Genomic DNA, 56,168 nt, shown 5'->3' on the forward strand with positions numbered 1-56,168 from the left:
GGTGACAGTTCTGCCTCAGGACATCGGTGACGGTTCCGGGGTTCTTGGTGGTGACACTTCTTTCGCTCTGATGGGCTGGTGAAGAAGAACTCCACTGTCGATCCTCGTATCCGTCTCGCGATCTCTCAGTGGCCGGAGAACGCGCCTCGGGGTGCGGTGACGACGTTCTGCGCCGAGCATGGGATCTCGCGGAAGACGTTCTATGCGATCCGCGCCCGGGTCGCCGCGGACGGGCCGGCCGCGGCGCTGGAGCCCAGGTCGCGGCGCCCGAAGAACAGCCCGGCCAGGCTCTCGGACGATGTGAGGCAGCAGGCCATCGGGGTGCGGGCGGCGCTGGAGCGCTCCGGGCTGGACCACGGTCCGATCAGCGTGCACGAGAAGATGCGTTCCATGGGCCTGGCATCGGTGCCCTCGCCGGCGTCGCTGGCACGCATGTTCCGCCAGGCAGGGGTCGCTCGGGCCGAGCCGAGGAAGAAGCCGCGGGCCGCGTTCCGCCGGTTCGTGTATCCGGCGCCGAACGCGTGCTGGCAGCTGGACGCGACGGAGTACGTGCTCGCCGGCGGGCGCAAGTGCGTGATCTTCCAGCTCATCGACGACCACTCCCGCTACGCGGTCTCATCGCACGTGGCCCGGTCGGAGACGGCGGAGGCGGCCATCGCCGTGACAAGGAAGGGGATAGCCGCCCACGGGGTGCCGCAGCGGCTCCTGACCGACAACGGCAGTGCGCTGAACCCGATCCGCCGGGGCGTGATCGGCCAGCTGGTCATCTATGTGACCTCCCTCGGAGTCGAGCCGATCACGGGCAGGCCCAACAAGCCCACCACCCAGGGCAAGAACGAACGCTTCCACCAGACCCTCTTCCGCTGGCTGGACAAGCAGCCCCTCGCCGAGACGATCGACCAGCTCCAGGAACAGGTCGACGCGTTCGACATCATCTACAACACCCAGCGCCCGCATCAGGGCCTGCCCGGCAGGATCACCCCCCTGCAGGCCTGGGAAGCGACCCCGAAGGCCGAACCGCCCAGGCCGAGGCCCGCACCGCCCGAGCCCACAGTCCCGGGACGCGGCGCCGCCGCGGCAACACGCATCCGCCCGGGAGTGGAAGGGACGGCCACCCGCGTCGTGCCCGCCAACGGCGGCATCACGATCCGCGGCGTGAAGTTCCAGATCGGCAGCGCCAGGACCGGACTCCAAGTCCACATCGTCTGGGATCCCGAAGGGATCGCGTTCTTCGACCACCAGGGCACGCTACTGATCGAGCACCTATGGCCGGCCAAAGGAATCACCTACGTCAGCAACGGCCGCCCCGTCGGCACAAGGCCCCGCACCGACGAAACTGTCACCGATGTCCTGACACACGAACCGTCACCGATGTCCTGAGGCAGAACCGTCACCCATGTCCTGAGACATCACAGCGCAGGACGTGGGGAGGTTGGCGGCAACGGTTCGGGCGCCAGGCACGGCCGAACTTACGGCGTGAGCTTCGTGCCCCGGATCGTCTCCACGAGTTCGGGCGACGCCCCCGGGAACTCCCCGCGCCCCCACACCGCGAGATACAGCTCCCGGGCCGTCCCCGCGACGATCCCGAGTACCGGCCCGTCCTCGCCGCCGAAGGCGGGGGCATCGAGCGTGGCGACGGTCTCGCCGTCGTCCGTTCGCACCTCGAAGCGGACGACGGCGGGCAGCCCCGGCGTGCGCCCCAGCCGCACCTGCCGAGGGTAGAAGCCCGAGAGGACCTCGCGGAGGCCGTCGATCGCGAGGTCGTCGGGGATGGACCAGGGCACGGGATCGCCGGCGCCCGCGGCGAGGGCGGAGGCAAGGTCGAACTCGTGGACCGCCGTCTCGTGGAACTGCCGCCGCGCCCAGAAGGCCGCGACTCGATCGCCCCACAGCGTCCACGCCGGAGCCTCGGGGCCGGCCTCGCGCAGCGCGGCGAGAAGGGCCGAGGCGCGGCCGCGGTACCACTCGGGCAGGGGCGAGCCGTCGTTCTCGAAGGGCGGGTCCTCGGGCGCGTGGGCGGCCCCGATGGCGGACGCCGCCCACGTGTGGATGAGGCCGACATGGATTACGAGGGTCCGGGCGGTCCAGCCAGGGCACGTCGGGACGGGAGCGGACCAGTCGCGCACGCGGTCGGCGGCAGCGGCGAAGCGCTGGGTCGCGCGGTCGAGGCGGTCTAGGGCCGCGGAAAAGTCAAGGGGCGCGACGGGAAGCTGGCTCACGCAGCCACATTAGCCCGGGACAGCCCCGCCCGGCGCGCTCCGGCCCTTTTCTTCTGGCCTCCGACCGCGCCCCGCAGCGGCACGCCGCGTTGCGGACCGATTGGGAACTCACAACCGGGCGGGAGCGCGGGTATGCGGCACGGACAGACCCCGCGGCCGCGCTACCAGCCCACGAGGAGGTCTTTGCGGGCCTGGGCGTAAGCGCGCGTCGGCAGGTAATTGGCGTGGGTCGCGACGCGAGCCATGTACGAGTCCGGCTCCATCTCGAGCACTAGCCGGTCGAGGTTGTTGGGCATGGCCGAATATGAATACCCCGGGAACCCGAGGTAGTCCGTGCGCCTCCACAGGTTGATCCACACGGGCTGCGGGCCGGTTGCGAGCGCGAACGCCCCGTGGGGGATGTCGAGGAGCGCGGTGAGCGGTGTCCCGCGCGACGCGCCCATGAGCGACGACGCGCCAACCCGCGGCGCCCCGGCCGCAACCGGCCCAGTCGGCGCCGCAGCCGGCACAGCAGCCCGCCCAGACGGCACCGCAGCCGGCACGGCAGCCGGCCCAGACGGCACGGCGGCCGGCCCAGACGGCACCTCAGCCAGCACGGCGGCCGGCCCAGACGGCACCGCAGCCGGCCCAGCCGGCACCGCGGCCGGCCCAGCGGGCACCGCAGCCGGCCCAGCCGGCACCGCGGCCGGAGCCACAGCCGGCCGGACGCCGTCGTGCAGGTCCTTGCCTTTCCACGGGTCGGCGGACCAGAACGACGGCGCCGCGATCCCGGGCGTGCCAAGCACCTCCGGGCCGAAAATCTCCGGGAAGAACCGGCCGAAGTACGGCCTGAGCTGCATCCCGAACGTCAGGAGCCGCACACGCGGCATGAGGTCCGCGCGCCCGAGCGCCGCGAGGTGGAAGAGAGCCGCGACGGCGAGCACGGTCCCGAGGCTGTGGGCCGCGAGGAGGACGCGCCGCTGCGAGTCCGCGGCGCCGGCCGTACCCGCGGCGTCAGGAGCGCCCGCGCCAGGGGCCTCGGGACCGGCGTCGCCGCCGGGCTCGAGCCAGCGGATCATCCGGTCGGCGAGCTCCGGCACGGCGCGCTCGAAGAAGCACGCCGGCCCGAAGGGGTGGGCGGCGCGCGGGAGCCACGCGATGAGGTCCCACAGGAGGCCGAGCGGCCGAGAAGCCCCCGCCTGAGCGTTCGTGGCAGCGAGGCCGATGATCCCGAGCCCGCCGAGCACGACGCTCAGGAGCACGATCCCTTGGAGAAAGCCCGAGAACGCCGGAAAATTCGACTCCCCGACGAGGCCCGCGAGCACGGACCGCACCCAGGCCCAGCGCCCGGTCGCACCCCGCGCGTGCTGCATGACGGTGAACGCGAGCGATACAGTGACCGCTACGCCGATCGCCCAGCTCACGGTGTGCAGGAGCGGCTCGATGCGCTGCACGAAGGCACTCGTGCGCCGAACGCTGTCGATGTCCCTCTCGAACCGTGTTTCGGTGGGGTCGACGGGCGGCTCCTCGATGATCGCCTTGCGGAGGCGGAACCACACGAGGGCGAGGAAGAGCCCCGCCACGAGGACGACCAGGAGCACGAGCACCCCGCCGAACGCCCAGAAGGCGGTCGGCATCGTGATGTCGTGCGCGGTGGTCGGAATCGAGATGACGCGGAAGAGGGGGTCGGTGCGGTCGGGCAGGGATTGGAGGCGCCCCGCGCGCAGGTACTCGCCGGTTCCGAGGACGACGGCGCTCGCAAGGTAGGCGCCGACAAGCAGCCCGAGGTACATGAACACGCCGGGCGCCGCCCCGTGCCACGCGTGCTCGAGCCGACGGCCGTCGCGCCCGCGCCGGAGGAGATACGGGATCGCGATCCCGAGCCCGCTCGCGATGACGACGGCGACCGCCGCGGCGTTGGCCCACCATCCGAGGGGGTCGAGCCAGCCACCCACCGCAAACACGAGCGCGCCGACGCCGACCGCGAGGACGAGCGTCGCAAGCCACTCGTTGTACCCCGTCCGCACGACGCAGCCGACGGTCGCAAGCAGCGTCAGGCCCACGAGCAGGACCGTCGGGGTGAGCTGGCCCGCCCGGAACGGCCCGGTCTCGTTCGTCGTGTTCGCTCCGCTCGCGACGAGGATGGCGGCGAAGTAGGTGGCCCCCGCCGTCCCGATGAGGACGGCGCCCCACACGTAGCGGCTCTTCCAGAAGTCGACGCGGGCCTCGGGCGCGCGCATCGAGCGCGCCCACAAGACGAGGAAGTATCCGATCACCGCGAGCTGCGCCCACGCGATCGAGAGGATCGACGTCGCGGCGCCGGTGGTGTCGCGGCTCGCGGTATCAGTCATGAGGAGGACGACGACGAGCTGCACGCTCGCCGCAAGGTGCAGGAGGCCCGTGGGCGAGTTGATGCGGCGGCGCACCCAGAGCATCGGCAGCGCGAGGGCGACGGCGCCGGGCCGGGGATCGGTGTTCGACGCGCGGGCGGCGTCGGCCTGCCGGGTGCGGAAGCGCACGTTGGTCACGAAGGCGAGGAGCGCGATGAGGGCGACGGCGGCGATCGGCGCGAGCGAGAGGGTCGCGAGGCGCTGACCCCGGGTGAGTTCGCGCAGCCCGTCGAACTGGGGCGGGAGGGCGTTGCAGATCTTCCACACGTTGGGCACACCGGTCGGCTCGAAGCACTGGACGGCGATGAAGTCGAACGCGACCGTGCTCACGGCGGAGACGAGCAGGAGCGTCAGCAGCAGCCCGTACAGGCGGACGACTCCCCCGCCCGGCCCGGTGCGGAGCCCATCCTCGCGACTCGGATCCGTGCGGAACGAACGCGCCCAGTACGCGGCGTTCGCGAGGCCGAACGGCGCGATGAGGAACCAGCCGAGGTTGTAGAGGACGCGGCCGATCTTGCCGAGGAACGTCGTGCTGCGGTCGAAGCGGTCGAGGTTGCCCCAGCAGTACGCCTCGAGGCGGGTCGCGGCGTCCGGCTCTGGGGTCTTGACCGTGTAGAAGCCGGCGAGGGAATCGCCGAGGAGGACGCCGTCGTCGCGCACCAAGGTGACGTCATCCGCCGTCGTACACAGCATGTCCTGGGGCGGGACGTTCTTGACGCCATGGACGCGCAGCTCAAGGACCTCGAGGGGCGTGGCGCTGGACCCTGCGCCGAGTGCGGTGGGCATGGCAGTCTCCGGTCGGACGACCCCAGCACGTGATCGATCGTACGACCTGGGTCGGGACGTGTCCACGAAAGCTGGGGCGGCGGTACCCTTCGGCCATGACCCTTGAGCGGTGGAGGCGGCTGACCGAGTGGCCGACCCTCGCGGCGGCACTCGTGTTCCTCGGAGCGTATTCCGTGCAGGTCATCGCCAATCTGCGCGATGAAGAGGGGATGTGGGCCGAGGCCCTCGTCTGGGTCGCGTGGGGCGTGTTCGTCCTGGACTACGGGGGCCAGCTCGTCCTCGCTCCCCAGCGCGGCCGGTGGTTCGCGCGGAACCTGCACGAGCTCGCGATTCTCGCGCTTCCCGCGCTGCGGCCGCTCCGCCTACTGCGGCTCGTGACGTTCCTCCGCGTCGTGCACAACAAGGCGGGCTCCGCCCTGCGGGGGCGGCTGCTCCTCTACGTGGTCGGTTCGGCGGCGATGATCATCTACTGCGGGGCGCTCGCAGCCGAAGACGTCGAGCAGAACGAGCCGGGCGCGAACATCCGCTCGTTCGGGGACGCAATCTGGTGGGCGCTCGAGACCATCACGACGGTCGGCTACGGCGACCGCTATCCAGTGACCATCGCGGGCCGCTTCGTCGCAGCGGGGCTCATGATGGCGGGCATCGCGGTGCTCGGCGTCGTGACCGCGTCCATTGCCGCGTGGCTCGTCGAGAGCGTGTCCGCGCAGACCGCCGCCGAGGTCGAGGCCGAGGTCGCGGAGGTCGAGGCTGAGGTCGAGGCGATCGACGAGTCCCTCGAGGCGAAGGTCGAGGCGCTGACCGAACAGGTCGCGCGGCTCGCGGCGGCGCTCGAGGAGCGGCAGCGCAACTCCGAACCCGCATAGCCGGCCTTTCCCCGCATAACAGGCGCTGGGCAGCACCGATCATGCGGTTCTGGGCCTGCTCTGCGCAGCGGCTTATTCGGCCAGATACGAATCCACGGCCTGCTCGAGGGTTGGTCTGGCCGCGTCCCAGCCCTCGACCGGCGCGGCCACGATGAGCACGCTCCCGCCGCGCTTGCCCTCGACGAAGCACGCGATCTCGCGGTACTCGTGCGTGCGATCGCGGCTTCGATAGGTGTCCTCGACGCACGAGCCCATGCCGCCGCGGAAGGCCATCCCCGTCCGGCTCGCCCCTCGTGCAGCCGGCTCCCCGTTCTCGTCCTGGAGATGGTCGAGGCGGAAATCGGGCCACGTCGCGAGGGCTTCGTCGCCCTGCTCGGGCGTCGCGTTGAAGTACGCCACGAGCTCCCCGCCCGGCGATCTCGTCTCAGCGGTGACGCTTCCGGGATCGCTCTCGGCGGGCGCCGCCTCGGGCGGAGTGGACAGCTGGGCCGTTCCGTCCGGAAGCTCCGCAACGTTCCAGCCGGCCGGGGCGGGGCCCGCCCGGAACCAGGCAAAGGCAGGCGCGGGGGACGTCGTCGCGGGCGTCTCGGCGTGGCCCGCGGGGCCGCCGCACCCCGCGAGGAGGAGGACGGCAGCCCCGAACAAGGCGGCCAGTGACCCTGCGGGCGCCCTACTTGTTGCCATCGCCGTCGTCCGGCCCGCCGCGGTCGTCGGCGTCGTGGTCACCCCCGCCCGGGTGGAGCGGGGGCGGGATCACGGGCCGCGGTGCGGGGGCGGGAGGCGGCATGACCGGCGGTGGCGTTTCCGTCGGAGGCGCGGGCGACGGCGTGACCGTCGGCGTGGGCGTTGGCGTCGGCGTCATCGTGGGCGACGGCGTGACCGTGACCGACGGGCTCGTGCTCGGGGCGGGCGCTGCCGGGGATGGGGCGGTGCACCCTCCCGCCGCGAGGGCCGCGGCGCATGCCGCGACGGCCAGCAGGGATCGAAGAGTGTTCATGGTGCCCTCCACAGGGCCCGGCGGAAAGTCGAGACCTTGCCCCCTAAGACGACGCCGGCGTGACCGGGGTTCACCCTGGCCGCAGACCCTTGCGCAAAGCCACCCCTACTCACCTAAAAATGTCACGCACGAACCGGCCAATAGAGCGTGACAATCTGCGAAGACGACGCCCCGCCGCCGCCCTGCGGACACTCTCCGCTGATTGTTGACCCGGTCTGATCGCACAACCGTCCCGGAGCGACATGACCGTCCCGAAAACCGCGGCGCGAGGGACGGCTATGTCACCAACCGACGGTCATGTCACTAAGGGACGGTCAAGCGGCGCCCTCACCCCACCGGCTTCGGCTGCGTGAGTCGCCAGTAGTTGCCGGACGGGTCGCGGAACGCGGCGTCGACCCCGTAGAAGCGCTCGTGCGGTTCCTCGGTGAACTCGACCCCGCGCGAGGCGAGCTCCGCGTAGGTCGCGCGGCAGTCGTCCGTCTTGAGGGCGCCGAGGCCGTAGTACCCGCGCGCGATGGCCTCGCGCATGTGCTCCGCCGAAGCCTCATCCATGAGCGGCGCGCCTGGCTCGACGAGCATCATCGGGGTCGGCGGCTCGCCCGGGATCGTGACGACGAGCCAGCGGAAGCCATCCATGACGGTGTCCATCGCGACGTCGAACCCGAGCTTCTCGACGTAGAACGTCTTCGCCTCGTCGAGGTCGAGAACCCGCAGGCACATGAGCGCGACGCCGTTGATCATGACTGGTCTCCCCTTCAGCAGGACCGATGCCGGAATGCCCAAACACATGGTCGCGACTATCCTGCGACGGTTCCCGCGTGGGAGGCGAGGCCCGCGACGAACTCGTGCACCGCCGTCGTGAGCATCTCTGGGTCGACGTCGTGGGTCTGGCCGTCGAGGATCGCGAAGCGCGCGCCGGGGATCGCGTCGGCCGCCGCGCGTGGGCCGGCCTGGAGGAAGGCGGGGCTCGCGCCGCCCCCGAGGACGAGCGTCGGCGTCGCGATCCGGGCGAAGAGCTCGGTGGGGATCACGCTGCCGGCGAGCGCGGCGTTGTCGTACGCGAGCGTCGGGGCGATGCGCACCGCCCCGGGCCAGTAGGGCGACTGCCGCATGCCCGCGATCGCCTCGTCCGGCATGCCGACGTAGCGGAGGAAGAGCTCGAACGCGCCGTCGCGTTCGCCGGCCTCGAGGCGCGCGGTGAGCGCGTCGGTGTAGTCGCGCGCCCGGGCGAGGCCCGCGTCGTCGACCGCGAAGGGCGGCTCCCACATGATCAGCGCCCGCGTTGGAAGCTTCGCGGCGGCCCGCGCCGCAAGCGCGGCGCCCGAGGAGAAGCCGACGACGACGGCGCCGCCCGGGCTTCCCGTCGTCCCGGCCGCGTTGGCCACGTCGAGCAGGGCGGCGATGTCCTCGATTTCGCGGTCGACGGCGAAGGGCTGGGTATCGGTGCTGTCGCCGCGGCCGCGTCGGTCGTAGTTGTAGACGGTGAAGTGGCGCGCGAGTGCCTCCGCGTGGCGCGCGCTGCCCTGGCGGTCGCTCGTCGCGCCCGCGACGAGGATGAGCGGGGTTCCGGCGCCGAGCCGGTCGAAGGCGATGGTCGTGCCGTCTGCGGACGTTGTGGTTTCCATGCGTTCCACGCTAGGCGCGTGCGGCGGGCGGCGCTTCTCGAAAACTGCTCTTCTCGCCGCCGCCCGCCCGCACTGCCCGCCGAGCGCCGTCGAGCCGTCGAGCCGTCGAGCCCTCGAGCGAAGCCGCACGAGATCGCGCCGGTTGACAAATGTGATCTCCTCACGAGGCGCAATGTTCCCAATTGATGAACTAACGTGAGACTATGTGGACCGCAAAACATCAGGATCCATCGTGGCCTCGCGGCATGAGAGTCGTCGTGTTACACAATAACCCGGAACTTCTTAGACTCCTCTACGTGAGGGATGCCTGGGCGCTGGAATGCGCGAAGACCTTGCCACGGCTTACTCCGACGCCGCGCCGGGTTCAAGTTCCGAATCCGATTCGGATCCAAACCTGCGATGCATGGTGGCAGCGTTGGGACGAGATTCTCTCCTGGCTATCGGAGTTTCAGACGCAGACGCTGGACCCCAGGACGGGGCAAGCCACCTCACCGATGTCGGCGCCACTGCCAATTTGGCAGGATGTCGTTAGGGGCCCACACTTTCCGGAAAGTGATTTCGATCAGTGGCTGGGATCCCTCGAACAACGGGCGGGAAGCCAGGTGAACGAGGCCCCCGAATCCAAGAGTCACGCCGCAGTCCGGCAGGCCTGGGAACACGGACTCACAATGATCATAGTTCTCCCTTATGAGGACCCCTATTCAAGTACGGACAAACCTGGAATTCTCGAGATCGACCAAGTCACTTACGAGGACATCAACCGATTTGAGAGCGCACTGAGATCCTTCCGCCCCGCCGGATAGGACTTGCACCCGAAGATTCGCGCAACCGCCCCAATTCAGCGCACATGGGTCAACGCGCCAAGAGCCTTGGTGGGACAAAGCCCCACCAAGGCTCTTGGATTGCTACTAACCGAAGAAGTCGATGGGTGCGTTCGAATAGCAAACGCCCCCGTTGCTCAGGATGACGTGAGCGGTGAAGGGAACCACCGCGTAACCAGGCCCAACCACTGTCGCTCCCCCAGTACCCGACCATGTGGAAGGAGTAGAACCACCCTGGAAGTAGATGGTGTTCGAAGTGATGGCCCCAACACCGTTGACGTACCACGAACGATCAATCACGGTGCCGTAGACGCTGTAGCCCGTGCTTACGCCAAGCCAGTCGCCCGAGTACTTTTTCGCCGACACGAACGAAGATCCACAATTTCCTTCGGCCGAGCCAAACGGCTTGATTTCCCGGCCAGTTGATCTGGCGTCTTTTGCGGCAGCGGCTTCGGCATTGGACTGAACCGCCTTTGCCTCAGCGGTGACGGGAATCGACATTTCCTCCCCGCTTGCACTGGTTTCAATTCGGAAACCATGAGCTTCCGCCACGGTACGATCAAAGGACTTGATGGTCATCGGAGCGACAACAGCGTCTTTCGGCTTCGCCGACGAGCTCCCTGCTGCCGCCTGCGCCCCTGCAACGGGACTGACCAACAGAAAGACGAGTGCAAAAAATCCAGACAGTACTCTTCTCAACATTGCGGACCCCCAATTTGTCCAGCGTGCGAGAATCCACCCCGAGGGATTGGATACCGCAGCCTTGCTGGCTGCGATGACAAGACCGCCCCCCAGTCAGCTCCGCGTGTCAAGACCGGACGTACATCTGCGGAAGGCCCAGTCGCGAATTCATCAGCAAATCACCTAGGATCCCCGGGCGCAATATTCGCACTGAACAGTGAGCAAATGTGACGGAGTTGGGGTGGGCGGCCCGTCGGTGTCGCCATTCTTGCTGCAAGAAGAATACGTGCTTGCGCCAGCGCCACGATTGGCTCAGGTCAGCCGTTCGGGTACGCGGCCTTGATCGCCTTCTCGCGCCACATCCCGAACTGGGCGAACATGTCGTGGATGAGGTACAGGTCGCGGCGGCGCGTCCAGGGCTGACCCGAAAGCGGGTCGTAGGTTCCGGGCATGTCGATGCCTTCGGGCGCGAAGGCGGTCATGCCGCGGCCCCGGGTGGTAAGGACACAGCGCTTGACGTGGTCCCGGAAACCGACGACCCCCGCCGTGCCGGACGTTCCGCCGCGGAACGAGACGACCTGTGCCGCGACCCCGTCGGTGCTCAGGTACACGATGGTGCCGTCTGGCTTGATCACGGGCTCAATCGACGTCACGCCGTCCATCGAGTACTTGGACTTGAGGAAGCGGGCAATCTCCCACTGCGCGAAGACGGGGATGTCGCGGGTTGCGCGGACCTTCGCGATCGTATCCGCGAGCGCCTCGTTCACAGGCCCCGGCTCGTACATGACGCGCGACGGGTCGCCGCCGCCCGCCGGCGCACGGTTCCCGAAGGAGTACGCCACGATGTAGTCGAGGCTCGCGATCGGCGCGACCGGCGGGTGCCAGTCGAAGCCGATGTCCTCGATGGCGGGCTCGACGACGGCGGCCGTCTCCGGGTCGTTCAGCTCGCGGGAGAGGGCCTTGAGCATGATCTCCTGCAGGGCGCGGCCCTGGTCATCGGAATCGGCAGCGTGGGCCGGGGCCGCGGCGAGGAGGGGCATCGATGCCGCGGCGACGGCGGCGGTCGAAACGAAGAAGCGGCGGTCCATGGGAGGCCTTTCGGGCTGGGGAATGTCGTTCCCTCGGACCGTACGGGCGCGGAATGAACAACCGTCGAACTCGAGGCGAGCGCTGCGTGCCGTCACGGGGTGGGGCGGGAGAACATCTGGACGACGCAGGACGGGAGCGTCGCGAGGTCGTCCCCGCGCGGCCGGTCGCGGTAGCTCGTGGGGCTCTCGCCCACGAAGCGGCGGAACTGCGTGCTGAACGAACCGAGGCTCGTGAACCCGACGGCGAGGCAGACTTCCGTGACAGGGTACTCGGTGTCGCGGAGAAGCTGCATGGCCCGCTCCATGCGACGGCTCACGAGGTAGCGATGAGGCGTCTCGCCGAAACGCTTGCGGAATTCGCGGATGAAATGCGCCTCAGTGACGTAGGCGCTGCGCGCGAGGACCCTCGTGTCGAGCGGCTCGGCGTAGCCGCGGTCGATGAGGTCGCGGACGCGGAGGAGGTGGCGCGAGAGCGGGACGCGGGCTGCGGGCATGGCGCCTCCTCTCGGCCGAGACTTCTGCTCCACAAATCATGAGCGAAAGTGGCAGTTGAGTGCTATGTTTTCCGCCAATGGGGGTGCGAGGGGTGCCCCCGACCGTTCGCTAGGGGGCATCGGATGAGCGACAACTATCAGCCGGGCTATGGCCAGCCACAGGGCACCACTCCACCGCCGGCGGCACCGTGGCCGCCATCGACCGTTCCGCTGACGCTGGCCCTCAGCGAGCCGGACGCCAAGCGGTCGCGCCGATGGCGCACCGTCATCGGCGTCGCCCTCATCCTGTCCGGCGCAGCCGCCGGTGGTCTCGCGGCGCTCCAGCTGCTCAACGTTGGCGGCCTCGGCGACGACGATCCCCTTGTCGCCATGGCGGACGCCGGGTACGACATCGTCCTCGGCGTCGTCCTGATCGGATTCGGCGTGTGGAATCTCGTGGCCCGGCGGACGCTCCAGAGCGGGCCGCTCATCGCGGCCGCGATCGTCTCGGGGATCCAAATCGTGGTGGGCGCCTTCAACCTGATCGACCTTGCCGTGTCCTCTGGCCGTTTCCCGCCGCTCGGCGGGATCATCCTTCAGATCGTGATCCTGCGGCAAGCGATCACGCTGCTGCGGCTCAAGAGGAGAGCGATCACTGTGCCTGCGAGGACCCTCTAGCGTCATGGCGGCCCAAACGAATGGCCTCACGAAAATCGGCCCTCGTGCGGCGTTGTCAGCCGCTTTTCAGTTGGGGCGGTTCATAGGCCAGACCCCGGTTGAGAAACTCGGGGTTGTCGCCGCATTCGCTCCCACTTTGATTCCCACCACAGCAGCGGGCCTCCTCGTTAAAGCAGATCGAGTGGTCCTGCTCAGGGGAACAGATCGACAACTCCCCGCCACGGCCCTGCTTTCAACGGTTCTGATATATGCGATATTCTCCATCCCGATTTTCGTTGGAATCGCCTTTGATCCAAGTGGGGTTACAGGCGGTGGCGCCATCGGATACGGAATCGTGCTTCTCCTGTTATTCGTTTATCTGTCGATCCTTCTGTACGCGAAGCGAGTGATCAGGCGTCGTCACCCCGAGGTTCCGCAGGCGATAACGCGCAGCCTGTCCCGGCGCGTGCAGAAGAAGCACGGGGTCCGGCGCGTTCTCTTCATCGACACGGTGGCGTTCCCTGACGACGTCCGCGACGACGAATTGCGGGATGCCTTCAGTCTCGCCCTTCCGCCGTCGGAACCCGGATGGGGCGTCGCCTCGCTGGCCGGAACCGAGCAAGAGGTCAGAGTATTGGAAGGACTAGGTTTCGAGCGCGACAAGCCCGGCTCAAGCCTCATGTGCCGGGCGGCCTAGCGAGAGACGCCTCGGGAGGACAAGGAGCGGGCACCATGGGGTCGAGAATCATGCGGTTCGCGATCGGCGTCTTCCTGCTCCTGATCGGCGCCTTCGCCGCGGTCATCGCGGTGATCAGTCTCGGAGTCCGCGTGGCCCGCGACCAGCCCATCGACGCGCTCTTCCTGACCCAGTTCCTGCTGTACGCGGTGGTCGGCCTCGCGTACCTGACGTTCGGCGTGTGGAACCTCCTCACATTCGCGACCATGCGCAAGGCTCCCCTCGTGGCCGCGCTCGTCGAGGCCGTCGTCGGGCTCCTCTTCGGGGCGTTCTACGTCGCCAACCTGCACGGCGCCGCGCAGCTCACCCAGGGTCTGGGCATTGGGATCAACCTCGCGATCATCGCCCTCGCTTGGGTCCTGCTGCGGAGAAAAGAGCCCGCCGACGAGTGACGGCACATGTGCGTGGAGCGTTACGGTCAAAACCACGTTTTGCCCGTAACGTCCCGCAGAAACGTCACGCCCTCGACGCACTTTCGCGCGTGACATTCCTGCGAGCGCACGCGCCCCGCGTCACCCGCGGCGCGACGCGCCCAGCCCGTCCCGCACCGAAGGCCACGACTTGAGGACCCTGAGCAAATCCTCATGGGTTTCGGCGGCGAGTGCGCTCTCGTAGGACTCGCCCAGCACCTCGTCGATCGCGACCCGCCGCCCGAGGCGCGCGCTCCTCATCGCGGCCTCGACCATCGCGAGGCTCACGACGTTCGAGTGCACACGACCCATGGGCTCGGCCCCCGTTCGCAGCGCGGCGACGAATTCGCGCAGGGACCCGGCGGTTTCCGTGCCGGGGTCGGGCACAGACGAGAGGGCGGGCAAGGACCCGGAGCCGGGCGCGGAGTCCGGATCACCCGCGACTGAAGGGCCGACGACGGCGGAGCCCACCCCCGCGGTCCCGTCGCCATGAGCCGGGCTGGCCCCCGAATCAGGCACGTCCGCCGTCGGCTCATGCTCCCCATCCCAGAGCACCGTGCCTCGCTCGCCCGAGATCCGCCACGAGCCGTTCCACGAGGTCTCGAATCCCGGACTCGCCCAGCTCCCCGTGAACGCGAAGCGCGCCCCGCCCTCGAACTCGAAGACGGCCGACGCCGCCGCGTTCCCCGCGAACCAGCTCCACGCGGGGTTGTATTCTTCGCAGATCACGGAGACGGGATCGGCGTCGAGCAGGAAGCGCGCGGCGTCGAATTGGTGGATCGCCATGTCGAGCAGGAGCGGGCTCTCCATGACCTCGCGGAATCCCCCGAATCGAGGCGCCTTGAAGAATTCAACGGAGAGGGCCCCGATCCGCCCGAGTGCCTGGGCCTGCCGCTTCGCGAGGAAGAGATTGCGGAAATAGCGGCGCGACTGGCTCACCATGAATAGCTGCCCCGTGAGCTCAGCGCACGCCGCGAGCGAGAGGCCCTCCGCGACCGTCGAGGCGACCGGCTTCTCGCCCAGCACCGGGTAGCCGGCGAGGAGCGCCGCCGTCGTCACGGGGTGGTGGGCGGCGGGAATCGTGACGTTGATGATGGCGTGCGTGTTCGTCCGGCGGGCCAGCTCGACGGCGTCGGGACCGGTCGGCAGCCCGGGGTGACCGGCGTCGTCGGCCGCCTGGTCAGCGACATGGACGGCGAGGTCGGCGATTCCGGCGAGTTCGACGTCGTCGTTCGCCGCGATGGTGCGCAGCCACGTGCGGCCCATCGGCCCCGCGCCGACGACGACGACGCGCAGCCGCCCGCCGTCGTCGGGCAGGGTCGCGAACCCGGCGCTCATGCGCTGGCTCCCGCGGGCGTGATGTCTGGCGCGGCGGACTCCGCGAAATCCGGGGTTACGGCCCTATGGGCCTCGGCGATATCGGGTGCCGCGTGCGAATAGTCCACACCGTGGAAGAACTCGCCCGTCTCGTACCGCAGGAGCGTCGGGTACGCCCGCTCGGGCCGGTCCGTGAGAGCCCATTCGACGCCGTTCGCGATCACGCGGCGGACGTCGGGGTGGTGGTAGACGGGGTAGTCCTGGTCGCCGGGGCTGAAGAAGAAGATCTTGCCGTGGCCGCGGCGGAACGTGCAGCCCGAGCGGAACACCTCTCCCCCGCTGAACGAGCTCACGAACACGAGCTCGTCGGGCGCGGGGATGTCGAAGAACTCGCCGTACATTTCCTGGGCCGGGATGTCGATGGGATGCGGGATGCCGCGGGCGATCGGGTGCGTCGGGTCGACGGTCCACACGAGTTCGCGGTCCTGCTCGCTGCGCCAGCGCAGGGTGCACGTGGTGCCCATGAGCTTCTGGAAGATCTTGGACCAGTGGCCCGAATGCAGCACCACGAGGCCCATGCCGGAAAGGATGTGCCGGTGGACGCGCTCGACGACGTCGTCGCTCACCTCGCCGTGGGCCATGTGGCCCCACCAGGTCAGGACGTCGGTCTCGGCGAGGACGTCCTCGGTGAGGCCGTGCTCGGGCTCGTCGAGGGTCGCGGTGCGCACGATCGCGCGGTCGCCGAGATTCTCGCGGATGCCGTCGGCGATGGTGTTGTGCATGCCATCGGGGTAGATGCGGGCGACATTCTCGTCGCGCCTTTCGTGACGATATTCGCCCCAGACGGTGACGCGGAGGGGTGGTGTCATTGGGCTTTCTCCTATTTCTGAGGTGAGGTCATTTCACGGCGCCGGACGCGGTGCCGGCGGCGACGAATTTCTGGGCGACGAGCAAGAGGACGACGGCAGGCAGCGAGGCGAGCACCGCCGTCGCCATCACGGAACTCCAGTCGGTGACGTACGAGCCGATGTATTGGTAAAGGCCGAGGGTGACGGGTCGGACGGCGTCGGTCGTGGTGAGGGTGAGGGCGAAGAGGAAGTCGCTCCACGCGAAGAGGAACGTGAAGAGGCCCGCCGTGATGAGCGCGTTCCGGCTCACGGGGAGCACGATCGACCAGAACACTCGCACGTGCCCGGCCCCGTCGACGCGCGCGGCCTCGATAATGGACGACTGCATGGACCCCATTAACGCCCGGATGATGAGGATCGCGAACGGAATTCCGTGGGACGAATCCGCGAGAATGAGCCCGCCGATCGTGTTTAGCAGGCCCAGGTCGTTGTACGCGGTGTAGAGCGCATTGGCGACGACGATCCCCGGGATCATCTGGCTGATGAGGATTCCGAACAGCACGATATTCGTGCCCCGAACCTTGAAGTGGCTCAGCGCGTACGCCGCGGGGGCCGCGATCGCGAGGCTGACCACGACACTCCCGACCGCCACGATGAGGCTCGTGCCGAGGTTTTGGCCCTGCTGGGTTAATGCCGTCGCGTAGCCCGAGAAGTCGGGGTGGATCGGGAACCACGTGGCCTGGATCGTGGTGCCGTTGGGCTGGAGCGATGCGTTCACCATCCAGTAGACGGGGAACAGCATGATCGCGAGGAACAGAATGCCGAGGGCGGTGTTCGGGAGGCCGGAGGGCCTTCCGACGGGAACCCTTTCGGTGACGGGCTTCCTCGGGCGGAGTCTTCCCGCCGTGGGTGTCCCCTCGCGAATCGAAACGGTAGACATGTCCCCTCCTTTCAGTCTTCGACGCCGCGTCGGCTGGCCCGCAGATAAATCAGGGCGAACACGAGCGAAATGAGCACGAGGATATTGCCGAGCGCCGAGCCCTCGCCGAAGCGGAATTCCTGGAAGGAGAGCGCGTACGATTCGGTCGCGATGGTCTGGCTCGAATTGGCCGGCCCTCCCCCGGTCAGGGCGAGGATGATGTCGAGCACCTTGAGCGTGTACACGACTCCGAGGACCAGGACCACGTTCACGACCGGCCGCAGCAGGGGCCACGTAACGTGTCGGAACGCGCGCCAGCCGGTCGCGCCGTCGAGCGCCGCGGCCTCGTAGAGCTCGTCCGGGATGTCCTGGAGCCCGCCATACAGGATCGTGACGTTGAACGGAATCCCGATCCAGACGTTCACGCCGACCACGGCGACGAGCGCGAGGGACGTGCTCGTGAGCCACGGGACGCCGTTCGGCACAAGGTGGAGCGCCTCGAGGAACTGGTTGAGCGCGCCGGAGTCCTTGTCGAGGATCCACTTCCACACGGCGCCGGACGCGATGAGCGGCAGCAGCCACGGGAGCAGGAGCAGAGAGCGCAGGAGCCCGCTCAGCGGAAACCGCTTCCGGAAGAACACCGCGAGCGCGAGGCCGATCACGAACTGCCCCGCGATCGAACCCGCCGTGAACAGCGCCGTGTTGAGCGCCGCCGTCGTAAATATCGAGGAGCCGAGCACCTTAGCGTAGTTCGCGAAGCCGACCCACGGGGCCTCGCCCGTGTAGAAGGTCGCGGTGCCGTAGTCCTGGAAGCTCACCACGAGGTTCTTGACCACGGGGTAGCCGAAGAACAGGATCAGGTACGCGACCGCCGGGACGAGGAACGCCCACTGGTAGACGCTCTCCCGGCGCCGCCTCCCACCACGTGGCCGCGCTTGCTCAGCCGACGCCTCGCCGCGGCCCGGCCCGCGGGAGGCGGGCGCCGTCGTCGTTCGCTGGGCCGCTGCTATCTCAGCCGCGGCCAGCTCACCCATTGCCCGGCTCATCCGTTGTTTTGGGCCTGCTGGAGCGCGTCGCTCGGGCTCGCCTTGCCGGTGAGCGCGGTCTGGATCGCGGTGTAGATCTTGGTCGCGGCCTTGGGCCAGTCGGCGCCGAGCTCGCCCGTGCGGGCGCGGGCGGTCTTGATGAGATCGGTGAAGACGGCGAGCTTGGGGTTGTCGGCGGCGAACTGGGCGGCGAGCGTCGTCTTCGACGGGACGGTGTTGCGCTGCTTGGCCATGGAGAGCTGCAGCTCGTCGCTGTTCATGCAGCCGACGATCTCGGCGGCCTTGGCCTGCTTCGCCTTGTTGCCCGTCTGCGGGACGGTCCACGTCTCGCCGCCGAGGGGCGCGACCTCGGTGTCGGAGGCTTGCTTCACGGGGATCCGGACGATGCCGTAGTTGAGGCCCTGCACCTTGTCGAGGGTCGGGAGCTGCCACGGGCCGTTGACCATCATCGCGGCCTTGCCGGCGACAAACTGGTCCTTGACGTCGGCCTGCTTCCAGTTGAGGACGCCCGACGACGCCGACCCGGACTTCACGAGGTCCGTCCAGAGCTGGAGGGCCTCGGCGGTCTGGGAGGTCGCGATGTTCTTCTCGTCGCCGCCGTTGCTCCACATGAACGGGAGGAACTGCCACGAGCCCTCGTAGGTGGCGTTGGCGTCGAAGGCGATGCCGTACTGGCCGCCCGAGGTGAGCTTTGCGGCCGCGGCCTTGAGCTCGTCCCACGTGGTGGGCGGCTGGACGCCGGCCTTCGCGAGGAGGTCCTTGTTGAAGAAGAGGGCAATCGTGTTGACCGTCGGGGCCAGGCCGTAGACCTTGCCGTTGTATGTGCCGGCCTGGAGCACCCCCGGCGCGAAGCCGTCGGTGCTGACGTTGAAGTCGCTCAGCGGGGCGAGCGCGCCGGTCGCGGCGATCTGCTGGACGTCGGGGTTGTCGAGCATGAGGACGTCCGGGAGCGTCTTCGACGACGCCTGCTGGAGGACCTTCTGGATGAGCGACGAGCCCGGGACCGTCTGGCGGTCGAGCGTGACGCCCGCCTTCGCGGCGCACTTGGTGAGGGCGTCGCCGATGAAGGACTTGTCCGGCTCGTTGTTGTAGTAGTCGAGGACCGAGATGGTCTTCACGTCCGCGTTCGACGTCGCGCTCGTGCTGCCGCCGCAGCCCGTCAGGACGGCGGGGACCGCAAGGGCCGCGAGGGCGAGGCCGGTGCGGGCGATGCCTGCGCGGGCGATGAGGGAGGTTCGCTTCATTGGGTTCTCCTGTTTTGGATTGTCGATGCGTATCGACGATGCGCATCGATTGGTGCTGTTTTTGCTGGGGGTGGGGCTTGGGGGTGGGGCTGTCAGCGCTGGGGGCGCAGACGGATGGTGCTCTTCCGGCGTTTGAGGACTGGCCGGATGAGCTCCAGGGCCTCGTGGGCCCTGGACGTGGTGTCGGTGAGGTCGCGGACGATGCGGTGGACGGCCCGGCGCGAGACTTCGTCGGGCTCGAAGCCGATGGTGGTCAGCGGAATGCGCTGCCGTTCGGCGATGCGGTCGGAGCAATTGACGACGACGGACGCGTCCTCCCCGAGGACGAGGCCCAGGTTGTGGAGAGCCTCGACGAGGAGATCCTGGTTAGCGGCTTCGGGGGCAATGAAGGCCGGGATGCCGTTGGTCTCCTTGAGCGCCTTGGTGACGGCCTTCTCCATGCCGGCGATGGTGACGCGGCCGGGGACCTTGATGACCTTGGTGCCCGTCGCGGCCGCGGCCTTGTCGACGCCGCGGTGAAACCGCTTGACATAGTTGACGTGACGACGGACGACGGCGTCCTGCCAGTCCACGAGCGTCACGGTCTCGTGGCCCAACTGTGCTAGTTCCTCGACGCACATGGCTCCGGCGAGCTCGAAGTCGGCGTCGATGCACTCGAGGCCCTTCGAGTCTTCTGGGATGCCGATGAGGACGCTCGGGACGGGGAGTTTGCGGATGACGGGGACGCGAGCGTCGTCGCCCTCGACCTGCATAATGATGAGCCCGTCGACGAGTTGCTGGCCCACGACTCTCTCGAGGCCCTGCGGGCCCTCGTCGTCGGTGACGAGGAGGATGTCGTAGTCGCTCTGGCGGGCCGTGGCGGCGATGACGGAGATGAACTCCATGATCGAGCCCATGTGGAGGTCCGGCACGAACGGGATCGCGAGGCCGATGACCTGGCTGCGCCGGCTCGCGAGCGCTCGGGCGCCGGCGTTCGGCTGGAACGCGAGCTGCGCCATGGCGTCCTCGACACGCTTACGAGTCTTCTCGGAGATGGGTCGCCTGCCGCTCATGACATACGAGACGGTGCTCTGCGAGACGCCCGCGAGGCGGGCCACGTCCTTGCTGGTCGGCATCGGTCACCTCCTCGTGCTCGTCGAACCGTATCGTCGATGCGTATCGAGGATGAGTATGGCATGGGTCACATCGGTGGGGCAAGGGTCTCAATCAGCAGGACGAACATGGCCGACTCAAGCTCGGGTTCGGGACATTGGAATGGGGTGTCTCGGGTCATCGGAATGGCGCTCGCCATACGAGCCCGCGGTCGTGAACGAGCCAGTTTCCGACAAAAGACAGTGATGGCCGGGGGAACAGAAGCGTCGAAACCAGCTGACATGGCATCGACCTCCAACGGTGAAGATCTCCGACAGTCTCCGTTTAGGCGACGCTCAGGGGCTGGGGCAACCCAGCTGCCAACGGGAACACGCCTACGTGGTGGCCGGCCGGGTTGACCTTGGACCGACCACCACGATCCCTTCGAATTCAGCGAGTCAGGGAAGCTTCATCAAGAGGCGTGTAGCTGAACTTGACCTTAGCCTCTCCCTTCGCAATCTTGTCCCTGAGGCCCTTGATCTCGGCCCCATTTAGCTTCTGCTCCGTTCGGAGCTTGTCCTTTGCGTCCATCGGGGGAGCGCCGGCCTCAGAGCTCGGAGTCGCGCCCTTCAGAAGCTCCTCTGACTCTGTGAGCGGCGACTGGAGTGCCATTTGTACGGGTTGTCCTTCCCCGGGTAGAGGATGCTGTACGTCACCCAGTCTGGACACTTCCACGCACCGCCCGGATTCTGGCAGTAGGCCGTACGCATGCCCATCAAGCCACCGACCGGCCATCCGTACCATGTGTCGTAGGTACGCCCATCGTGAATCCCGATGAGCTCCCTGCTGTCCTTCACGCTGCACTTCCCGCTCGAACAATCGATCAAGTAGGCATACCCACGGAGTGCGTAGTTCCCATTCGCTTGCTTCGACCAATTCGGCGACTGCATGAGCTTGGCCATCGCTGCAACTGACCATATGTTGTGTTTGTTCCAGGCCTTATCGACGCCAAATCCCTGATCTGTGGACCCGTCCCAGAAGCCTCTGTGAAGAGGGATTGGCCCGAGCGTCGCATGATTAGCCGTGGCCAATACCTGCGATGTCGGATACCCGGGAGGCGGTAGGGCTGCCGTGGCGGCACTGCCGGTTCCAACCAGGAGGAGTAGTGCTAGTAGGATTGAGGCAACACTTCTGATTCTTCTCACACAAAGCCCCCATCTTTTGATGTATATGAATTATTTTGGCAAGAATAGGAATGGAGCCCGGACCATGAACGACGCCGAGATCGTGATTCGAGCCATGTTGCAGACGTTGGCGAATTGGCAGGATCACGACGTCCTGATCCATGAGGCATGGACGGACTCCCCCAATAGCGCTTGCGTCGTGTTCGAACATAGCAGGGCCGATTACGGACCCATTGGGTACCGAGTTGCGTTTCCTCCGCACGCGGTCGACGAGAACCCATGCTCGACAGGGGAAGCATGGGCGCTCGAGCTCATCGAACCGCTCGGCGCGCTGGCCGAGAATCCACGTCGAGACAGTCTCGGCATTGCTTGGGTTGCAGGCACAATCCCCGGAATGCCGCCGCCGATTCCTCCAACGTGGCGCCCGAAGAACTAAGGGTCCCTCATCATCTCCCAGCCGACATTCGCGCATCAAGACGATGCCCGATTGCACCTTCGTCAGCTGCCGCAATATAGTCGGGCCTTTCGGTCCAATTGTCGCTGATCGTCTATAGGTCGAGCTCGCCTGTCGCTCCCAGCTGGCACTGGAGCCAAGAATCCGTGACCCAATCCCGAATTCGGAAGGCAGCGATTCATCTAGCCCAACCGGGCGGCGGTGGCGGCACACGGCACATCACACTCGAGACGGCCTCCGGCTCTCCAGGGCACTCGGCCTCAGCGAATGCTATTGGATCAATATCCAAGCCGACTACGACCTCGAGCTTGAACACGAAACTCACCAAGACGCGATCGACCGCGTAGAGAGACTCGTAGACCAAGTTTCATCTTTTGGGCGTCGCGGGACTCGTCGGCCCACGCGGCAGATCGCAGCGACGGGTTAGCAGCGCCGTCGACCGCTTCACCGCCGCGGACGACGGCGGGCTGCGACCTTACCGCCCCTTCAGGTCCATCGCCTCGAGCATCGCCGTGAGCCTGGCGACCTGTTCGTTCAGCGAACGGATCTGCTGCTCGAGAGGCTCATCAAGGGCCTCAATGGCGTCCAGCGCGCGTTCTGTAGTTCTAGCTGCCGTCTCGGCGGAGACGTTTTCCACCAGCCACGACGCAATCGAGGCGGTGACGACGCCGAGCACGGCAATCCCGGCAACCATGAGGCCAGCGGCCGCGAAGCGTCCGATCGTGGTGACAGGGTAGTGATCGCCGTACCCGACGGTGGTGATGGTCGTGAGTGCCCACCACATCGCATCTCCGAAATTCTTGATGTTGGCGCCCGGCTCATTCTGCTCAGCGTCCAATACCGCCAGGGCGCCGCAATAGATCAGCATCGCGGCCGATCCGAGCACGTACATCAGCAGCTTTCCTCGTAGCGCATTCCCCGCGCGGCTGTGAACGACCTTCAGGAGAGTGACGAGCCGCAGTAGACGCAGAGGTCGCAGCGCGGGAAGGGCGAGAATGGGAAGCTCATAGAGGTTACGTACGAACCACCGTCCGCGGCTCGGCGCCAGCCAGAGACGCACCACATAGTCCACGAGGAATATCGCCCACGCGACCCAGACCAACTCATCGGCCCAGATCCCTTCATTGTCTGGCAGGTCGGCGATGACTTGGACCGAGTAAGCCCCCAAGAACAGAAGTGCCGCACCGATCATCGGCCATTCTGAAACCTTCTGCCAGCGTTCAAGCGTCATGGAGGAACGCTATCGAAGAAGAGGGATTGCCAGCATTTCCGCTGGATTCCGAGACGCTGAACCGGTCGGGGCGCCGTCGAACCTTGTCAGCTGGCGGGATCGTACATGAACGCACGGACCTCTTGTGCGCACCGGCAGGCAACCGCCATCTTCGCGGCCCATTCCAATGCCGCCTCGTGGGAGGGCAACTCGAGTATGGTGTACCCGCCTTCGAGCTGCTTCGTCTGCGGGTACGTGCCCTCGGTCACCGTGCCATCCCCGTCGACCAGGACGGGCGGAATACTTTCGTCGATTCCACCGCCGAACACCCAGACGCCGGCGTCCTTCGCCTCCGCCGCCACCGCGTGCGCCGCATCCGAAACTGCCTGCAGATCCTCGGCGGGAAAGTCCATGGCGCCGCTCGGGAACGAGATCAGGTATTTCGTCATTGCGTCGACTCCTTCTCCCCGCGTCATGGACCCCACCCATGGTTGCCGACGCGGCGCGCCGTTCACAAGGTTCGGGCCCACGGCAAACGTGCGGGATACGCCGGCGTCACCGTCGACTGGCAGCTAGACGTCAACTGACGTTCGGGTGCCCCAACGTCCGATGGCGTCACCAGCCTCCGCGCGTTGGCGCGCGTCCTTTCCGGGCGCGTCCTAGCGAGACAGACCGGCTAGGGCGACAAGACGCCGCCGTGCGCGTTTCACTGGCCGCTCAACTCTGAGAGCGCTTCCCTGCCGAGCGGGTCGGCGGGTCGCTGAGATTCGGCTCGCGATGGCGAACTGCGGATTCCTGGTTGTGCAGGATGGTGAGCGCGGCGGCAGCCGCGGCTGTCTGATCCTGATCGCGGATCGCGGAGAGAAGCTCTTCGTGGTCGCAGAGCAGGGTGCCGCTGCCCGGCGCGAAGCAGTCGGTCAGCTCGACCGTAGAGCTGATCACCTCCGAGATGCCCCTGTACATGTCGCGCAGGATCCGGTTGTGCGACGCGTCGGCCACGCCCACGTGGTAATCGAGATCGGCCTGAACGAACGCCGTTTCGTCGCCCCGGTCGGCCGCTTGCCGGCGTAGCTGCAGGATATCGGCGAGCCGGTCGAGGTCGGTCGAGGTGCGGCGGGCCGCGGCCGCCCTGGCGACGGCGATGTCCAGCCCGCGGCGCGCCTCGATCACGTCCATCACTTCGGCTGCGCCAAGCTGGCGGCGCAACGCCGCATCCGACTCGTCAGCCGCGATGACGAAGGTGCCAGCACCCTGTCGGGAGGCCAGCAGCCCCACGTGTACCAACGCTCGGGTGGCCTCTCGCACAGGTGCCCGGCTCATGCCCAGCTCCTCGGCCAGCTTGGCCTCGGCGGGTAGCCTGTGCCCGATCGGCCAGCTGCCCGAACCGATCTGCTCGCGGAGCTGGTCGATTGCCTGGTCGACGAGCGACTTGCGGGAGACTGAACGCATTGATCCCTCCAGCACACCAATAGCGCCGTTATTGGTTGCCTTCAGCGGATTCGCGACGGACCACCGGCGTGTGCGAACGACGTTGTCGACACGGCACCGACGCCACTCTAGCCATCTGACTGATGACCTGACAACCGTTGACACCCGAGTCAACAGGTCATAAGGTCCCCAGACATCAGGTCATATAGTCATCAGACCTCTCATGGGTAGCAAGCTAGTCCGTTCTTGGTCTCAAGGAGGAGACGCGAGTGGCGCACAATCCAGAGGCAGTTCAGCTAGTGGCGGCAACGTTGGAGCACGAGTCGGACACGTCCGCGCTCGGCCGGTTGGTCGCCGATGGCCGACTACGGCCGGACGAGATCTGCGCGGTCACCGGCAAGACGGAGGGCAACAGCCCTGGTGAGAGCAGCCGGGCGGCCGCCATCGCGGCCGTCCGCGGATTTCTCGCCGAACACGGCGGGTTGTCGGACGAGCGGATCGGGGCCATCCCGATGGTGTTCTCCAGCGGCGGCGTAGGGATCTTGGCACCTCACGTGACCATCTACACCAAGCGACCGTGGACGGGACCAGTCGACCGCGAGCCGAGGCTGACCGTCGGTACGGCCAAGTCAGTGCGGATCATGCCGGAGTGGGTCGGGCATGCCGAGATGATCGAGGCCGTGGCGGATGCGGTGCGGGCCGCCGCTCGAGACGCCAACATTGAACCGGCACAGGCCGAGTACGTCCTCACCAAGAGCCGTGGTCTGCAGGCAGAGGACATCGAGGAGGCCCGGACCAGAGGAATAGAGCTCTCGCCGTTCCCCAAGGGCCTTGCGACACCGAAGACGAGCGGGACGACGGCTCTCGGGGTCGCGGCGGCGGTCGACGGTCTCGCCATCCCGCCCGACGAGGAGATCGGGACCAATCTGAACCTGTGGACCGGCAAGGTCTCCTCCTCGGCAGGTCGCGAGGACCCCGAGGCCCAGGTCATCCTTCTGGGCAACTCCACCCGGGCCGGCGGCCACCTTCGCGTCGGCCACGCCGTGATGAACGACGTGCTGGACATCTCCTCATTCATCCGGGCGGCGGAAGCGGCCGGTCTCGCAGACGTCTGCCTCACGCTCACCCCCGAGCAGCGCAGACGGATCGTGTCGGTCTACGTCAAGATCGGCACTCCGGTCGATGCCCGCCTCCGCGGGCGTCGGCAGGTCCACCAGGAGCAAAACCCGGGCTACATGAACGAGTTGAAGGCGGCGGTGGCTGGGATGTTCTCGGCCGTCCTGCAGGACACCGTTCTCTACATCTCGTCGGGGGCCGTGCACCAGGGTCCGGCCGGTGGCGGCACGGTGGCAGTGATCGTAGATCACTCGCCGGACCTCTGAGCCTTTCTTGATGCACCGCAGTTGATCCGACGCCTTACCCAAGAGGCGAGCGGAAATCGGTCGCGCACCGGAACTCCCCATGGTCCACAGGATCCGGGCGGTCGAGACCGTGCACCACCTTGTCACCCGAAAACCTCCGATCGAGGGGATACACATGGAACTGCGCAATTCTGAACTGGCACGCCGCACCTTCGTCCGCGGCGCCGCGGCGTTCGCGTCCCTGGCCGCACTGGGCGGTGCGGCCGCCTGCACCAGTGACAACAGCAGGGGCACCTCCACGGCGATCACCAAGGGTCCCGGCCCGGGTGGGTACAAGATCGATCTGGGCGGCTATCAGGGCCCAGAGCTCACCACCGAGCAAATCACCCTGAAGTTCTTGCGGCAGAGCTACAGCGACGCGATGAATGCCCGCTTCGTCGAGCTGTACGCACAGTTTAACAAGGCCTACCCCAACATCAAGATCGCAGAAGAACTCATTCCGTACGGCAACCTGCCGCAGAAGATCCAGATCTACACCCAGTCCGGCGACGCACCAGACATCATGATGTCGCGTCTCGACTTCACGACCTACATGGCGCGGTCCGGGACAGCCCTGGACCTCACCGGCTATTTCAGCGACAAGTACCTATCGGATCTCTTCAAGCCCATCCGAGACGCCGCCTCGCTCGACGGGAAGATGTTCCTGATGCCCTGGGAGGGCTACGTCCCGGTGATCCTGTACAACCGCGACATCTTCAAGAAGGCGGGCGTGGCGACGCCCCCGCAGATCACGGACATCGACCACGGCTGGACGGCCGACCAGATGATCGAGACGATGATCGAGCTGACCCACAACCTGCGCAAAAAAGGTGACACCGCGACTTGGGCGCTAGAGTCCTCGATCCTCGGCAACGGCGGTCCGGGGTCGAACTACACCCAATGCGAGAGCATCTGGATCCGGAGCATGGGCAGCCGAAACGCAGCCAGGGGCTCGTCGCTGCACAACACCTGGCAGGGTGTCAGCGACGACGGGCTGTCCGTCACCGGGTACATCAACACGCCCGAAGCGATCGCCGGTATGCGCAACTACCAGCGCCTTTTCACCGAGGGCCTGACCCCGAAGTCCGCCATCCCGGCACAGTTCCAAGGCCAGCAGGCCGCCATGAGCATGAACTCCACCCGGCAGATCCTGCAGCGAGATCAGCCGGGCGGCAAGGCGCCGTTCGACGTCGGCATGACCCTGGATCCCACCGGGAACATGCTGTTCGGCTGCAACAGCGGCGACGCCCCGTTCGTCTGGGCCAAGACCAAACACCCGAACGAGGCCGCTGCGCTGCTAGGGTTCCTGTGCTCGGACGCGAACCAGCCCACGTACTTCCGTACTCGAGGCGCGTTCATCACCCGCCGGTCGCTGGCCGACAACATGGAGGAGTACCACACGCCGGACGGGCAGCTCTCGATGAAGATCGCGGACAACTGTGACGGCGCCCCGCGCACCGTCGGCTGGAGCGAGTACTACTCGGCAATGAACCCAGCGGTGAAGAATATCGCGTTGGGTGCCGACCCTGAGAAGACCCTGAACGAGACCGCAAAGGCGATCGACGATCAGTTGAAGAAGTTCAAGTCATGACGTCTGCAGTCACAACCACCGGAGAAGCTCGCTCCGGGGCTGCACCCGCGACGAAACGGCGGCGCCCTATCCGCCGCGGGCCGACAGCCAAGAAGGAGCAGCGAAGTGCTGTCCGCCGCGGGCCGGCACCGTGGCTCATGATTGCTCCCGCCGTCGTCGGCATCATGGTCTTCCAGTACTACCCGGTGCTGGTCGCGGTGGTACACAGCATGCAACGGTTCGATCCGTTCACCCACGCTCCAATCGAGTTCGCCGGGCTGGACAACTACATCCGGATGTTCACCGGCGCGGACTTCCAGACGTCGTTGTGGAACACCCTGCTGTATGTCGTGATCTCCCTGTTGATCGAGATCCCGCTGAGCCTAGGGCTGGCCGTCCTGATCGATCGGAAACTGCCGGGAACGAGGTTCGTGAGGATCGCGGTGATCGCGACCTTGGCGGCCTCGGAGACGGTCGCGGCGATCGTATGGGCGCAGATGTACAGCCCGGATCAGGGTTTATTGAACGGCATTCTCGGCGTCTTCGGGCTTCCGCCCCAGTCCTTCCTGAGCAGTTCGGGGCAGTCACTGATCTCCGTGGTCGTCATGTCCAGCTGGAAGAACATCGGCATTCCGACGCTGATCTTCCTGACCGGGCTGCAGGCTATCCCGCGGGACTACTACGAAGCGGCCGCGATCGACGGCGCGGGCAATTTCCGGCAATTCACCAAGATCACGGTTCCGCTGTTGCGGGGCAGCAGCGTGGTGGTGCTGTTCATGTCGACCCTTGCCGCGACCCGCATCTTCGTCCCGATCGTGCTGATGACCCAGGGCGGGCCGAACGGCGCCACGAGCAACTTGGTCTACTACTCCTACGAGCAGGCCTTCCAGTACAACTCAGCCGGAACGGCCTCCGCTGCAGCGATCTTCATGCTGGCGTTCCTCGGGGTGATCATCGCGATCCAGTTCAAAGTGTTGGGAGCAAAGGATGAGTAGAGCAACGGTCGATTCCCCCGGTCGCCCGGTGGCACGGCGCTCCACACGGTTCGCCGCTTGGACCGTCGCGATGGTGATTGCCGGGATGGTATTCGCCTTCCCGATCCTGTGGTTGACCTCGACCTCGTTCAAGTCGACCACGGCGTTCCTGTCCGAGGCCTTTCCGCTGAGCTGGAAGTCGTTCCTGCCGAGCGAACCGACGCTCGCGAATTTCCTCAGCATCTTCGAGAATTTCCATTTCGAACGGAATCTGCTGAACACCGCGATCGTGTCCGGCGGCCAAATCCTGGGATCGATGGCCGTCTGCAGCCTCGCCGGCTACGCCTTCGCAGTCCGGGACTTCCGGTTCAAGAGGATGTTGTTCGCGTTGTGCATGGTGCCGGCGTTCCTACCAGCCGAGGCCCTCATCGTGCCGCTGTACGACGTGGTCAAGAGCCTTGGTCTGGTCTCGACCTACTGGGGGCTGTTCCTGCCCTTCGTGTGCAATCCCTTCGGCATCCTGCTGATGCGGCAGGCTTTCAAGGAGGTGCCGAGCTCGATCTTCGACGCTGCCCAGATCGACGGGGCATCGGAGGCGCGGACGTTCCTGCTCATCGGCCTGCCCAACGTCAAGCCGGCGTTGGCGACACTTGCCCTGCTCCAATTCATCTGGTCATGGAGCTCGTTCTTCTGGCCGTTGGTCGCGATGCAGGACCCGGCCAAGCAAGTCGCCCAAGTCGGCATGGCGAACTTTGCCACCGCTGCGAACACCCCGCTTTACGGCGAGATGTTCGCAGCTGCAACGGTCCTCACGGTGCCCGTGGTGCTCTTGTCAATCATGCTGCAGCGCTACTACGTCAACGGCATGATGAGTTCCAGCGTCAAGTAGGCGCTGCCCACCTACCGCAAATCCCCGTCGTCGATCTCCCCCAACGCCTCGAACGACTGCGCGATCCGCATGACGCTGCGCTTTCCCTTCGAGCCGAGGTACTCGAGCGCGGCGTCGGTGATCTGGGTCGCGGCGCTCATCGCAGCGGCGTAGCTGTCGAAGGCACCCACGCCGTCGATCGGGCAATCCACCCACATGTCCGCATACTGCGCGTAACGGCGCGCAGTCGAGTCGGCGATGAGGATAATCGTCGCGCCGGTCGTGGGCAGGAGCCGCATGATGTCGCCGAACGCCGAAACGCGGCGGCGGAAGCCGACGACCATGACGACGTCGCCCTCACCCACGTGTGCGAATTCCTCGCCGAGCGACTGGCCCGGCTGGGGAGCGAGGACGACGCGCGGGCGCACCTGGGCGAGCGACTCCCGCAGGCGCATGGCCACCGGATAGCTGCTCCGCATGCCGACCATCAGGACCGTGCCAGCAGTACAGAGAGCCTCGCTCATCCGCTCAAGCAATTCGCCGTGAAGCTGCTCGCTGACCCGCCGGATGTTGTCGAGCTCGACGCGGAAGCGCTCGCTCTCGTCGACGGGAGAGGGCGCCGCCCCAAGCGGGACGCCGCCGCCGCGCAGCGCGCGCACGTGATTCTTGACCTCGGCGAAGTCCTGGAATCCGAGCGACGAGAAGAGCCGGCTGACCGTCGCCGCGGACGTCCCGCTCAGCTGGGCGAGCTCGGCCACGCTGTACGTCGCGATGTCCCCCAAGTGGTCCAGGACGGTATCGGCCACGCGCTGCGCACGCGGCGGCAAGGTCGGATAGATGGCGTCGATCCGGTCGTAGATCGGCCCCCGGTCGGCCTCGACCGCTGCATTCTCCATTGCCTTCATCTCCCTGCTGGCCCCTGTGCCGAAAACGATAGCCCAGCCCGACGGCGGCATCCGTGATCTCGGCCGAAGGGGGTTGCGCGATCCGAACAGCCCTGCGAGACTGTTGAAACAATTCTTCCATGCACTTCACAGATGAAAGAAACCATTCATCTGCCGGAGGGACGGCACGGCGACGAAGCCAGCCGCCACTCCGACCACACCACCCGGCGTGAATGACACCCCAGGAGAAGCGATGTCCCAGCCCGCCTCCGCAGTCACCTCGACCATCGAGGAGCGGAACAGAACTTTCCGACGAATCGCCCTGCGCATCCTCCCGTTCGCCACGATCGTGTACGTCATCGCGTGGATCGACCGAGTCAATGTCGGCTTCGCCAAGCTCACGATGCTCAACGACTTGGGCTGGAACGAGGCCATCTACGGCGCAGGCGCGGGGATCTTCTTCCTCGGCTATTTCCTGTTCGAGGTCCCCAGCAACCTGCTCCTCCAGAAGATCGGAGCCCCCAAGACGATCATGCGCATCGCCCTCGGCTGGGGCATCGTCTCCGTGCTCATGGCGTTCTGCACGCAGCCGTGGCACTTCTACACACTGCGCTTCCTCCAGGGAGCCTTCGAAGCCGGCCTCCATCCGGGCCTCATCCTGTACCTCACGTTTTGGCTCCCGGCCCATCGCCGATCGCAGGCCATCGCCGTCTTCATGTCCGCGTCGCCGATCGCCCTCCTCGTGGGAAGCCCGCTCGCGGCCTACATCATGACAGGCACCAAGGGCCTTCTGGGCGCGCACGACTGGCAATGGCTCTTCCTGATCGAAGGCTTCCCCTCGATCATCCTCGGCATCGTCGCGGTCTTCGTCATGACGGCCACGCCGGCCGTCGCGAAATGGCTGAGCCCCGCTGAAAAGGCGCACGTTGCCTACGAGCTCGACGCCGAGGCCGCCACCCAAGGCGGACGGCAGCACAAGTTCGGCGCGGCCCTCCGAACCCCAACGGTCTGGGTCCTCATCCTGACCCTCTTCTGCATCATCACGGGCAACGCGACGCTCTCCTTCTACGGCCCGAGCCTTGTGACGGCCGCGGGCATCAAGGACATCACCGCGGTCGGCTGGATCATGTCGGGCATCTTCCTCTTCGGCTGGGGCGGCATGATGCTCAACGGCTGGCTCTCCGGCCGCCGTCGTGATTCTCGGTGGCACACGGCGTGCGCCGCGGGCCTCGGGGCGCTCGGCCTCATCCTCGCGGCCGTCGCCCAGCAGGCCGGAAGCTCCGTCGGCGTCATCCTCGCCCTCGCCCTCTCAGCCGCAGGAACGATGGGATCGATTCCCGTGTTCTGGAGCCTCCCGCCGCGCTTCATGTCCGGGACGGCCCTCGCCGCGGGACTCGCCCTCATCAATTCGATCGCGAACCTCGCCGGCTATTTCGCGCCGCAATTCCTCGGCGCCGTCAAGGACGCCACGGGCGTCTACTCGATCGGCCTCTACGTGATCGCCGCCGTCGAATTCGTGGCCGTCGCGCTCGTCCTGCTGTTCATCCGGAAGGAACCCGCCCCCACCGAGGCAGTTCCGATCACCGACGCCAGCCCCGCTCTGTAAACCCTCTGAGCCGCCGGGCGACGTCGTCGTCGTCCGGTCCGCGCCGAAGCGGCAGCCGCACTCTGCCGCCCCGGTGCGACCCCACCATTTCGGAAGGATTCGAGATGTCAGAAACAACCTTGCCCAAATCGGGCGACGACCCTCGCACCACACCGACAACCGCCAACAGCTCCCGCACGGCCGCGCTCCTCGCCGCGGCGATGGACCGGATCGGCGTGACCCGCTGCCACAAGGTGGTCCTCTTCCTCGTGACGTTCGGCGCGTTCTTCGATGTCATTGAGCAGAACACCGTCGGCATGGCCGGCCCCGCGCTCACTGCGCAATGGGGCATTTCGTCGGCCCAAGTCGGCCTCCTCGCCTCGGCCACGTTCGGCGCAATGTATCTCGGCGCCGTCGCGGGCGGCTGGATGGCGGACCGCTGGGGACGCAAGACGATGTTCTCCTTCAACCTCGCCGTCTACAGCCTGGGCGGCCTCATCTGCGCCTTCGCGGCCAACTACGCAATGATGGTGGCCGGCCGCATCGTCGTCGGCCTCGGGCTGGGAGGCGAATTCGTTGTCGGGCTCGCCCTGCTCGCCGAGCTCACCTCGACGAAGTTCCGCGGCACGGCTGTCTCGCTCCTTCAGGTCGGGGCGGGCGGGCTCGGCAACCCGGCAGCGAACCTTTTCGGGTTCCTCGTCATCGGCGTGCTCGGCCCCATACTCCCCCTCGTCCTCGGCGGGCCTGACACGGCGTGGCGTTGGCTTTACATCTTCCTTGCTCTCCCCGCACTGCTCGTCCTCTACCTCCGCCGCCACTTCCCGGAGACCCCGCGCTTCCTGGTCATGCGCGGCCGCATCGCGGAGGCCAACAAGACCCTGAGCGTGCTCGCGTCGGGACGCATGAACCCGCGTGGAGTCACCGTGACGGAGTACTTGCCCGACGACGCGAGCTTCGACGGCGCCGAGAACTCACGCTGGACGGACATCCTCCGCGGGCGCCTCGGCCGGAACTCGGCCGTCCTCGCGACCTGCACATCGATGCTGTTCGGCGCCCAGTTCGTGATGCTCACGTTCTGGCCGATCATCCTCATCAGCCGTGGCTACGAGGTGGTCACGAGCCTCGTCTTCACGATGGTGATCGACCTCGGAGCACTCCTCGGCGCGAGCGCCGCGTCCTTCTTCAACACCAAATTCAAGCGCCGCCCGACGGTCGCTGCCGGCGCGGTGCTTTCGGCGGCAGCGGCCCTTGTTCTGGCCTTCGGCGGCAACGACGTCGCCACGATCCTGATCGTCGGCTTCCTCTTCGAATTCTTCTCGTGGTGGACCAACACGGCCATCTCCGCATGGGCCCCCGAACTGTACCCGACGCGGGTCCGGGCCTTCGGCATCGGCGCCGTCTCCAACCTCGGCCTCATCGGCGGGGCCATCCTCCCCCCGGTCGCGGGCGCGCTCCTGGGCTCGCTCGGCTCGTCCGCCCTCCTCGGGCTCGTCGGAGTCATGTGCCTCCTCGTCCTCGTGGCCGTTCCCTTCGGCCCCGAGACGTTCGGCCGGTCCCTCGAAGAGATCCACGGCGAAGCCTGAATCAGAGAAAGGAAACCGAATGCGCATCGGCGTTGACGGCAAGAAGATCCCCGAGGCAACGAAGCGAGGCCCGATCGGCAGCCTCGAACACGCCCACGAGCTCGGGCTGGGTGGAATGTTCTTCCGCACGGTCCTTGAAATGAGCCCCGATTTGGATGTGGGTGAGCTCGCCGCGATCCGGCGACGAGCCGACGAACTCGGAATGTACCTCGAAACGGGGCTTGGGAAGGTCAATCCCTTCGCGATCCCCGAGGCGCCCGAGCTTCGGGCAGCGGGCGACGGCGACACTCTCCTGGGCTTCCGGCGCATGATGGAGGCGTGTGCGGCCATCGATTGCCGCGAACTGTGGGCGTCAACGGCGTATTACAAGCCGATGTTCCCGGGGAAGCTCGCGGGGGACCGGTTCCGCACCGACGTCACGTGGCCCGAGCAGCTCGTGGCCACCGAGCGGTTCCTCCAGCGCCTCGCCCCCATCGCCCGCGACCTCGGCATCCACATCAACCTTGAGACGCACGAGGAGATCACGTCGTTCGAACTAGTCCGCCTCGTCGAGGCGGTCGGCCCGGACGTCGTCGGCATCGTCTACGACACCGCCAATCCCCTGCACCGCCTCGAGCATCCCGTGAGGACGGCCGAACGCGTGGCGCCGTATGTGCGCCAGACCCATATGAAAGACGCCCATCTCGCGCACGGTGAGGGCGGCCTCTATTACCAATTGCGCCCGTGCGGAACGGGTGTCGTGGATTTCGCCGAAGTCCTGGCCGTCATTGCCAGAGCGAACCCGGACGTCAATCTGACCATCGAAAACGACGAATCGCAGGACGACCGTCCGCGGCCCGCCGAGAAGTGGCTCATCGAGGTCTACGACAAGGATTTCCTCGCCGCCCACCCCGACCTTACCGTCGAGGAATTCGCGGAATACCTCGACTTGATCCGGAGCTATGAGGCCAGAATTGCCGGCGGCGACGTGCCCAGCCTTGACGACTATGCGGCCCAGCCGTTCGGGTACCGCGAGACGGTGGACTCGATCCTCGCGAGCGCGGACCTCCTGCGCACCGTGTGCGCCGAGCTGAGCCTTCCGCTTGAGGCATAGGCCAGGTCTTGAACACACCGAAGTACGAAAGGAGGTTGATCGAGTGCGCCCGCTCCTCCTGATCAACCCGAACACGAGCGAATCGACCACCTTGGAAATGCTCAGCGTGGCCCGCGCATCGGCCCCTCCCCTTCAAGAGGTGGTAGGCCTGACCGCTGCGCACGGCGCTGCGCTGATCGACGACGAAGCAAAGCTGGAGACGAGCGCTGAAGCCGTGGTCGACGTCGTCCGTTCCGTCGATCTCGCGGGCTATCGCGGAGTCATCGTCTCGGCGTTCGGCGACCCGGGCCTCGAGGCGCTGCGCCTCCTCTCCCCCGTCCCTGTGACCGGGATCGCGGAAGCAGGGATCATCGAAGCGGCGCGCGATGGCCGCCGGTTCTCGATCGTCACGACGACGCCGAAGCTTGCCTCCGCCATCAACAAGAAGGTGATCCAGTGCGGCTTCGGGCACCTCTACGCGGGGCTCAGGCTCACGGAGGGGCCGGCCGAGGAAGTCATGAAAGACCCTGACCTTCTCGAGGCGAGCCTCGCTCGCGCGTGCGAGGACGCCGTCTCCCAGGACGCGACCGAGGCGATCGTCATCGGGGGCGGGCCCCTCGCCGTCTCGGCTGCCTCATTGCGCTGGCGCTTCCCGGTGCCCATCATCGAGCCAGTACCAGCCGCCGTGCGCCTTGCGCTGACGAGAGCGGACGACGGCGACCTCCCGCGCGCGTCGTAGCGGAAAGCACCGCCATGGCTCGCCTCCGAGACGAATACCTTCCGAAACGAAATAAGGAGATACCAGCAGTGACTATCGCGAGCGAAACCCTTCCAAGCGAGGCCTTGGAGCTTCCGCGCGAGACCTTCTCCCACCGGTCCATGGATCTCCCGGACGAACTGATCCGGGGCACGAGCGACCTCCACATCCACAGCGGACCGTGGCTGCAGTCCTGCCCCGGCCGGCTCGACCCCTTCCAGATCGCCGAGCAGGCGAGGGACGCGGGGATGAGGGCGCTCGTGTTCTACGACCACACGCTTGGCATCAGCAGCGGCACGGCGCAGCTCGCGAGCCGCCAAGTTCCCGGCATCGAGATCTTCGGCGGAATCATCCTCACGAGCGTCCTGGGCGGCATGAATCCGCGCGCGGTAAAGACAGCACTGAATTACGGCTCCGGGGCGAAATTCGTGCATTTCGGCGCGCACTGCACGCATTACATGGTGAGCAACGAGGGCAGCTTCGTCGACGGCAAGCCAGTGCGCTTTGTGGACCAGTACCCGAAGTTCGCGAGGGACGAGCTGCCTCGGTCTATCCGGATCCCGCTCGACGGTTCGGTTCCCGAAGAGCTCGCGGAGATCCTCACGCTCATCGCCGAGCGCCCCCACGTCCACCTCAATACGGGCCATGTCTCGGTCGAGGAGGCCATCCGGCTCGCCGATCTCGCTCTCGACTTCGGTATCGAGAAGATCGTTGTGGCTCACCCGTGCCGCGCCCGCATGACGACCGAGCAGCAGAAATCGCTGGCCCAGAAGGGCGTCCTGCTCGAGGGCGCCGTCTCCGACTGGATGTTCCACCGCGGCCTCCGCCGGACCAACTACTACGTCGAGCGGGAGCTGGCCGACGAGATCGCCGGCATCGCGAGCACGCCCGAACTCGCCGGCGGCGTCGTTCCGTGGGCTCGGCAGATCCGCGAGATCGGCATCGAGCACTTCGTGCTCGGGACTGACTACGGGATCCGCTCTGGGCCCACTCCGCTTGAGGGGATGCGCACCCTTATCAGTACGCTGCTGGACCTCGAATTCACATCTGAGGAAATCCACACCCTGACTGTTTCCAACGCGGATCGGCTGCTGGGCCTCGACTGACCTTTTGGTCGGGTGCCGCGGGCTCGACCCGCGGCACCTCGCCTTACCATCCGCCGCGCGTCGGCGTGTGTCCTTTGCGGGCATCGTCGGGCATTGCCATTTCGGCTCGCAGGCCGAGGAGTCGGATCGGACGGCCAGGTTCTATTGCGGCCGCGAGGTCCAAGGCCCGCGCGAGGATATCGTCCTGATCGAATGTCTCGGGGATCTTCCGCGCGTGGGTCTTGGTGAGGAACGGCGCATAGCGAACCTTGAGGGTCAGCCCGATCACCGGCCGTCCGTCCGCCACCACGTCCTCGAGGACATGCGCCGTCAGCTCCCTCACGGCGCCGTCCACCTGGGAAGGCTCGGTCAGGTCGCGCTGGAAGGTGGTCTCCCGGCTATGCCCGCGGGCAACCCACGGGGTGTCATCCACAACGCTGGCGCCGTCCCCGCGCCCGAGCTCCGCGTACCACGGGCCCATCTTGGGGCCGAACTCCGGGACCAGGTCTTGGGGGTCAGACGCGGCGAGCTCGGCGACAGTGTTGATGCCGAGCTTGGTCAGCCGGGCCGACACTCTGGCTCCGACGCCCCACAGGTCCTTGGTGGGCCGACCTCCCATGACGTCGAGCCAGTTCTCAGCAGTGAGCCGGAAGACCCCGGCCGGCTTGCCGAAACCGGTGGCGACCTTGGCCCGGACCAGGGTGTCGCCAATGCCCACGCTGCAATGCAGCTGTGTCCGTTCCAGGACAGCGGCCTGCACCTGCCGGGCGTACGCCTCCGGATCCTCCGTCTCAACGCCAACAAAGGCCTCATCCCAGCCCAGCACCTGCACCGTGGCGCCGGGCTGCGCGCGAAGGGTGGCCATCACCTCTTCAGACGCTACGAGGTACGCCTCGTGATCGACGGGCAGGATCACGGCGTCGGGCACTTTCCGGGCCGCAATTCGCAGGGGCATTCCGGAACCAACGCCGAACGCCCTGGCTTCGTAGGACGCGGTCGACACCACGGCCCGTTCCGTTGGGTCGCCCCTCCCGCCGACGATGATCGGCTTGCCCGCAAGCTCCGGCCGCCTCAGCACCTCGACCGCTGCGATGAACTGGTCGAGATCGACGTGCAGCACCCATCGGGTTCGGCTCACGCCACCAGTGTGCCCTAAACGTGTCTGGCAGGCATCGACTCACCACCGAGCTTAGCTGTGGAGGCTGCAGCCCCTGACCCCTCCGAGGCCAAAAATCGAGCTGCTCGGCTCATTGATTGCACTCGGCAGATACGATACGACGCCCGACGTGGGGTGCCGATCGAGCTGCTTGGGGAGCCGCGAGCCGAAGAAGGGGCCGGGAGCAATTCGCTCTCGCGAACCACTCTCGGCACCCGTCATCCGAGGCTAGGACTCGGACCGCTTGGCCCGGGCGGCTGCGTCGTGGATAACCCACCGCCTGACAAGGATCGTGTCAATGATTGCCTCGAGTATAACAATTGACCAGAAGACCCAAATTTGCACCACTGCCCAAATCGTGCCGACTAGCAAAGATATTAGAATCACCGCTGTCGCATACCCATAAATCCGTCGCGGCCATGTTGCGTTTCTCGCCTCCGCATATTCTCGGAGTACGTGGAGGATCTTCACGTCAGGCTCCCACCGTCCTAACTGCAGTAGCCGCCAGTGTAACGGAAGGCCATGGCACCAATAGGGGCAGGAGCCAGCTGAATGCATTCACGGTTCGCGTTCGCGATGATCGCTTGGATCGCAATCTGGCCGGAGGACAGACCGCACATCGCGTACGTAACGGGCATCCAGGACGTGAACTTGGCACAGACCTTCAGAACTCCGATCCAAGTTGTCGATGTCATCGTCTCAAACCTGTTCAGCTTCACCACAGGGAAGAACCCGAGCCAGCCAAACTGTGGATCTGCCACGATCGGATAGGAGCCGCCACTCGAAGTCGAGACAGTCTGCGTCAGGCGGTTACCCTTCACTGTGAAGTTGGTCGAGACGTCGCGTCCGGTCGCATCCCGCGCCCACGGCACGTCAACGTAATTGCGGGCATCTCCGTTCGAATCAGACACGAGGACAGCACCGCTCGATCCGACCGCCAGCTGAGCAGGCTTCCCGTCGATCGTGATGTCGAAGGAAACGAATGCGCTGCTGATCTTGACTCTATGACCGCGAATCCAGCTGGCGCGGTGTCTGGCTTCTCGGCAAACACCACCATTAGGCCCTCAGATAGCTTGATCTCCGAAGACGATAGGTCCTTGATTGAGGATTTCTTCGCCTTCTTCTGGCCAGTTGATACAGGCAGAACGGTCATCGTTCCGCTCTCAGGCCCACTAATGGTCATCGAGCCATCCTGCGCATACTTGACTTGCTGAGACTTGTCTTTCGCACGCGTCGACGTGCTGAGGCGCTCAGCACCTTGGAACGGCGACGACTTCTCAACCTGCTCAGTCGGACTCAAACCAGAGTTTCGGCCCTCGTTCGCCTCAGCCGGCGCAATCGCGCTGATGGCTAGGAACGCAACCGCCGCGAACGACGTCGCCAGCCTTACAAATCGCTTGGACATGTTTCCCCCATTCCTACGATCGTTCGCTCCTAGGAGCGACCCCGAGGAGTGCTCCCCCTCGCGTGAAGCTCATCCAAACAGTCAGGCCAGACGTTGTCAAACAGTAGGTAACGAATAAAGAAGCAATGTTAGGCAATTCTTAGGCGGATTTTAGGCACCGCTCCTGGCCTGCGCACCGTCGCTAGCTTCTCCCGCTTCCTCGAGCCTCAAGCACAGCTGTGAGCCTTGCCACCTGCTCGCTGAGAGAACGAATCTGATCCTCGAGCGGCTCCTCGAAGCCCTCGATGACCGCGCCCACCTGTTTGGACGTCCTTGCCGCAGTCTCCGCGGACACACTCTCCACGAGCCACGAGGCGATCGACGCCGTCATCACGCCGAGCACGGCGATGCCCGCCACCATCAGGCCAGCGGCGAAGCGCCCGACTGCTGACCGGGATCGGACGCGTCGCTTCCCCGGTCCCCCGATTGCACGGGAGACAATCGACCCATGGGCGGAACGATGTATGGAGCGCATGGTCCTGACGGTCGAGCAGCGACGCGGCGACAACGCTCGCTCGCTGCGGCCGAAGACTTCGGCTTGTTCGCGGCACGCGTGTCTTCGTTGGGGATTCGTCAAGGATCGGTGGAGGGACCGTCATCGTCCCGTCGCGGCAAGACGGTAGTGACCCGGTTCGTCCGGGTAGGCGGTAGTGCCGGGGGCAGCGGGGCCTCGGAGTGTCTGGTAACGCTGAAGCCGCCAACCGCCGCTGGGCTGACCCCCGTGCAAATACTCGAATCTCTCGCGACGGAGATGTCAGCCTTTGCACAACGTGCACTGGGAGCCGAGGACTTTTCTATCGCGCGGGTGCTTGCGCATGCAGCCGGGGAACCCGCCTCCCTCCGGATTGACGGGAGCCCGCGGGAGGGCTGGTCACTCCGAGCCGGACATATCAGCGGCGTCGCGTGTCGCCACGCCGATCGGATAGTGATGTGGCTGGGTGTGGAAAGCGCGCCACCCCGGCTGATAGACACCGAAGATTTGGCCGATGCGCTCCGTAGAATATCGCCGTCGAGAGTGGTCGACTAACGCCGACTATGACGACGTCGTCCTCGCCGACGTGCGCGAGCTCCTCGCCGAGCGCTTGGCCTTATCTCACCCCTGCAGACTTAGCTGCCACGACACCCCGAACCGGTCGTTGACCCACCCGAACTTGGCGCCGAAGCCGTAGCTTCCCAACGGCATGAGTTCCGTTCCCTGCTCGGCGAGGGCCGCGTAGAGGCGGTCGATCTCGGCCTCGTCCTGGCACTGGACGAAGAGCGAGACCGACGGGGTGAAGGTGAAGTCGTGCGCGACGGGGCTGTCGATGCACATATATCGCTGGCCAGCGAGCGAGAACGATGCGTGCTGCACGGTCCCCTCCCTGCCCGGACCATCCGGGCCGTAGAGGCTCACGGTGATGATCTCGGCGTCGTCGAAGAGCGAAGTGTAGAAGGTCATTGCTTCCTCGGCGTTGCCTTCGAACATCAGGAATGTCGTGATCTTCTGCGGGGTTTCGATCTCCATGCCACGTACTCCTCAGGGGTGCGATTGACGGTGGACACGTCGCTATCGTAGAACGCCCGTGCCGACGGGAGGCCGGAGCGCCTGCGCCCACACCGGCGACCGGAGCCAGCAAGCAGGCGATGATGGAACCATGAGCGACGACACGGAAATGGTTCGACGCGGCATAGGGATCCTCACGGCGACCCTGAATTGGGAACCGGATGATCCGGCGGCAACTCAAATGTTCAAGGAATCCTTGAAGGCACTCGTGCGGGTCGATGAGAGCGTATCTGTCTCATTCGCGGGCGGAAATCCCGAACAGGCTGCCGTGCTCCGAGAGGTTCTCCCCCAGGTGGTCGCACGAGTCATCGAAGCACTCGCCCCTGACTACACGCGCCTGCTTCTGGGGATGGCCGCCGGGTTCAAGACCGTTGCAGACTCGTACCGGCGCGACGTTCCAGACGCCAACATCGAAGGTCTGCTCCAGAACGCCGCCCTGCATTTGGCAGAGGAGTAGCCGGCAGGCGCTCTCAACTACGCCAGACCTCCCGGTCTTCCGCCCGGAGCGGAGCGAAGAACTTCCCCGTCTGCCCGCGCCGGACGGAACCTTCGCCGACCACGCGTGGCGCGATCGCCCAATGGCAGGAATGGCGGTAGTCGAGCTCTTCGTCGTCGTCGGCTTTCCATTCCTCGAGCTGTTGGCGGGCGCTGCCCTCGTCGGGATGGAGCGACGTGTGGATGACCCCGTTCTTCTGGTCCGAGATCACCAGGGTCCAGAGCATGGCCGATGTCTTGTCCCGCGCGAGCCTCGCGCGGATATCGACAAGCCCTCCCGGGGTGCAACCGAGGCGGTCGACGACGGCGACCGTTGCGTCTGCGATGCCCAGTCGGATCAGGCGAGCGGCAATCTGATCCTCGCGCATCTCGAGCTGCTCTGCCAGCGCGGGCATCGCCGGCTCGCGAGCCTCCCAGGCTGTTTGGAGAAGGGCGTCCGCCGTTTCGTCCCACCAGGGAAGCCCCCTGCCCTTGTGAGTGAGCCGGGCTCGTTCCATCCATTCGGTCTCCGACTCGGCGTCGATGAATTCCCGGAAGACGTCGAAACCCCCCTTGCGGACTGAACGTGAATCGTCACCCATGCCGGTGGCGTAGAGGAGCCGGAGCCTTGAGGCGATGGCAGACGGGCTGCGGCCAACGAGCGAGGCGACCTCTTCGTCTACGAGACCGAGCCTGAATCCTTCGTAGATGCGTTGGTAGTCCACGGACTCCCACATGAGACTGTGCCTCGTCTCGTTCGGCGTCATAGTTCCCCCAAGAAGTCGTATCGAAGGCAGCTCTCACACATGCGCGAGCGTTCTGTCCGGAAGGCGGCGCCACGCACGTGCCATGCTGTCCCGGAATGTCAATTCGGCACAGAAGTCACGGTTCTTGAAAATCGGTTCGAGTTCCGCGCGCGAAACTGCCTTAGGCATCTCGGGAATCCCCTTGTGGGGCTTCACAAAATAGAGCCCAGGCGGTACCACTTTGAGGGTCACATTGATCGCATCGATGTCGATTCCGCCCTGCGTCACCGAATGCGAGCGCGTCACAGCGACGTCATAGATGGGGCCATTGGAAACGTTGGCGATTGCGACGCCCCACGGTCCGTCGCTCCCGAGACGTCGGGCTGGCCAGGTCGAGACCTGATGAGCCTGCGCCCGCGACAGCTCCTGGCGCCTCTCCTCATCCCGAACGCGTTCGACGTTCAGCTGCTGCTCTGCCGCCTCCGCGGCCTTCTTGGCGTGCGCCGTGGAGAGAGCCACGTAGAACAGCGCGATCGCGGTCGCAACGCTTCCGATCGCCGTCGCAACGCTTCCGAGGCCCTGCAATATGTCAACCCAATTCATGACATTCCCCCTGATATTCCTGACTTTGGTTGCGCGAGCACTATGGCCCGACCTCGCGTCACAATGCAAGTCAATGACGGCGCATACAGCTCCATTCGCGACAAATTGATCGTCGAATTCGGCACGATTGTCAAGCACGGACGTGAGCAGTCGTGACAAAGGCGACCTGCACTGGGCCCTATTTGCACTGCCCCTTGGCGTCAAGTCCTCTCGCGAGGCCTCGTTCCAAGACGGCCAGCGTCGGTTCGCACGTGGCGCCCGCGGTGACGCTCATGACTCGAGCCCGCCCCCGCCGTCGTCCGCTCCTGACCCTCCGGCCCGCGCAACGGGACCTCGCGCAGGGTCAGAACAAGGACGAAGGCGACGGCGATGATCGGGATCGCGTAGACGAACATCCCGGTCAGCGCGTTCGAGAACGCGATCTCGAACCCCTGCCGTAGCGCCGCGGGCAGGCGCGAGACCAGCGCCGGGGTGATCGAATCCGTGCTCGGCAGACGGGACGCAACCCCCGCAGGGAGGTGCTGGGCGAGCTGGTCGGTGAGCCGGCTCGTGAAGATCGAGCCGAAGATCGACACCCCGAGGGAGCCGCCCACCAGCCGGCCCAGGGTCACCGTCGACGTCGCCGTCCCGACGTCCGGGATCGCCGCCGCGTTCTGGGCGATGACTACCATCACCTGCATCGTGAGCCCGATCCCGAGCCCGAGCACCACCATGTACAACCCCGACGTGAGCCGGTCCGTGTCCACGCCCATCGTCGAGAGCAGGTAGAACGCCGCCCCCACCACGAGCGCGCCCACAATCGGCGACCATTTGTAATGCCCCGTCCGGCTGATGATCTGCCCCGAGACTCCCGCGGACACGATGAGCCCGGCCATCATCGGCACGAGCAGCAGCCCCGAATTCGCCGCACTCGCCCCGGACACGATCTGCAGGAACAGCGGCAAGAACGCTATCCCGCCGAACATCGCAAAGCCGATGATGAAGCTCACGGAAGCGGCGACGTCGAACGCCGGCAGCCGGAACAGCCGCAGCGGGATGATCGGCACGGCGGCGGCCCGCTCGGCGAAGACGAAGCCGACGAGGAGCAGAACCCCAGCCGCCCCGAGGACGTAGATGGTCGGCGAGTCCCAGGCGACGGTCCTGCCGCCCCACGTCGTCAGGAGCACGATGCAGGTCAGGGCCGCGCCGAGCAGGACGGCGCCGAGGAAGTCGATCCGCCGCTCCCCTCCGCGGCGGGGCACCTTGAGCACCTTGCCGACGACGGCGAGTGCCACCGCGCCGATCGGTAGGTTGATGTAGAAGATCCATCGCCAGGAGACGTAGTCGGTCAGGTAGCCGCCGATGAGCGGCCCGGCGACCGACGCGAGGCCGAACACGGCACCCATGTAGCCCTGGTATCGGCCGCGTTCGCGGGGCGTCACGATGTCCGCGATCGTCGCCTGCGCGCCGACCATGAGCCCGCCGCCGCCCACGCCCTGCAAGGCCCGGAACGCGATGAGCTGCCCCATGCTCTGGGAGATCCCCGACGCCGCCGAGCCGATGAGGAAGATGACAATCGCGATGAGGAACAGCGGCTTGCGTCCGTAGAGGTCGCCGAGCTTGCCGTACAGCGGCATCACGACCGACGACGCAAGGATGTACGCCGTCACGACCCACGAGAGTTCTTGGAGCCCGTTGAGCTCGCCGACGATCGTCGGCAGGGCCGTGGCCACGATCGTCTGGTCCATCGCTGCGAGGAGCATCCCGAGCATGAGCCCCGACATCGCCGTGAGGACCTGACGGTAAGTGCGCGGCGCGGGAACGGAAGCGTCGAAAGCGGCTGACATGACCTCGACCTCCAAACGGTGAGGATCTCCGTCTCTCCGTTCAGGCTACGCCCGGGGGCCGGGGGATCCGAGCCCGGAGCCCCAATTCGGAATCGCTATCGGTTCCCCAAGTCATCCGCGACCTGGCGCAGGTCTTGGACCCATCCGGACGAGCGGTTGGCGGTCGGCGATGCAGCCTCAAAGTTCAGGAGTGCATCCGCGATGGAGTCGAGGGCGATCGAGAGGTTTGCCTTCACTGCGCTGTAGCCTTCCTCGGACCGCGGATCGGCGGATTCAACGGCCAGAAGCTCCGCTCCGGCCCTCAAGATCAGCGAGGCTTCGAATTCATTCACGCCTGGCCTCCTTGGGGGGTGCGTCGCGGGAGCTCGCCTTCCGAGCCGCGGCATAGGCCGTGGTGATCGCTGGGCCTGTGGCCTGGAAGACGGTGGCGCCGCCGGGCATGACCATATAGGCGAGAAATTCCTCGTCGAAAGTGACGATCCCTTTGGCGACGGCATCGAGTTTTGCCCGAATCAGCACGGCCAGCTGCCACCAGTTCTTGCGCGCCGCCTCTTGCATGGTCTTGGATTCGTGGCCGGTGCTGTGCGGCTGCAGCGGATCGTATTCCGGTTCCAGCCGAGAATCAGCCGATCCGGGCTGCGACAGAACCAGACGAAACTGGCGGTCGCCGGCGGAGAAGGCAATCGCGGCCTTGCCCTGTTCTGAAGCGAGACGGAATCCCGAGGCCCCGGATTCGACAAGCATCTCCTGGATTTCCGCCTGGAGTGCGGAGCAGCTCATGGAAGCGCCCCGCACATAGTTGCTTCTCATAGCTCAGAGTACGCCTGGCGCGGTCAAGCGGGCGCTCGGCGCCGAGTCGCCAGATGGTCCGCTGTGCCCGCCGGCCAAAGGCAGCTCCGGCCTCCAGCGCATCCGGTTCGGCACCGCGCTGACGTGCGGACTGCTCGATCGATGCTCTGGGCCGGGCTCCTCTGGGGAGGGTGACGCCGTGACCTGAGCCAGGCCATCATGCGCGCCGGTATCGGGCGGTGATGGGGCACTCGAAGGGATCGCGCGCCGCGAGTCCGACCCTGTTCAGGTAGCCGACGACGATGCCATAGGAGCGCCAGATGCTCGTTTCCGTGTACGGGACGTCTAGCCTTGCGCACTGCTCGCGCACGATCCCGCGGGTTCTCGCCAGATGGGGTCGGGGCATGCTCGGGAAAAGGTGATGCTCGATCTGGTAGTTCAGGCCACCCATGAGCCACGTGGCCCACCAGCCGCCCGAGATGTTCCGGGACGTGCGCACCTGCTTGGAGAAGAAGTCGAGCTTCGCGTCCCGGGCGATCACGGGCATGCCCTTGTGATTCGGGGCGAAGGTGGCACCCATGTAGAGGCCGAACACTCCGAGCTGGACCCCGAGGAACGCAAACCCCATTCCGGGCGGGAGCAGCAGGAAGAGCGGAAGAAGGACGACGGCGAAGCGCAGCGCGAGCAGGCTCAGCTCAGCCCAGCGGCCCTTGACAGGTCCACGCGAGAACAGATGGCGGAAGCTGAGGTAGTGCAGGTTGAGGCCCTCGAGGGTCAGCAGTGGGAAGAACAGCCATCCTTGGCGGCGGGTGATCACGGCACGGATGCCTCTGGCCTTTGCTGCGTCTTCTTCGAGGAAGGAGATCGTGTCGATTTCGATGTCTGGGTCGCGGCCGACTCTGTTCGGGTTCGCGTGGTGGCGGCTGTGCTTGGAGTCCCACCACGAGTAGCTCATTCCCGCGGCGGCGCCGAGAAACCGCGCAAGGAGGTCGTTCGCGGGCCCCGTTGTGAGGATCTGCCGATGCCCGGCCTCATGCGCCATGAAGGCCACCTGGGTGAACAGGATGCCGAGGGCTGCGGCGATCAGAAGTTGGAACCAACTGTGCCCAAGCAGGATCGATCCGGCGACGCAGCCGGCGAGCCCCGCCACGAGGACACCGCCGACGAGCGCGTAGAACCATGGGGTCCGGCGCAGCAGGCCCTTCTCGCGGATCGTCTGGGACAGCTGGAGGTACGCCTTGGTCAGGGGAGGGAACGTCTCCTCGCCCGCGTAGACCTGACGGCCGGGAGTGATTGGGAGTGCGGGGCTGGACAGCGTCGTGATCAGAGCACCGTTTTCAGAATAGGCGCCCAGGGCGCGGTCGGGGGGCGGCGGTGTCCGTGCGGGCAGGTGGCAGGACGCGACCTGCCCGCACGGCTCTATGAATCAGAGAGGACGAATGTTCGCCGCTTGCGGGCCCTTGGGGCCGCGCTCGGCGTCGTACTCGACCTTCTGGCCATCTTCGAGGGAACGGTAGCCCTGCGTCGCGATCGCGCTGTAGTGGGCGAAAACGTCGGGAGTGCCGTCGCTGGGCTCGATGAACCCGAAGCCCTTCTCGGAGTTGAACCATTTGACGGTGCCAGTGGCCATGTCGTTTTCCTTCTGGTGGGGTGGGCCGCTGAACGACCGCGGTGAACCGTGCCGACGGCGCCGGCGCGGACAGGAGTGGGGTGGATGAGCGAGCTGAGTGTGCGGGGGCGTCCTCGATGAGAGGGCCGGGGCGGGCTCTGAGAGCCGCTGTGCAAGAGACATGGCGTGGCCTTGGGCTGTGACGCCCCTTCAGCTACAGAACCTTGCATTATGCAGCGGCGACCGCCGGAGGTCTCGAGGTAGACAGCTGCAGAGAATATGCGAGGCATTCGAATCGTTTGCCTCAGCCGGACGACCATCTGGGCAGTCCGCGTTCGTTCAACTCTACACGATCCGGCCAAAGGGCTACGCCGGAGGGTTGGGTGGGAGCCTCGTCTTCCAGATCCCCACTGCCGTCGAACGCGGCCGACATTGCCTCGACCTCCGAACGGCGAGGAACCCAGTCTCTCCGTTCAGGCTACGCCAGGAGCTGCCGTGGGGAACCCACATCCGGGTTGGGCGGGAGGCTTGCAAGGGGCGGACGGCGGGCGGCACCACGCTGGCCGTGAAGCGTTAGTTCCTGCCTGAACTGGACGGATCCAACGCCTGATTCTTCGGCCCCCTACGGAATTCACTAACTACGTAGCAAATTGCGGGAACAGGGAGAAGAGATGTGAGAATTATGGCCAACAGCATCCGCTTCCGACCTTGAACCCATAATCTCACACCGAGGAGAATCACTGACACTGAAGCGGCACCCCTGAATATCCGCAAATTCAGGGACAGATTATCGGACGGCGGGAGACCCTCCGTGATGAACTTCCGCACCATCTCAGCGTAATCCGGAATCACGAAGATGAGTGAGACTAGGTAGCCCACCAGCGACGACGCAATCAACCACAGCCATATGCGGCTCTTTGATTTCTGAGCCGCGTCTGACAGCATTGCTGTCAGCCAAACCTTCAAGCGAATCAAAAGCAAGGCTGTTTCCTTACACGCGAGAGACGTTGGTCTCAATGATGGCGGCTATAGTTAGCAGAACAATCGCGACCAGGTTTGTCAGCAGGAATGCTGACAGAGAACCCAATGGATGGGCGCCACCGAGGCTCCCTTGCCTGAATTCGCGCCTAAGCTGACTGACACCTGCTGCCGCCAGAAGGTACGCCGCAATCTCCGGTGCAAAATGAGGCGCAATGCCGGACAGAATGCTGGACCATACACCTTCGCGCGCAGCGGATCCAACCGCCAGACCTACCGATAGCCCATTGATCGTCACGACAGCGCCGGTCCAATACACTCCTGCAATGACCCCGACGTCCAGGATTGCCAAGACAATCAGGTTGTGAACCAATAATGAATCGAATTGGATATCATTCGTAGGATTAATGGGCTCCCGCATCGTGAGCGCAACGACCCCCGACGATACTGCGGCGCCCATGTACAGAAGCGCGAACCTTGCTGACGATTTAGCGAGCCCACGGATCCTGGACAGCTGGCGGTCCAGAGCTAGTTGGCTGCAGCAGCGCTTGGGCCAAATTCCTGAATGTAGAAGGCAACAAGATCAAGGAGCCAGGAGTCGCGGGGCAAAATCCAGGAGACCCTGCCCCAAAACAGGATCATCGCAACGAGCCACGCAGCAAACGACTGGCTCATGCCAAAGCGCGCGGCAAGGTTATGGGTAGCGGCATTTGAAAGCGTGGTCATGACGAAAACGCATGGGATCGCCAGCACGGCGACCGCGCGAATGTATCGGTCACCCACCCAAGACATACCGGGTGACTTCACAGCTTCCCCCTTCAAGGAGGGCTCGGGTGAGGAGATTGGTGCGAGTGCCATGAGGCCTCCTTGTTCTAGTTCCCCGTTGATAGCTGATTCGGCTCTTCAAGCAGCTAAGCGTGCATGCGCAATCGCGACCGACCAAACATGCAGAGCCTCGCAGTCGGCGCCGACCTACGGTCCCGATGGTTCGCTTGGCCCGCAAGACGCCGCCTGTTCCTTCATCGAAGCGACGATCTGTCGAGCTGTCAAGCATCGCTTGGTGACATTTGAACTAAAGTTAGGCATTTCTTAGGCACGTTGCCCCTACTCGCCCGGAATGACGGGCATCTGAGCGAGCAAAGTTAGGCACCATCCGTCGGACCGCGCTGCCCGGACACCCGAGTGGCGGGACAGCCCGGCGTAGCCTTGCGCGCGGGCATCTCATCCGACACGGGCATTCGGTGAAGTGGGGCTGGTATGGTCGACCTGTGATTGCGCGTCTGTTCGTGTATCCGCCGGCTCTGGGGAGAGCCGGCGTGATGTAGCGCGCCACTTTTTCGCTCGAGCCAGAGCCTCAGGCGGGGATCCTTCGGATCCTCGCCTTTCTTGTTCCCTACGGGAGGTCCTGGCCCAACGCAAGTGTCCTCCCGAAGCCCACCTTGAAAGGACGTTGTCGGGATGACAGATGTGGATGCAGTACTTGCGCCAATGTGGCGCACGATCGACCGAGTTGTCGGGGAAGGAGATCTCCGGAAGATGTTGGCCTCGGGTCGGCAGCTTCGGATCAAGTACGGGGTCGACTGCACCGCCCCAGACCTTCATTTGGGCCACGCGGTGAATCTGTGGCTCATGCGGCATCTGCAAGACCATGGGCACCGGGTCCTGTTCCTGCTCGGGGATCTGACAACACGAGTCGGCGACCCGACGGGCAAGAGCCAGACTAGGCCAGTGCTCTCTCCAGAGGAGATCGAGGCGAACGCGGCCGCTTTCCTCGGGCAGGTTGGCCTTGTGCTGAATACGAACCCGTCCGTGTTCGAAGTACGTCGGAACTCGGAATGGTACGACCGGATGTCGGTCGCGGAGATGCTGAGCCTTTTCAGCATGACCACTCATGCGCAGCTGATGGAGCGGGACATGTTCCGCCAGCGGGAGGCCGAGGGACGCGAGATCGCCTTCCACGAACTCGCCTACCCCGTACTGCAGGGCTACGACAGCGTCGCTCTGGAAAGTGATCTGACAATCGTGGGGTCCGATCAGCTCTTCAACGAGCTCATGGGCCGCACTCTCCAGCAGCGCCACGGCAGGGACGGTCAGGTCGTTGTCACGACACGCATCACCCCAGGGCTCGACGGCGGGCCGAAACAGTCGAAGTCGCTCGGGAACTACGTTGCCCTGACCGACTCGCCCGGGGAGAAGTTCGGCAAGATCATGAGTCTGCCCGACCATCTCGTCAGCGAATGGGCACAAGCGTACTCAGAGTTGTCTGACGACGCGGTCGAGGCGCTCAAGGAGGCAGCAACAGCTGGCGGCGCCGCTGCCCGTGACGCGAAACTCGACCTTGCCGAAGCGATAGTGTGGCGCTACCACGGAAACGGTGAGGCACGCCTCCAGCGCGATTCGTTTCTTGCCGTGTTCTCGGACCGGGCAGTTCCCACGGACATCCCGGAACTCGCCATCCCACAGCATCCGCTCACCGTCTTGGAGCTGGTGGCGCTGGCCCAGCCAGCTCTGAGCATCACCGCTGCCCGGCGGCTCGTCGCGGAGGGCGCAGTCCGGCTCGACGGGGACCGGCTTTCTGACCCCCAAGACGCCATCAACCCCACCTCTGGAGCAGTCCTGCGTATCGGAAAGCGATACTGGCTACGCCTGGTCCGGGGATAGCCGAGTATCCCTCACCGGCTGTCAGGTGAGGGATACCCTTCTTCGTCGGCCGGACTCGCAGGTCAACCTCGGCAACCTCAGCGCCGGGCTTCGAGGACCATCATCTTCCGGCCTTGCCAAACCCGCGATTCCCGAACGCCGGCCGCACGGATGCGGGTGCTGGCCAGCTGACCGATTCAGGCGTAGAAGCCTGAAACAACCCGCTCAATGAGAGTCCGCGACGCGAGCGGATCAGATCCGGAACGGGGTGCAGTGTTCAGAGCCTCCCTCAAAGCGATGAGGAAGGAATCGGGCGAGTCCCAACCGTCAGGGATGCGGAGGAACCATCGACACTGGCGGGGTCGAGGAGGCATCCCAGCGTCAACGAGAACCTCGTCGATGGAGTCGTCAATGATCTTCTGATCTCGCTCGCCGCGTCGCTCCTCGTAGACCTCAACAAATTCACCCCGTTGGGTTGTAACTCGCACGAGACGTCCTTGTTCGACGCCTGGTGCGCGACGCAGATTTCGCGCACCTGCCGCCCAGGCGATGAGAGCGTCCCACGCGGTCTCTTCAAGTTGGACCCAGTGCCCATCTGGTTCGGCAATCTCCACGTCATCCCACATCGCCTGCCTCCTCCGCCACGGGCCGGACGGGCCAACCGGGGAGCGGCCGGCCCATGGACACGCTCCGATCATGGAAGGCAATAGTTGTCCGATTCAAAACAGCTGAGCCACGCCCTTTCGTTCCGGCCACCTATGACCGCCGCCCTCGCAGAACGCGAACCGTGGAATATAACAAGAGAGCTTCCCACAGGCCCAGCAATGCCCAGGCAGGCCAAGACCAGGCAGGTAATTCCCCCTTGATGACCAGGCCCGCCGCCACGAGTATGAGCGCGCACTGCTGAACGATAAGGACAACCGGACGATCGGTGCGCCTGCTCTGAGCCATCACATTCCTCCTAGGGACAGCTGACAACCACGCCGTAAGCCGACGCAAGAACACCAATGCCGTGCCGCGCCCAGCCAATTGCACCAACCAGTAGGATCGCAGTGGCCGCCACGATCGCGAGCAATCGCTTGCACATGATTCCATCCCCCTCCGGATGCGTTGGGTGTCCTGACTAACCGAATCCAGTACGGCAGGTCAACACTTAGACGCTTCGGAGGGCAGATGGCAGAAAATTAGGTGGTGGCGTCCGCAGATTTACGTGGTCCCTCCCCTTGAAACTCAGTGGTCGAGCCCGGATATAATGCGTCCGCCTCAGCGCGTACGGAAGCCGATATCTCCGTATCCAGCTCGCTCTCGTGACATTCGTACGTACAGAGCGACATCGAATGTGTCCTCACGGTGGGCATAAATTTGACTCCCCCCGATCCTTCCATAAGGGAAGAGATTCAGCACGCGCCGCATCAGTGGCGGCATTCACAGCCCAAGCGTGTTAGCCTGCGAATACGCACACCGGGGGGAGCATGAAATGGACGGCCTACCAGCGGCATTAATCGTGATCGCGTTCGTGGGATGGTGCGCTTTACTCGTCAAAGCCACGACCGACATCATGAGCACACAGCAAAGCCAATAAGCTAAGGTGGCGTGGGCCATCATTGTCTGGGCTATGCCACTTGTAGGGCTGATCGCCTGGGCATACTTACGCAGACGTCCAAAGAAATGACCTTTGACCCAGCGGCACCGCCCCCCGGTCAGCGGTCGATGCCCACCGAGCCAGGCTCCGCCGTCATCCGCCTCTCCTCGACGCTGCCCTCACCCCGTGGAACCATGAGGCCATGAGACCGGGTACAGCACTCGGCACCGCGATCATCGCCGCCGCTCTGCTCCTTGCGTCGTGCGGCAACGGCACCCCGGGCGGCGGCGGCACCGGGGCGTCGGGAGGCGGCAGTGCGACGGCGACCTCGGCGACAGTCAGCGCGGGGACGATCAGGCCCGGCACCGCTCCGCCCTCCCCGCCGCCATCGAGCACGACGACGCCGCTCCCCACCGCGACGAGCACGCCGCCGCTCGAGCCGCCGTCGGGCGCCGGAGCCTACGGCTACGTCACCGCGGGGCCGACGTGTCCGGTCGAACGGCCGGACCAGCCCTGTCCCCCACGGCCGGTCTCGGCGGCCATCGACGCCCGCGATTCGAACGGCACCACCGTGGCGTCAACCCACAGCGACTCCTTCGGCAGATACACGCTCGGCCTCTCCCCCGGGAGCTACGTACTCGTCGTCGTCACCTCGAACGGATGGCCCCGCTGCCCCGAAACCCGAGTGGCGGTGCAGCCCGGCGTAGCCGTGCGCGCGGATATCTCGTGCGACACGGGCATTCGGTGAAGCTAGCAGGACCCCCACGCAGCTCCGGAGCCATAGACCACAGAACCCCGAAGCTTTGAGGAGACGCCGTGTACCTGGCCCCGCAGTCCCGCTACTTCCAGAGCCCTCACCGCCGGGACAAAGCGATCTCCGACTCGACCCGGGTCAGCTTCTCCGGGTTGCGCACGTAGTAGGCGCCCGTGACTCTGCCCTGCTCGACTCGGACCGTGAGGACGCCGTCGAGCTCGCCGTTGAGGCGGAACACGAGCGCCGGGCTGCCGTTGACCGTGGTCGGCTCGGTGGTGACCGTAGCCCGGGTCTTGGCGAAGCCGCCGACGAGCATGCGCACGACCTTGTCGGCCCCGACGATGGGCCGTCGCGCCGCCTGCCGCAGCCCGCCGCCGTCGCCCATGTACACGACGTCGGGAGCAAGCACGTCAAGGAGTCTCCGAAGGTCACCGGTCTCGACGGCGTGCTGCATCGACGCAAGGGCCGCTCTCGTCTCGCGAGCTGAGACCGCTTGGCGGGGCCGTCGGGCATCCACGTGCGCACGGGCGCGGTGGGCGATCTGGCGGACGGCCGCCGGGCTCTTGTCGACGGCGGCAGCGATCTCGTCATAGCCAGTGTCGAACACCTCGCGCAGCACGAACACGGCGCGCTCAGTCGGCGACAGCGTCTCAAGGACCACCATCAGGGCCGTCGACAGACTGTCGGCCAGCTCGACATCCTCGGCCACATCCGGGGAGGTGAGCATCGGCTCCGGAAGCCACGGACCCACGTAGGTCTCCTTGCGCCGGGTCAGGGTGCGCAGGCGATTGAGTGCCTGGCGCGTGGTGATCCGGACGAGGTAGGCGCGCTCGTCGCGCACCTCGCCGAGGTCGACGCCGACCCACCGAAGCCACGTCTCCTGGAGGACGTCCTCGGCGTCGGCCGCCGAGCCGAGCATCTCGTAGGCGACAGTGAAGAGCAGGTTGCGGTGGGACACGAAGGCCTCTGTCGAGGCGTCCATCGCGGAGCCGCTCACCGGCGTGCTTCCCTCAGCGTTTGTCATCGCCGCCCAACTTAGCCTGCCCGTCCGGAGACCACCAGCCCGGCTGCCCGCTGGGCCGCAACGCGCTCGACGCGCCTGGAATCCTTCACGATCCACGAATGCGAGCCGGGCTTGTGCGCCTCCTTCGCGAGCTGATCGATTGGGCTCGCACACGCAGCCTCCTTGAGGACTGCGCCGGGCCGCCCCGGCACGTGGAGCCTGATCGCCGTATCATCGAACCGTGCCAGCTGGAAGACGCCGGCGCTACGTCCAAGGCTCACGCACATCGCGGCGATCCCTCGGGTGAACTCCGCTGGGCTCTCACCGGCGATTCGGGACAGGACCGTGTCCGCGGCGTGCGATCCGAGCGGCAATGCGGCCTGACAGCTCATCCTCAACGGCATGCCCGACGGCGACGCGGCGTCGCCCGTGGCCACGATGCGCTCGTCGTCGACGCTCGTGAGGGTCTCGTCGGCAAGAAGACGGCCGACGACGTCGACGCTCAGGCCGCTGCGTGCCGCGAGGTCAGAGGCGGCGAAGCCCGCGGCCCAGATCGTCACCGCGCTCGCGAGCTCCCGCCCGTCGGCCAGACGGACGGCCTCGGCCGTCACTTCGACAACCTTCGCGCCCGGGCCGTCGAGGACCCGCACCCCCAGCCTTGCGAGGGCCTTGGCCACCGAGCGCCGACCGCTGGGATGCAGATATGGACCCAGCTGCCCGCCGCACACGAGGGTAACGGCACGGCCGCGTTCGCCGAGTTCGGCGGCCATTTCGATGCCGAGCGGGCCTCCGCCCACCACCGTAATTGGCGCCGCGGCAGGCAAAGAGTCGACGACGGCGCGCAACTCGCGTGCGTCCTCGAGGCTGGCCATCGTGCGGGCGAATTCGGCCGCCCCGGGCACGCGGGCAGCGGCTTTGTCGCTTCCGACGGCGTAGACGAGGTAGTCGTAGGAGATGGTGCCGCCCGACGCCAGCTCGAGAGCGCACTCGGCCGCGTCGATCCTCGTCACGGTGTCGATGACGAGCCGGACGCTTTCGGCGAGGACCTCGCGGAAGTCGCGGACGGCGTCGTGCGTGCGCCCGACCAGCTGGTGGAGGCGGACCCTCTCGACGAACTCCGGGCGCGGATTGACCAGAGTTACGGCCACGTCAGCGCGCTGCGTCAGGCGGTTCGCCGCCATCACGCCGGAATACCCGCCGCCGATCAGGACGACGTTGATGCTCTCAGTCACGGTGTCTCCTTTGGGTTTCAGGTCCCGCGTTGAGCGGATTCCGACCACAAGACACCAGTCAATCGATGGTTGTGACAAATCCTCCTCGGTGCCCCGCTCGCGCCTTGATCGATGACGGCGTGTCAGACTGCTCTCGTGAAGGGCGTTCGAATCGCGACCGCTTGTCTGATGGCTCTGGCCCCAACCGGATGCTCCGAGGCCGTGCCCACGTCAATCGAGCCGAGGCCTTGGCCGTCCGCGACTCTCACCGCGGCCCAAGGACCGGCCTCACTGTCCCCGCTACACCTATGCAACGCACGCGTCCCGGCCCCCAACACGACAAAGCGGTCGGACCTTCCAGACGCCCCCGCGGGGGCCGATCTGCTCTGGTTCCCCGGAGTCAATGCCGGGACCTCGAACGGGCTTCAGCCCTGCGGAACACTGCACACCCACATCAGCAGTGATCAAGCCCGCGCGCTGGTCGCCGGGATCAAGGCACTCCCCGGCCCCGCCCAAGGAGGGGTTAACTGCCCGGCCGACGACGGCGCCTTTGTTCAGCTCGGGTTCCCGACCCTGTGAGGAGACATCAGCTTCCGCCTGGCGCTACACGGATGTGCATTCGACGTTCCACGCGACATCGGTGACCTCGGACCGTGGCCCACCGACATGGGCCCAGAACCCCGCCTGTGACATCTCACCTCTAAATGAGGACATCACAAGCATGAACACCCGGCAGGGTTCCCAACCCGATTACGGCCTGAGCCACGCGCTGCAACCACGTGCCCGAAAGATCAATCAATGGTCGTAGGGCTTCCCGGGTTCTCGGGTTCTCGGCCAATGCTCCTTCGAAGTCCGCTCGCGACTGGAGAACACAGAAGTGGTTTCCGCCGGGATCGGCCATCATTGTCCAGCCTTCTTGACCGGTCTGCCCAATATCGACCAGAGAAGCCCCGAGCTCGAGCGCACGATCGACGCAGGCGCGCTGGTCTTCGGGGCGGAGGTCGAGATGGATCGCACTGTCGGCGGGCGGCAGCACAGAGGGCTGGATGAGCAGCGCCGGACCGTAGTCCCCGACGAGCATCACAGAATCGCTGCGGTTCGGGGCGACGCGGTAACCAAGCAAATCACGCCAGAACCGTGCAACTTCTTTTGGACGATCGGTCTTGAGCGTGACCGTCGCAATGCTGACCTCGACCATAGAACCAATTCTTCCGGAGGCCTGAAAGAGAACGCCAACATACATGGCGCTCACGGCTGAGGAATCAGGTCCTCGAGAACCAGAACATCCTCGCGTTGGCGGTCGATCAAGACGTGGCACCCGCTTTCGAGGAGTACATCGGTGCGTATACGGCTTGGGGAACCCAGATGTTCGGCGTCTTCGACCAGGGCGTGAACACCATGCTCACCGCCATCACGACCCAGGAAGCTACCGACCAGCCCCACCTTTACAAGAACGCGATTGGCGTCACCGTGGCCGACGCGACGGAAGAGCTTTCCCTTGCCAATACCGCGAAAGCCGGGGCTGACCAGGACGCCGCCTATTGCACCCAGTCAGCGAACGGCTTGCAGTCACAGCTCGACGC

Annotated in this window: 56 protein-coding genes (1 of these 56 running past the window's edge); 19 read left to right on the top strand and 37 right to left on the bottom strand. The window is 65.8% G+C overall.

Annotated features, from left to right (window positions below; translation table 11 throughout):
- Nucleotides 1-156 precede the first annotated feature (156 nt).
- On the top strand, nt 157-1,380 hold the full coding sequence (locus RBS12_RS18275) for an IS481 family transposase (protein ID WP_307966782.1): 1,224 nt from the start codon (nt 157-159) through the stop codon (nt 1,378-1,380).
- Nucleotides 1,381-1,469: 89 nt separating this feature from the next.
- On the opposite strand, the gene RBS12_RS18280 is transcribed toward RBS12_RS18275, so the two are convergent.
- Nucleotides 1,470-2,219 (bottom strand): maleylpyruvate isomerase N-terminal domain-containing protein, encoded by a 750-nt coding sequence (locus RBS12_RS18280; protein ID WP_307967584.1) that lies wholly within the window; start codon nt 2,217-2,219, stop codon nt 1,470-1,472.
- A 161-nt stretch (nt 2,220-2,380) separates the two neighbouring features.
- On the bottom strand, nt 2,381-5,374 hold the full coding sequence (locus RBS12_RS18285) for a hypothetical protein (RefSeq protein ID WP_307967585.1): 2,994 nt from the start codon (nt 5,372-5,374) through the stop codon (nt 2,381-2,383).
- Between the two features lie 95 nt (nt 5,375-5,469).
- Between RBS12_RS18285 and RBS12_RS18290 the strand changes: the two genes are divergently transcribed.
- Entirely contained in the window at nt 5,470-6,240 is a 771-nt protein-coding gene (locus tag RBS12_RS18290) for an ion channel (protein ID WP_307967586.1), read from the top strand.
- 72 nt (nt 6,241-6,312) lie between these two features.
- Here the strand turns inward: RBS12_RS18290 and RBS12_RS18295 are convergent, their stop codons facing one another.
- The 7 genes from RBS12_RS18295 to RBS12_RS18325 form a co-directional block, all read right to left on the bottom strand.
- Nucleotides 6,313-6,924 carry a hypothetical protein gene (locus tag RBS12_RS18295; RefSeq protein ID WP_307967587.1) on the bottom strand — a complete coding sequence of 204 codons (612 nt, stop codon included), beginning with the start codon at nt 6,922-6,924 and terminating at the stop codon, nt 6,313-6,315.
- A complete protein-coding gene (locus tag RBS12_RS18300) occupies nt 6,911-7,237 on the bottom strand; it encodes a hypothetical protein (RefSeq protein WP_307967588.1) in 327 nt (108 codons plus the stop codon). The genes RBS12_RS18295 and RBS12_RS18300 overlap by 14 nt, the downstream gene beginning before the upstream one ends.
- A gap of 327 nt (nt 7,238-7,564) precedes the next feature.
- Nucleotides 7,565-7,978 (bottom strand): VOC family protein, encoded by a 414-nt coding sequence (locus RBS12_RS18305; RefSeq protein ID WP_307967589.1) that lies wholly within the window; start codon nt 7,976-7,978, stop codon nt 7,565-7,567.
- Between the two features lie 56 nt (nt 7,979-8,034).
- Nucleotides 8,035-8,862: an alpha/beta hydrolase gene (locus tag RBS12_RS18310; RefSeq protein WP_307967590.1), complete on the bottom strand. Its 828-nt coding sequence runs from the start codon at nt 8,860-8,862 to the stop codon at nt 8,035-8,037.
- A 908-nt stretch (nt 8,863-9,770) separates the two neighbouring features.
- A complete protein-coding gene (locus tag RBS12_RS18315) occupies nt 9,771-10,262 on the bottom strand; it encodes a hypothetical protein (protein ID WP_307967591.1) in 492 nt (163 codons plus the stop codon).
- 419 nt (nt 10,263-10,681) lie between these two features.
- Nucleotides 10,682-11,452 carry a hypothetical protein gene (locus tag RBS12_RS18320; protein WP_307967592.1) on the bottom strand — a complete coding sequence of 257 codons (771 nt, stop codon included), beginning with the start codon at nt 11,450-11,452 and terminating at the stop codon, nt 10,682-10,684.
- Between the two features lie 92 nt (nt 11,453-11,544).
- Nucleotides 11,545-11,946, bottom strand: coding sequence for an AraC family transcriptional regulator (locus RBS12_RS18325; RefSeq protein WP_307967593.1), 402 nt, complete (start codon nt 11,944-11,946; stop codon nt 11,545-11,547).
- 123 nt (nt 11,947-12,069) lie between these two features.
- Between RBS12_RS18325 and RBS12_RS18330 the strand changes: the two genes are divergently transcribed.
- From RBS12_RS18330 to RBS12_RS18340, 3 genes are read left to right on the top strand one after another with little or no spacing between them, the layout of a single operon-like run.
- Nucleotides 12,070-12,603 carry a hypothetical protein gene (locus tag RBS12_RS18330; protein WP_307967594.1) on the top strand — a complete coding sequence of 178 codons (534 nt, stop codon included), beginning with the start codon at nt 12,070-12,072 and terminating at the stop codon, nt 12,601-12,603.
- A 4-nt stretch (nt 12,604-12,607) separates the two neighbouring features.
- Nucleotides 12,608-13,279, top strand: coding sequence for a hypothetical protein (locus tag RBS12_RS18335; RefSeq protein ID WP_307967595.1), 672 nt, complete (start codon nt 12,608-12,610; stop codon nt 13,277-13,279).
- Between the two features lie 35 nt (nt 13,280-13,314).
- Complete coding sequence (locus RBS12_RS18340; RefSeq protein WP_307967596.1) at nt 13,315-13,710, top strand: hypothetical protein; 396 nt, start codon at nt 13,315-13,317, stop codon at nt 13,708-13,710.
- Between the two features lie 120 nt (nt 13,711-13,830).
- Here the strand turns inward: RBS12_RS18340 and RBS12_RS18345 are convergent, their stop codons facing one another.
- The 7 genes from RBS12_RS18345 to RBS12_RS18375 all read right to left on the bottom strand — a co-directional run bounded on the left by RBS12_RS18345 (nt 13,831) and on the right by RBS12_RS18375 (nt 20,845).
- Nucleotides 13,831-15,066: a Gfo/Idh/MocA family oxidoreductase gene (locus RBS12_RS18345; protein ID WP_307967597.1), complete on the bottom strand. Its 1,236-nt coding sequence runs from the start codon at nt 15,064-15,066 to the stop codon at nt 13,831-13,833.
- Nucleotides 15,063-15,914, bottom strand: a complete 852-nt coding sequence (locus RBS12_RS18350; protein ID WP_307967598.1) for a ThuA domain-containing protein — start codon at nt 15,912-15,914, stop codon at nt 15,063-15,065. Before RBS12_RS18350 ends, RBS12_RS18345 begins: the two co-directional genes overlap by 4 nt.
- Nucleotides 15,915-15,942: 28 nt before the next feature.
- On the bottom strand, nt 15,943-16,695 hold the full coding sequence (locus RBS12_RS18355) for a carbohydrate ABC transporter permease (protein ID WP_307967640.1): 753 nt from the start codon (nt 16,693-16,695) through the stop codon (nt 15,943-15,945).
- A 149-nt stretch (nt 16,696-16,844) separates the two neighbouring features.
- On the bottom strand, nt 16,845-17,846 hold the full coding sequence (locus RBS12_RS18360) for a sugar ABC transporter permease (RefSeq protein WP_307967599.1): 1,002 nt from the start codon (nt 17,844-17,846) through the stop codon (nt 16,845-16,847).
- Nucleotides 17,847-17,854: 8 nt separating this feature from the next.
- Entirely contained in the window at nt 17,855-19,102 is a 1,248-nt protein-coding gene (locus RBS12_RS18365; protein ID WP_307967600.1) for an extracellular solute-binding protein, read from the bottom strand.
- 92 nt (nt 19,103-19,194) lie between these two features.
- Nucleotides 19,195-20,217, bottom strand: coding sequence for a LacI family DNA-binding transcriptional regulator (locus RBS12_RS18370; protein WP_307967601.1), 1,023 nt, complete (start codon nt 20,215-20,217; stop codon nt 19,195-19,197).
- 406 nt (nt 20,218-20,623) lie between these two features.
- Nucleotides 20,624-20,845: a hypothetical protein gene (locus RBS12_RS18375; protein WP_307967602.1), complete on the bottom strand. Its 222-nt coding sequence runs from the start codon at nt 20,843-20,845 to the stop codon at nt 20,624-20,626.
- 597 nt (nt 20,846-21,442) lie between these two features.
- Here RBS12_RS18375 and RBS12_RS18380 point away from each other — a divergent pair.
- Nucleotides 21,443-21,793 carry a hypothetical protein gene (locus tag RBS12_RS18380; protein WP_307967603.1) on the top strand — a complete coding sequence of 117 codons (351 nt, stop codon included), beginning with the start codon at nt 21,443-21,445 and terminating at the stop codon, nt 21,791-21,793.
- 493 nt (nt 21,794-22,286) lie between these two features.
- On the opposite strand, the gene RBS12_RS18385 is transcribed toward RBS12_RS18380, so the two are convergent.
- The 3 genes from RBS12_RS18385 to RBS12_RS18395 all read right to left on the bottom strand — a co-directional run bounded on the left by RBS12_RS18385 (nt 22,287) and on the right by RBS12_RS18395 (nt 24,470).
- Nucleotides 22,287-23,042 carry an ion channel gene (locus RBS12_RS18385; protein ID WP_307967604.1) on the bottom strand — a complete coding sequence of 252 codons (756 nt, stop codon included), beginning with the start codon at nt 23,040-23,042 and terminating at the stop codon, nt 22,287-22,289.
- Nucleotides 23,043-23,128: 86 nt separating this feature from the next.
- Nucleotides 23,129-23,470, bottom strand: coding sequence for a YciI family protein (locus tag RBS12_RS18390; RefSeq protein ID WP_307967605.1), 342 nt, complete (start codon nt 23,468-23,470; stop codon nt 23,129-23,131).
- Nucleotides 23,471-23,738: 268 nt separating this feature from the next.
- Complete coding sequence (locus RBS12_RS18395; protein WP_307967606.1) at nt 23,739-24,470, bottom strand: FCD domain-containing protein; 732 nt, start codon at nt 24,468-24,470, stop codon at nt 23,739-23,741.
- Between the two features lie 248 nt (nt 24,471-24,718).
- Between RBS12_RS18395 and RBS12_RS18400 the strand changes: the two genes are divergently transcribed.
- The 4 genes from RBS12_RS18400 (at nt 24,719) to RBS12_RS18415 (ending at nt 29,282) form a co-directional block, all read left to right on the top strand.
- The gene (locus tag RBS12_RS18400) at nt 24,719-25,831 is read left to right on the top strand and encodes a ring-opening amidohydrolase (RefSeq protein ID WP_307967607.1); all 1,113 of its coding nucleotides are present in this window, start codon (nt 24,719-24,721) and stop codon (nt 25,829-25,831) included.
- A gap of 154 nt (nt 25,832-25,985) precedes the next feature.
- Nucleotides 25,986-27,440: an extracellular solute-binding protein gene (locus RBS12_RS18405; RefSeq protein ID WP_307967608.1), complete on the top strand. Its 1,455-nt coding sequence runs from the start codon at nt 25,986-25,988 to the stop codon at nt 27,438-27,440.
- Nucleotides 27,437-28,414 (top strand): sugar ABC transporter permease, encoded by a 978-nt coding sequence (locus tag RBS12_RS18410; protein ID WP_307967609.1) that lies wholly within the window; start codon nt 27,437-27,439, stop codon nt 28,412-28,414. Before RBS12_RS18405 ends, RBS12_RS18410 begins: the two co-directional genes overlap by 4 nt.
- Nucleotides 28,407-29,282 (top strand): carbohydrate ABC transporter permease, encoded by an 876-nt coding sequence (locus RBS12_RS18415; RefSeq protein WP_307967610.1) that lies wholly within the window; start codon nt 28,407-28,409, stop codon nt 29,280-29,282. The genes RBS12_RS18410 and RBS12_RS18415 overlap by 8 nt, the downstream gene beginning before the upstream one ends.
- An 11-nt stretch (nt 29,283-29,293) precedes the next feature.
- On the opposite strand, the gene RBS12_RS18420 is transcribed toward RBS12_RS18415, so the two are convergent.
- Nucleotides 29,294-30,157 carry a MurR/RpiR family transcriptional regulator gene (locus tag RBS12_RS18420; protein WP_307967611.1) on the bottom strand — a complete coding sequence of 288 codons (864 nt, stop codon included), beginning with the start codon at nt 30,155-30,157 and terminating at the stop codon, nt 29,294-29,296.
- 241 nt (nt 30,158-30,398) lie between these two features.
- Between RBS12_RS18420 and RBS12_RS18425 the strand changes: the two genes are divergently transcribed.
- The 5 genes from RBS12_RS18425 (at nt 30,399) to RBS12_RS18445 (ending at nt 36,248) form a co-directional block, all read left to right on the top strand.
- Nucleotides 30,399-31,751, top strand: a complete 1,353-nt coding sequence (locus tag RBS12_RS18425) for an MFS transporter (protein ID WP_307967612.1) — start codon at nt 30,399-30,401, stop codon at nt 31,749-31,751.
- 104 nt (nt 31,752-31,855) lie between these two features.
- Complete coding sequence (locus RBS12_RS18430) at nt 31,856-33,313, top strand: MFS transporter (protein WP_307967613.1); 1,458 nt, start codon at nt 31,856-31,858, stop codon at nt 33,311-33,313.
- A gap of 19 nt (nt 33,314-33,332) precedes the next feature.
- On the top strand, nt 33,333-34,406 hold the full coding sequence (locus RBS12_RS18435) for a sugar phosphate isomerase/epimerase family protein (RefSeq protein ID WP_307967614.1): 1,074 nt from the start codon (nt 33,333-33,335) through the stop codon (nt 34,404-34,406).
- A gap of 43 nt (nt 34,407-34,449) precedes the next feature.
- A complete protein-coding gene (locus RBS12_RS18440) occupies nt 34,450-35,124 on the top strand; it encodes an aspartate/glutamate racemase family protein (protein ID WP_307967615.1) in 675 nt (224 codons plus the stop codon).
- Between the two features lie 68 nt (nt 35,125-35,192).
- Nucleotides 35,193-36,248 (top strand): DUF6282 family protein, encoded by a 1,056-nt coding sequence (locus tag RBS12_RS18445; protein WP_307967616.1) that lies wholly within the window; start codon nt 35,193-35,195, stop codon nt 36,246-36,248.
- Nucleotides 36,249-36,291: 43 nt separating this feature from the next.
- Here the strand turns inward: RBS12_RS18445 and RBS12_RS18450 are convergent, their stop codons facing one another.
- The 4 genes from RBS12_RS18450 to RBS12_RS18465 all read right to left on the bottom strand — a co-directional run bounded on the left by RBS12_RS18450 (nt 36,292) and on the right by RBS12_RS18465 (nt 40,331).
- Complete coding sequence (locus RBS12_RS18450; protein ID WP_307967617.1) at nt 36,292-37,347, bottom strand: DNA polymerase IV; 1,056 nt, start codon at nt 37,345-37,347, stop codon at nt 36,292-36,294.
- 524 nt (nt 37,348-37,871) lie between these two features.
- Nucleotides 37,872-38,294: a hypothetical protein gene (locus tag RBS12_RS18455; protein WP_307967618.1), complete on the bottom strand. Its 423-nt coding sequence runs from the start codon at nt 38,292-38,294 to the stop codon at nt 37,872-37,874.
- A gap of 675 nt (nt 38,295-38,969) precedes the next feature.
- Entirely contained in the window at nt 38,970-39,188 is a 219-nt protein-coding gene (locus tag RBS12_RS18460) for a hypothetical protein (protein ID WP_307967619.1), read from the bottom strand.
- A 732-nt stretch (nt 39,189-39,920) separates the two neighbouring features.
- Nucleotides 39,921-40,331 carry a VOC family protein gene (locus tag RBS12_RS18465; protein WP_307967620.1) on the bottom strand — a complete coding sequence of 137 codons (411 nt, stop codon included), beginning with the start codon at nt 40,329-40,331 and terminating at the stop codon, nt 39,921-39,923.
- Between the two features lie 130 nt (nt 40,332-40,461).
- On the opposite strand from RBS12_RS18465, the gene RBS12_RS18470 reads away from it, so the two are divergent.
- On the top strand, nt 40,462-40,827 hold the full coding sequence (locus RBS12_RS18470) for a hypothetical protein (RefSeq protein WP_307967621.1): 366 nt from the start codon (nt 40,462-40,464) through the stop codon (nt 40,825-40,827).
- 13 nt (nt 40,828-40,840) lie between these two features.
- On the opposite strand, the gene RBS12_RS18475 is transcribed toward RBS12_RS18470, so the two are convergent.
- The 9 genes from RBS12_RS18475 to RBS12_RS18515 form a co-directional block, all read right to left on the bottom strand.
- Nucleotides 40,841-41,611 (bottom strand): hypothetical protein, encoded by a 771-nt coding sequence (locus tag RBS12_RS18475; RefSeq protein ID WP_307967622.1) that lies wholly within the window; start codon nt 41,609-41,611, stop codon nt 40,841-40,843.
- Between the two features lie 33 nt (nt 41,612-41,644).
- Nucleotides 41,645-42,193, bottom strand: a complete 549-nt coding sequence (locus tag RBS12_RS18480; protein WP_307967623.1) for a hypothetical protein — start codon at nt 42,191-42,193, stop codon at nt 41,645-41,647.
- A 200-nt stretch (nt 42,194-42,393) separates the two neighbouring features.
- Nucleotides 42,394-44,019, bottom strand: coding sequence for an MDR family MFS transporter (locus RBS12_RS18485; RefSeq protein ID WP_307967624.1), 1,626 nt, complete (start codon nt 44,017-44,019; stop codon nt 42,394-42,396).
- Nucleotides 44,020-44,114: 95 nt separating this feature from the next.
- The gene (locus RBS12_RS18490) at nt 44,115-44,351 is read right to left on the bottom strand and encodes a hypothetical protein (protein WP_307967625.1); all 237 of its coding nucleotides are present in this window, start codon (nt 44,349-44,351) and stop codon (nt 44,115-44,117) included.
- On the bottom strand, nt 44,344-44,829 hold the full coding sequence (locus RBS12_RS18495; protein ID WP_307967626.1) for a hypothetical protein: 486 nt from the start codon (nt 44,827-44,829) through the stop codon (nt 44,344-44,346). The genes RBS12_RS18490 and RBS12_RS18495 overlap by 8 nt, the downstream gene beginning before the upstream one ends.
- 196 nt (nt 44,830-45,025) lie before the next feature.
- Nucleotides 45,026-46,132 carry a fatty acid desaturase gene (locus RBS12_RS18500; RefSeq protein WP_373886554.1) on the bottom strand — a complete coding sequence of 369 codons (1,107 nt, stop codon included), beginning with the start codon at nt 46,130-46,132 and terminating at the stop codon, nt 45,026-45,028.
- 102 nt (nt 46,133-46,234) lie between these two features.
- Nucleotides 46,235-46,438 carry a cold-shock protein gene (locus RBS12_RS18505; RefSeq protein ID WP_307967627.1) on the bottom strand — a complete coding sequence of 68 codons (204 nt, stop codon included), beginning with the start codon at nt 46,436-46,438 and terminating at the stop codon, nt 46,235-46,237.
- 970 nt (nt 46,439-47,408) lie between these two features.
- A complete protein-coding gene (locus RBS12_RS18510) occupies nt 47,409-47,855 on the bottom strand; it encodes a stage II sporulation protein M (protein ID WP_307967628.1) in 447 nt (148 codons plus the stop codon).
- 68 nt (nt 47,856-47,923) lie between these two features.
- Complete coding sequence (locus tag RBS12_RS18515) at nt 47,924-48,253, bottom strand: hypothetical protein (protein ID WP_307967629.1); 330 nt, start codon at nt 48,251-48,253, stop codon at nt 47,924-47,926.
- 600 nt (nt 48,254-48,853) lie between these two features.
- On the opposite strand from RBS12_RS18515, the gene tyrS reads away from it, so the two are divergent.
- Nucleotides 48,854-50,056 (top strand): tyrosine--tRNA ligase, encoded by a 1,203-nt coding sequence (tyrS, locus tag RBS12_RS18520; RefSeq protein ID WP_307967630.1) that lies wholly within the window; start codon nt 48,854-48,856, stop codon nt 50,054-50,056.
- Between the two features lie 176 nt (nt 50,057-50,232).
- Here tyrS and RBS12_RS20250 read toward each other — a convergent pair whose 3' ends face one another.
- Nucleotides 50,233-50,733, bottom strand: coding sequence for a DUF5956 family protein (locus RBS12_RS20250; protein WP_373886553.1), 501 nt, complete (start codon nt 50,731-50,733; stop codon nt 50,233-50,235).
- A gap of 1,086 nt (nt 50,734-51,819) precedes the next feature.
- Here RBS12_RS20250 and RBS12_RS18525 point away from each other — a divergent pair.
- Nucleotides 51,820-52,365 carry a carboxypeptidase-like regulatory domain-containing protein gene (locus RBS12_RS18525; protein ID WP_307967631.1) on the top strand — a complete coding sequence of 182 codons (546 nt, stop codon included), beginning with the start codon at nt 51,820-51,822 and terminating at the stop codon, nt 52,363-52,365.
- 106 nt (nt 52,366-52,471) lie between these two features.
- Here RBS12_RS18525 and RBS12_RS18530 read toward each other — a convergent pair whose 3' ends face one another.
- The 3 genes from RBS12_RS18530 to RBS12_RS18540 all read right to left on the bottom strand — a co-directional run bounded on the left by RBS12_RS18530 (nt 52,472) and on the right by RBS12_RS18540 (nt 55,783).
- Complete coding sequence (locus RBS12_RS18530) at nt 52,472-53,395, bottom strand: RNA polymerase sigma-70 factor (protein WP_307967632.1); 924 nt, start codon at nt 53,393-53,395, stop codon at nt 52,472-52,474.
- Between the two features lie 11 nt (nt 53,396-53,406).
- Nucleotides 53,407-54,606: an FAD-dependent oxidoreductase gene (locus RBS12_RS18535; RefSeq protein ID WP_307967633.1), complete on the bottom strand. Its 1,200-nt coding sequence runs from the start codon at nt 54,604-54,606 to the stop codon at nt 53,407-53,409.
- A gap of 679 nt (nt 54,607-55,285) precedes the next feature.
- A complete protein-coding gene (locus RBS12_RS18540) occupies nt 55,286-55,783 on the bottom strand; it encodes a VOC family protein (protein ID WP_307967634.1) in 498 nt (165 codons plus the stop codon).
- Between the two features lie 113 nt (nt 55,784-55,896).
- Between RBS12_RS18540 and RBS12_RS18545 the strand changes: the two genes are divergently transcribed.
- Nucleotides 55,897-56,168, top strand: the 5' portion of a protein-coding gene (locus RBS12_RS18545; protein ID WP_307967635.1) for a hypothetical protein. The gene runs 145 nt beyond the window's last position; the window shows 272 of its 417 coding nt (coding positions 1-272); the start codon lies at nt 55,897-55,899; its stop codon lies beyond the right edge, outside the window.

This window comes from Sinomonas sp. ASV322, from assembly GCF_030908245.1.
Lineage (GTDB): Bacteria > Actinomycetota > Actinomycetes > Actinomycetales > Micrococcaceae > Sinomonas.

Excerpts from the sequence above, each read along its gene's own strand:
- RBS12_RS18285 (WP_307967585.1), bottom strand. The coding sequence starts at position 5,374 with ATGCCCACCGCACTCGGCGCAGGGTCCAGCGCCACGCCCCTCGAGGTC.
- RBS12_RS18290 (WP_307967586.1), top strand. The coding sequence starts at position 5,470 with ATGACCCTTGAGCGGTGGAGGCGGCTGACCGAGTGGCCGACCCTCGCG.
- RBS12_RS18295 (WP_307967587.1), bottom strand. The coding sequence starts at position 6,924 with ATGGCAACAAGTAGGGCGCCCGCAGGGTCACTGGCCGCCTTGTTCGGG.
- RBS12_RS18300 (WP_307967588.1), bottom strand. The coding sequence starts at position 7,237 with ATGAACACTCTTCGATCCCTGCTGGCCGTCGCGGCATGCGCCGCGGCC.
- RBS12_RS18305 (WP_307967589.1), bottom strand. The coding sequence starts at position 7,978 with ATGATCAACGGCGTCGCGCTCATGTGCCTGCGGGTTCTCGACCTCGAC.
- RBS12_RS18310 (WP_307967590.1), bottom strand. The coding sequence starts at position 8,862 with ATGGAAACCACAACGTCCGCAGACGGCACGACCATCGCCTTCGACCGG.
- RBS12_RS18315 (WP_307967591.1), bottom strand. The coding sequence starts at position 10,262 with ATGACCATCAAGTCCTTTGATCGTACCGTGGCGGAAGCTCATGGTTTC.
- RBS12_RS18320 (WP_307967592.1), bottom strand. The coding sequence starts at position 11,452 with ATGGACCGCCGCTTCTTCGTTTCGACCGCCGCCGTCGCCGCGGCATCG.
- RBS12_RS18325 (WP_307967593.1), bottom strand. The coding sequence starts at position 11,946 with ATGCCCGCAGCCCGCGTCCCGCTCTCGCGCCACCTCCTCCGCGTCCGC.
- RBS12_RS18330 (WP_307967594.1), top strand. The coding sequence starts at position 12,070 with ATGAGCGACAACTATCAGCCGGGCTATGGCCAGCCACAGGGCACCACT.
- RBS12_RS18335 (WP_307967595.1), top strand. The coding sequence starts at position 12,608 with ATGGCGGCCCAAACGAATGGCCTCACGAAAATCGGCCCTCGTGCGGCG.
- RBS12_RS18340 (WP_307967596.1), top strand. The coding sequence starts at position 13,315 with ATGGGGTCGAGAATCATGCGGTTCGCGATCGGCGTCTTCCTGCTCCTG.
- RBS12_RS18345 (WP_307967597.1), bottom strand. The coding sequence starts at position 15,066 with ATGAGCGCCGGGTTCGCGACCCTGCCCGACGACGGCGGGCGGCTGCGC.
- RBS12_RS18350 (WP_307967598.1), bottom strand. The coding sequence starts at position 15,914 with ATGACACCACCCCTCCGCGTCACCGTCTGGGGCGAATATCGTCACGAA.
- RBS12_RS18355 (WP_307967640.1), bottom strand. The coding sequence starts at position 16,695 with ATGCTGTTCCCCGTCTACTGGATGGTGAACGCATCGCTCCAGCCCAAC.
- RBS12_RS18360 (WP_307967599.1), bottom strand. The coding sequence starts at position 17,846 with ATGGGTGAGCTGGCCGCGGCTGAGATAGCAGCGGCCCAGCGAACGACG.
- RBS12_RS18365 (WP_307967600.1), bottom strand. The coding sequence starts at position 19,102 with ATGAAGCGAACCTCCCTCATCGCCCGCGCAGGCATCGCCCGCACCGGC.
- RBS12_RS18370 (WP_307967601.1), bottom strand. The coding sequence starts at position 20,217 with ATGCCGACCAGCAAGGACGTGGCCCGCCTCGCGGGCGTCTCGCAGAGC.
- RBS12_RS18375 (WP_307967602.1), bottom strand. The coding sequence starts at position 20,845 with ATGGCACTCCAGTCGCCGCTCACAGAGTCAGAGGAGCTTCTGAAGGGC.
- RBS12_RS18380 (WP_307967603.1), top strand. The coding sequence starts at position 21,443 with ATGAACGACGCCGAGATCGTGATTCGAGCCATGTTGCAGACGTTGGCG.
- RBS12_RS18385 (WP_307967604.1), bottom strand. The coding sequence starts at position 23,042 with ATGACGCTTGAACGCTGGCAGAAGGTTTCAGAATGGCCGATGATCGGT.
- RBS12_RS18390 (WP_307967605.1), bottom strand. The coding sequence starts at position 23,470 with ATGACGAAATACCTGATCTCGTTCCCGAGCGGCGCCATGGACTTTCCC.
- RBS12_RS18395 (WP_307967606.1), bottom strand. The coding sequence starts at position 24,470 with ATGCGTTCAGTCTCCCGCAAGTCGCTCGTCGACCAGGCAATCGACCAG.
- RBS12_RS18405 (WP_307967608.1), top strand. The coding sequence starts at position 25,986 with ATGGAACTGCGCAATTCTGAACTGGCACGCCGCACCTTCGTCCGCGGC.
- RBS12_RS18410 (WP_307967609.1), top strand. The coding sequence starts at position 27,437 with ATGACGTCTGCAGTCACAACCACCGGAGAAGCTCGCTCCGGGGCTGCA.
- RBS12_RS18415 (WP_307967610.1), top strand. The coding sequence starts at position 28,407 with ATGAGTAGAGCAACGGTCGATTCCCCCGGTCGCCCGGTGGCACGGCGC.
- RBS12_RS18420 (WP_307967611.1), bottom strand. The coding sequence starts at position 30,157 with ATGGAGAATGCAGCGGTCGAGGCCGACCGGGGGCCGATCTACGACCGG.
- RBS12_RS18425 (WP_307967612.1), top strand. The coding sequence starts at position 30,399 with ATGTCCCAGCCCGCCTCCGCAGTCACCTCGACCATCGAGGAGCGGAAC.
- RBS12_RS18430 (WP_307967613.1), top strand. The coding sequence starts at position 31,856 with ATGTCAGAAACAACCTTGCCCAAATCGGGCGACGACCCTCGCACCACA.
- RBS12_RS18435 (WP_307967614.1), top strand. The coding sequence starts at position 33,333 with ATGCGCATCGGCGTTGACGGCAAGAAGATCCCCGAGGCAACGAAGCGA.
- RBS12_RS18460 (WP_307967619.1), bottom strand. The coding sequence starts at position 39,188 with ATGGTGGCGGGCATCGCCGTGCTCGGCGTGATGACGGCGTCGATCGCC.
- RBS12_RS18465 (WP_307967620.1), bottom strand. The coding sequence starts at position 40,331 with ATGGAGATCGAAACCCCGCAGAAGATCACGACATTCCTGATGTTCGAA.
- RBS12_RS18470 (WP_307967621.1), top strand. The coding sequence starts at position 40,462 with ATGAGCGACGACACGGAAATGGTTCGACGCGGCATAGGGATCCTCACG.
- RBS12_RS18475 (WP_307967622.1), bottom strand. The coding sequence starts at position 41,611 with ATGACGCCGAACGAGACGAGGCACAGTCTCATGTGGGAGTCCGTGGAC.
- RBS12_RS18480 (WP_307967623.1), bottom strand. The coding sequence starts at position 42,193 with ATGAATTGGGTTGACATATTGCAGGGCCTCGGAAGCGTTGCGACGGCG.
- RBS12_RS18485 (WP_307967624.1), bottom strand. The coding sequence starts at position 44,019 with ATGTCAGCCGCTTTCGACGCTTCCGTTCCCGCGCCGCGCACTTACCGT.
- RBS12_RS18495 (WP_307967626.1), bottom strand. The coding sequence starts at position 44,829 with ATGAGAAGCAACTATGTGCGGGGCGCTTCCATGAGCTGCTCCGCACTC.
- RBS12_RS18505 (WP_307967627.1), bottom strand. The coding sequence starts at position 46,438 with ATGGCCACTGGCACCGTCAAATGGTTCAACTCCGAGAAGGGCTTCGGG.
- RBS12_RS18510 (WP_307967628.1), bottom strand. The coding sequence starts at position 47,855 with ATGGGCGCCGCAGTATCGTCGGGGGTCGTTGCGCTCACGATGCGGGAG.
- RBS12_RS18515 (WP_307967629.1), bottom strand. The coding sequence starts at position 48,253 with ATGGCACTCGCACCAATCTCCTCACCCGAGCCCTCCTTGAAGGGGGAA.
- tyrS (WP_307967630.1), top strand. The coding sequence starts at position 48,854 with ATGACAGATGTGGATGCAGTACTTGCGCCAATGTGGCGCACGATCGAC.
- RBS12_RS20250 (WP_373886553.1), bottom strand. The coding sequence starts at position 50,733 with ATGATCGGAGCGTGTCCATGGGCCGGCCGCTCCCCGGTTGGCCCGTCC.
- RBS12_RS18525 (WP_307967631.1), top strand. The coding sequence starts at position 51,820 with ATGAGACCGGGTACAGCACTCGGCACCGCGATCATCGCCGCCGCTCTG.
- RBS12_RS18530 (WP_307967632.1), bottom strand. The coding sequence starts at position 53,395 with ATGACAAACGCTGAGGGAAGCACGCCGGTGAGCGGCTCCGCGATGGAC.
- RBS12_RS18540 (WP_307967634.1), bottom strand. The coding sequence starts at position 55,783 with ATGGTCGAGGTCAGCATTGCGACGGTCACGCTCAAGACCGATCGTCCA.